We start from the raw sequence: 57,671 nt of genomic DNA, 5'->3' as shown, positions 1-57,671 counted from the left end.
CGGGAACCTCGCGATCGGGAAAGATGTAGTAAAAATCCTGGTACTCCAGATCACCGCTCTGCGCCCGCTGGGCCCAACGGTGATCTTCCGAGGTGTGGTTGAAGACGAAGTCCAGCACCAACAGGATCCCCTCGCTGCGGAGACGATCGGCAAGCTCCTTGAGGTCTTCGATCGTGCCCAGCCGGGGATCGACGCTGCGATAATCGCTGATCGCGTAGCCGCCGTCGTTGTCACCCGGCCGCACCGCGAACAACGGCATCAGGTGCAGGTAAGTCAGCCCCAGTTCTTTGAAGTAGTCGATCGACTCGGTCAGCTTGTTCAGGTTTTCGCTGAACAGGTCGACGTACAGTGCCCCGCCGACGATCTCCTGCGAATGAAACCAATCGGGGTCATGGATCCGCCGCCGGTCGGACTGGCGCAGCACCTCCGGACGGTCAGCCCAACCCTTGGCCGCGGTGAGCAGGATCTGTTCCAGGTGGTAGAAGAAGTCGAACCGGTCCCCGTACAACCCGCGCAGCAAGCCGAACAGATCGGTCCAGTACTCATCGAGGCGCTTGCGAAAATCGCTCCGCAACTCTTCTCCGATGCCTTCCGAGTCCCAGAATGCTTCCAACCGGGGCGAGAGACGTTTCAGAGAGAGCTCGGCTTCGTAGCGCAGCCGGCTGGTGCGAGTGCGATCGCGGGATACTCCGTTGTTACTCGATCGAATCATTCGGGATGCGGATATTGTTCAGGAAGCTGTAGTATTCGATGCCTTCCAAAATGCCACGCGCGTGTGGTGTTTTGGCGAAATACACCCGTGGTTTTCGCTTCAGGCGATTGAGTTCTTTGCCATGGTTGGCGACGACGACTCCGAGCGTCCTGCCGGTCAGCATCCCAGCATCATTTCCCGAATCCCCCGCGACCAGCACTTTCTCTGGCGAAAAGCCCCATTTCCACAGCAAGTGCCGCATGGACAGGTCGCTGCCGCCGCGAACCGGCAAGATGTCCACGTAGGCGCCGAGCGACAAAATTACCTTAGCTCGCACTCCCGCTTCGCGCAGTTTCTTTTTGACCTCGCTGATCGAGGGCGCGATCTGGCGGGCGATCAGGTAGCTGACCTTGTAGCTGCTTTGGTGGTCTTCCCCCTGCAGCTCGTAGCCCGGAAGCGCGTCGCAAACCTCACGAATCTTGGCGGGATTCCACGCAAATCCGATCTGTTTGCGCCAACTGGAATCCGGCGTCAGCGATTCCCCGTAGTGGAGCTGAGTCCCCGAATCGGTATCCAACACGTCCGGCTGCGGCAAGCCCAATTTCTCGATCATGGCCATGGCCGAGTCGAGACGCCGGCCGGTGGCGATCCCAAAGCCGATGTGCGTGTTTTCCTTGAGCAGCTGGATGAATTCCTGGAGCGCTTCGTCGTCGCCCGTCAGTGTGTTGTCCAGGTCCGTCAAAATCAATCGGTCAAACTCGGGCAATCGTCGTGGCCGACTCTTCCGTGACAAAGCGGGCGGCGGCGATCGACGCAGGATCTCGTCCAGATCTCGCAGATACCGCCTGGCATGATTCTTCCACGAATAATGGGTGCGGGTTCCCTCGATTCCGTTCTTGGACCACTCGTCCCAGTTTTCCGGCTCGGTCAGCATCCGCAGCAGAGCGTTTTCGATCTCGGACCCATCCAGGGGGTCCACCAGCAGACCGTTGTTGCAATTCGCGATGATGTCGCGGGGCCCACCGTCGTTGGTCGCAACGATAGGCAACCCCGTTGCACCGGCCTCCAGCAGCGTCAATCCGAACGGCTCGGTCAACGCCGCGTTGACGAACACGCCCCGGTTTTTGGCCGCCAAGCGGTACAGGTCGGGCACGTCGCTGGGTCGGTGGGACTTCGGATACGCCACCTTGCCGTACAGGTCATACCGGTCGACCCGCTTGAGCACGTCGGTGATCACCATCGCCTGACCCTTGGGCAACTCGTCGATGTCGTCCCGGGTCCCCATGACCAACACCAGGTTGGCCAGCTTTTGCAGCTCGTCGCTCGCACCGTAGACGTCGACCAACTTGCCCAGATTCTTGCGTTCATCTGGCCGAGCCATCGCCAGAATCATCGGCTTGTCGGGTTCGGTCAGGAACGGTTTCAAGGCGTCGCCGATCGGCGGCGGCTGCCAGCCGTCGCTCACCGGGGAGAATTCCGTCAGGTCCACTCCGGGCGGAATCACTTCCATCCGCGCCGGGACGTAGTGGTCGTACAACGCGTACTGCTGTTCGACTTCCTGGTTGGTGCTGGTGACCACCATCGACGCGGTTTCCAAGGCGACTTCCTCCGCCTCGGTCCGAGTCTGAAAGCGATAGCGTTTGTCCAACGTTTGCGTCTTCGTTTGCCCCTGGTCGGCGATCAGACGCTGGCGTTTGACGCGGCCGAGTGAGTGGCCGGTAAAGATGAAAGGAACGTGCAGCAGCCTCGCGAGCTCCGCGCCGGCTTTCCCGGCGTCGGCATAGTGCCCGTGAATCAGATCCGGGATCCCGCTGCGTCGGAAATGCACCAGCGCCTGATCGACAAACAACTCCAGGTAAGGCCACAGAGCTTCTTTGCGCAAATAACGCTTCGGGCCGAACGGGATCCGGACGATCTTGACGTTCTCCGCCAGCGATTCCTCCAGCCGCGCGTAGTCATCACTGACTTTCGGATCGATGATCTGCCGCGTCAGCAGTTCGACCTCCTGGACCTCCGGTTGCCGGCCCAATTCGCGAGCCAGATCCAAGGCGTACTTGATCTGTCCTCCCGTGTCGGCGTCGCGTCCTAATTCCGGTTCGTTGCCACGGATCAATCCGTGCAGAGAAATCAGCGTGATTTTTAGCGCATTGTGGTGGTCAAGAAGTCCCATGGACGCGTCGTTTTCCTCGGCCTTCGCCGGTGGGGTGGTACTCGGATCTTCCGGCGACGTCACATCGGCCGGTGGATCGTCCGGAGGAGCCTCCTCCGTGCTGGTCGGTTTCATCATCTCTTCAATTTGGCGAGGGATGTTCGTTGAATGACCATTCTGGCCCCCTATCGTACAGCACGGTCACCCACGCGACCGAAGGACGCGTGCTGATGGATTGGCAGCGGATGGTCGTGCGCTTAGCTAGCAGATCGTGTACCACCTGCCGGGTTGGTTCCGGGTGATTCCGAATCGGGGGCAGCGGCGGCCGCATTTCCGCGCACGTCCAGGAAATGGGTCAGCCCTTGCAACACGCCAGCGGTGGCGTCTTCAGTCGCTTTAAACAGGGTATTGCGGTCGCCATGATGCTGTTGTGCGGCTTGGATCAGCGAATCGGCGGCATTGCCAACGATGATCGCGTTGGCCCCTCCATTGATCGCCGCGGTGTCATTGCCGGAATCCCCCGCGAACACCACATCGTTGTCCGGGATTCCCCGCGATCGGCACCACCAGCTAAGTCCAAACGCCTTGTCGGCCCCGGCTGGCAGAAGATCCAGCAAGCCACCGCCCGTGAACGGATCGACGCTGATCGTCATCTTCAGCGGAAGCTGTTCGTCGGAGATCCAATCGTGCACCAGCGACTGAACACGAGCGAAATGCTTCACGTCGAAGTCGAAGCTGCATTTCACCTCGGTCTGATTGGCTTCCACCTGCGGCGTGATCGGGAAACCGCGCCGCGTCACTTCGTCGCGGATCCGCTGATTCCCCCAGGGCCCCCGAAGTTCCACCATCTCCTGGCGGAACGCTTCATTCTGTCGAAACTGCTCACCGCCATCGCGACACATCAACCGGGTTCCAACATCGCACAGGATCGCATTGGGCGTGGGAAGTCGATAGGTTTCCATGGCTTGACGCGTCAAATCGAACGAACGTCCGGTCACGAACAACATCTGCAGCCGATGCGACGCGACGATGGCTTGGATCTTTTCCAACGCATCGAAATGGGCCGGGTTGTTGTCCAGAGGGATCAGAGTTCCGTCCAGATCGGTCGCGAACGCTTGGATCAATTGCATGATTCCTTGGGGGATGCGGGAGCAAATCGTGGTTGTGGCGCGATCGTTGCGACCGCTTCGATGTCGCCGCGGCGGGCCAACCGACGTGGATGCACGGCGTCACCGACAGTATGGCGGAACCTGGCATGGCGAACACGCCTTCGCGTCCAGTCGTGGCGTCCGGGCGAGCGGCGGACCGGCGACCTGTGTGATAAATTAAGCTTTTGATTCAGCACCGCAACAACATGACATCGATGCCAAACGAGAACGAATCGCACGCAAACGACGCCCGCCCGATCATCATCATCGGGGAATCCCTGGCCGATGAATTCGACGACGGCAGCCAAGTCGTCGGCGGGGCGCCGATGAATGTGGCCTGGAATTTGACCGGTCTGGGCCTGGCCCCGCTGTTTCTGACCGCGGTCGGAAAGGATGCCTTGGGCGAACAGATCACCGACGGAGCGCGGAACTGGGGCATGCGAATGGAGGGCTTTCAACACATCGACGACAAGCCGACGGGGCGGGTCAAGGTGACGATGGACGACAACGAGCCTTCCTACGAAATCCTGGCAGATCAGGCCTACGATCATTTGAGCGTCGACCGGTTGCCTGAGTTGCCTTCGGCGAAACCGATCCTTTACCACGGCAGCCTTTGCTTCCGATCCGCGACGACGCGGAACACGATCGAATCGGTCCGCCGGCGTGTCAAGGATTGGCAGGGAACCATTTTTCTGGACATCAACCTTCGCAAGAAACAGTTCAAGGAAGAATGGTTGCCCAGCCTGCTGGGCGGATTGGACGTGCTGAAATGCAACGTGAATGAATTGGAGGAACTGTCGCCTTCGGGCACCATCGAACGCAATCGCGAAAGCATCACGGCGGCGGCCAAGGAGTTTTTGCAACGCTGGTCGATCGGAGAGTGTTGGCTGACCGACGGGGCGAACGGAGCACATTGGGTTTCCGCCAAGGGTGACACCGAATTCGTCTCCACACCCAGTATCCGCCAAGAGGATTTCGAGGACACGGTGGGTGCCGGAGACGCTTTCGCGTCGATCGTGCTGCGCGGATTGGCAACCGGTCAGACCGCGGTCCAGACGCTGGAAACGGCGGTGGAGTTTGCCGCCCGGATCTGCCAAATGCGTGGAGCCACGTCCGAAGATCGCCACGTTTACGATCTTTCCAACACCTGATTTAGAACGGATGCCAAAGGTGTTCACGGTGTCGGCGCGGGTGATTCCGCCAACGTCTGGTCGACCACATGTCGGACCACCTCGGACAAGTTGCCGTTGAAGACGTTCCGTTGACGATCGGCTCCCGTTCCCTGTCGAAGACAACGATCAAAGAACGCTTCGACGACGGCTTCATCGCCGGCCAATTGCAGGGCCGGGCGGAGTCGATCAAGTAGCGCTCGGCAACAAGCCTCGGCTGGCAATTGCTCGTTGGAAACCGGGTCGACCAATGTTTCGGCCAGCCCGTACCGCGCCGCGTGCCAGATGGCATACGAGAGCACCGTCGATTGCACCGGTTCCGCGGCGGCTTCCCGCCGGATGTCCTCCAGCGCCGTCATCACGATCGCCCGCACCAGCCCCACGTAGGCCACCGCATCCTCGGCGGACGTCATCACATCCGCACCGCGAAATTCGATCGTCGGAACCTTGGTTGGAAGTCGGATGTCCCAGTAGATATGGCTCTCATCGGCAATCGCGCCGCTGGAAACCAGGGCCGCGACGCATTGCCGATAGTCGTCGATGTCCTTGAACTCGGGCGGCGCGCCGGCCATCGGCCACTGCGTCCACAATTCATGTCGGTAACTCGCGTAGCCCGTGTCCTCGCCGTCCCAATACGGTGAGTTCGCCGTCATCGCCTGAAGCAGCGGCAGCCAACGCCGAGAACGATTCATGACCTGCAGGCCCAGGCCTCGATCGGGCATCGAGACATGGACGTGACAGCCGAAGATCAACAGGTCGCGGGCGATCAACTGGTACCGCTCGGTCATGTGGCGATACCGTTGCTTGGGCGTGATGTTGGGGTCCTCTGGAACCGGCAACGGGTTGGTGCCCGCCGCTGCCAGTGCGTCACCGGAGTCGGCGGCGGCCTGCGCCAACACCGACCGTGTTTGCCGCAATTGCTCGCGTACGTCGTCAAGCGTCTGGCAGACCGGCGAGGCCATCTCGATTTGGTTCAGATGAAGCTCGTGCTGGATCTCGGCGCCGCAATCGCGACGCACGTTCCGCATGACGTCTTTGCAGTTGGCCCGCAGCTCACCGGTCGACGGATCGACGAGTTGGTACTCTTCTTCAATACCGACCGGTAACGGGTCGCTTATACGCTGCATGTTTGGTTCCGAGGCTCGGTGGAAAGGGATTCGGCAATTTCGATGACCGAAAGTGCCAGGACGGCTGATCCGATCGCCAAGGCGGCTTCGTCGATATCGAATTTGGGAGTGTGCAGCATTTCATGTCCAACGCGTGATCCCTTGATCCCCAATCGGATCATGGCCGCGGGTACTTGCTGCGCGAAGAACGCAAAGTCCTCCGCCCCCATGCTCGGTTCGGAAATCGGGTGCACGTTGGATTCGCCGAGCAGCTCGCCCGCCGCGACACGCATGCGCTCGCTCAGCCACTTGTCGTTGTGCATCGGCGGAGTGTGTTGTTCGTATTTCGTTTCGATCTGGCAACCATGAACGACGCGTAGCGACTGGTTGATTTTCGCAATCGTTTCCATCGCCGCCTGACGCCCCTGCAGGGACGTCGCGCGGACCGTCCCGGCAATGTCGACCGAATTGGGGATCACGTTCGGTGCCGAACCTCCGTGAATCGCCCCCACGTTCACCACGACCGGATCCAAGGCGTCATGGCTCCGCGGGACGCGGGTGTAAACTTGATTGATCCACGCCGCGGCCGCCGCGACCACGTCATCGGTCAGGTGCGGCCGCGCACCGTGTCCGGCGCGACCAGAAAACGTGATGTGGAACGCGTCGCATCCGGCCGTGAAGACGCCTGACCGCACCCCCACCGTCCCCAGGGGACGTGTGGGATCAACGTGCAACGCCATGGCCGATGCCACTCCGTCCAGAACGCCGCTGTGAATCATGTGCGGAGCCCCGTTGCTGGTTTCTTCCGCCGGCTGAAAGACGGCCCGAACACTGATCGATTGCGGCAACTTGCCGAATTGCTCCAGACGATGCAGGATCGCCGCGGCGCCAAACGTCATCGCCGCGTGAGCGTCGTGACCGCACGCGTGCATCACGCCAGCCACCTGACTCCGGTATTCCGCCTGGACCTCCGTCGCGATGGGCAACGCATCAATGTCGCCTCGCAACACGACCCGGTAAGAACCCTCACCCAGATCCGCCCAGACGCCGCGATGGTCCTGCGCCGGCCGGGGTGTTAACCCGATCCCGGCCAATTCCTCACTCAAATACTTGGTCGTCTCAAATTCCTGGTCGGATAATTCAGGATGACGGTGCAGGTGTCGGCGTATCCGAATCAGGTCATTGCTCAACCCACGGGCAAGATCCCGCACGGTTTTCAGAACGCTAAACGAAGTGCTCTTCACTTTCGACATGGCGTGGTTGCTATTGCGTCTTCTTGAGGTTTGCCGAAACGTGCTTCTCCAGCAACTGAACGTTTCGGATGTTGGCTTTCCAGTAAATGTCAAACAGGTCTCCAAGCAACGGGACGGATCCGCCGATGAAATCGATCAGCAGGTTTCCCGACATCCGCGCCAGCATGACCTTGGGTGCGCCGGCCGAGTGAGCCTCGCGCAGGATGTAAACGCCGATCAATGTACCGACCAGATCGCCGACGCCGGGAACCAGACCGATCAGGCTGTCGACGCCAAAGCGAATCGGCACCCCGGGCAATTGATATTTTGCATCCATCCATTTGGCGAAACGTGCCAGACGACGCATTTGGGCCACGTCGTACTGGCGCCTGGCCAGTCGCGTGGAAAGCTCCCCGTGGCGAGACTGCCGCACGCGATCCGGAATGTTGGACGAGGAAAGGCTCATGACGACAACTCGCGGATCACGAAAAACACCCTCGATCCGTGAGCAGATCCCATGCCGCGAGAAGGCTGCCCTCCCTACCGCGACTAGGTTTGCCATAAAGACCGCTTTAAGGGACGCCACGCGGCTTGCGTCTGACTTGCCAGATTCCTGCACCTTCCCAGAGACCACGATGCGCCGCCAACCACCGCCGCATCCGGGAGGGATGGCACCCCCTCGCTGAACGACGGCACCGTCCGGCGAATCGCCTCATGCGGTTTCAGGGTCCGCCTCGCGGCTGGCAGGTTCCGCCGCCAAAGCGTCAGCAATCCGCGGGTCCTTGAAGGTTAGCGTTCGATAGGGGAACGGGATTTCAATGCCGGCCTGATCCAGCGCGCGCTTGATGGCCGCCACCACCTCGTCTCGGCTGCGGCGGATGTCGACCGGCTTGGCGCCCGTCCACCAGGCCACCTCGAAATTGATACTGGAACTGGCAAACTCTTGCGCGAACACCTCGACGGTTCGCTTCCCGACCACATGGTCGCACGACTGCACCGCCTCCAGAATCACCGCCCGCGACTGATCGACGTCTTCGCCGTAAGCAACCCCGCAAATGATGCGGACCCTTCGCTGCGGTTGATTGGTCAACACGTCGACATCGTTCTTAAACAAGTTCGCATTGGGGACGACGGTCAGCTCGCCATCAAGCCGCCGGATCATGGTGTTCCGCACCGTGATCTCCTCCACGCGACCGGTGATCTCCCCGGCGGTGATGAAATCGCCACGGTCAAACGGGTAACGCCACAGGATCAAGATGCCGGCAAAGAAGTTCTCAAAGATGTCCTTGAAGGCAAAGCCGATCGCGACCGAGCCAAGTCCCAGGACCGTCAATGCCTTGGATGGCGTCATGCCAGGAAAGATCACGACCGTGGCGATCAACAACCCGGCGACCCAGATTGCGATCGACAGCAATTGATGACACAAATCTTTCAATCCCACGCGAATCTTGCGACGGTCAAGCAAGCGGACGACCATCCACCCAACCGCTTTCGAGAACAGCGCGGTGGCGACAATCACCACCAGACCTGCCACCAACAACGGCAATCGAACCAGGAAGTCACGCCACAGTCGATCCAGGCTGGTGCGTACCACGTCGGCGCTGCTGGAGAAGTCAACGGTCGTGTCGACCTGCAAACGATTCACGACCGCAACGACGTCTTGGGTTTTGCGGGCGACATTCCCCGCCCATTCGCGGTGCTCCTCGGTATCCGCCAAACCGCTCAGCGTGACAATGCCGCTGTCGGATTTCACTTCAAGCTGCTTGAACCAATTTGCCGAGGCAAAGATGTCCGACAATCGCCGCGAGATCTTCTGGTCGTCGGCCACGTTATCGACGGCGACGGGATTTGACGGCGAGTTCGCCTGCTCGGCTTCCTCGGCAGCTGCCTGCGCTGATTCCGCCGCCTGCTCAACGGGTGGCTGCGCCCGGACCGACCCGACATCGGCGATGACCAGGGTCAGCAGGAATGTCAGAACCCCGCCGAAACGGAGTGGGAAGAACGTGACGAATCTGGCGGAGGGCTCGACGGGGGGTGCGATCATGTCGCTCTCGTGAAGCACGTCGCATGCCGACGGAGACGGCGTGGACGGGCACCGTACGGTTCAGCAATGCCTCCGGCGTCCAACGCTTCTCATCCGGCGGAGGTGCATCGGAGCCGACACGCCTTTGCGCCCCCGCCCTGCCCATGCCATCGATAATTCAGCCAGCGGCCGCTGGACGGCGAACGTCCGCACTGGACGGCGAGCGATCACCCAGGGCATTTTGACAAAGCGTCACGATGTCGACGATGCGGGGCCGATCCGGATTGGCCAACACGGACAAATCGATTCCCGAAGAAACCAGGACGGCCGCCTGAGTGTCGACGGCGTGCAGCGAACCGTGGCTGCCTCCGGCATGGGTGTGAACCCCCTGAATCCCGAATTCGCTGTCGGTCCGGGCGGTGATCCAGATCGGACGCGCACCGGGATGAAAGCCCCCGCGAAGACGTTCCAACGGGTTCGGATACTCCTGGTCGACCAGCTCGCCGGATTCGTTCAGGCTGCATCCGACCGTCTCCAATTCTCCTTGAAACCACCAGCGGTTGCCGAACGCATCCACGCCGCACACGTCATCGTCCGCTGTGGCCGGGCGGAACGCCAATCGGCCGCGGTCGGACGTTTCAATTTGAAGCGTTCCGTCGTCGTCCTGATGGATCACCTGGTCGACTTCATCCAAGGAGACAAGCGTCTGGACGATGCGTTGCCGCAACGACGCATCGTCGACATCGCGTGGATAAATCGCCGCAGCACGCATGTTCGGACAGATAAAAATCTGGTCATCGTCTTGCCAGCCCTTGCCGACCGTCGCCTGCTGGAACGCTTCCAATGCTTCGTCCACCTGCAAGACGCGAGGGCCGTTGTCGCCAAACTCGACTTGGCTGTGATCACCCACGATCACCAGATCCAGAGTCTTGCCGAGCGTTTCCCAGCCGCCCAGGATCTCGATGAATTCCCCCAGAAACGCGTCAAACCGTGTCAGCGCGGTGTCAGCCGCATCGACCAATCCTTCCACATGGCCCAGGTCATCGTTCTCGGGAAAATAACCAACGGTCATCTCCGGTAGCGCATCGGCGCGGGCCAGATCCAACAGACAATCGGCGGTGACCTGATCGCTGAATCCGTATCGATTCAAGATGCTCGGATCCGCCTGCTTGGGGACCCCTTCCGGAAGCGATTCGACAAACGACCCGAGCTTCAAGTACTTGGGTCCTTGGACGGTTTCCGGCAGCGTCCCCACACCCAACCGAAGTGCCAGCGGCGTCACGCGCTGGTGCTGATGAGGTCCGGCAAACCACATGTAATTGACGCACGCCGCGTCGATCCCCTGGTCGTCCAGCAAACGGAACAACGTGGGCGCCGCAAGCCGGTCAAAGTTCAGACGATCGCCGAAGTCGACCAGGTAGTCATACAGGCCCTGCTCGCGGGCCACGCTCAAATCGTCACCGAAATACGCAATGTCCTGGTTGGAGCGGTCGAACCAAAAAGCTCCCTCAATCCCGTGTTCAGCCGGGTAGGCCCCGGTGATGATCGAACACGTGGCCGCGGGGGTGATCGAAGGAAAAATCGAGTGGCAGCCCCTCAAGGCCCCGCCCTCAGCGACCAATCGGGCCAGGTTGGGCAGACGCTGCATGTCGATGAACGACTTCACGATCTCCACCGAGAGCGCATCGACAACCAATAAGACACATCGCTTGGAGTGGCCGGACATGCAATCCGTTCCTCTAGGGTTCGCCGGAAAGGGTTGAAGCTGTGCGTGTCAGCGGGGGAGCAAATCCGGGGCCAGAATACGGGATGGCAAAAGTCGTGGGAGAACCGCCTGTGCTTCCCGGTTCTGTGTTTCCCGAGGCCGTGCTTCCCGAAGCCATGTTTTCCGGAGCTACCGACCGGACGGGCGGGTCCCGTGGACGCTCCGGCGGTAAAAACGCCACCTGAAGGTTCGCCGCCGCGCTGATCGGACGCCACGCCGCCCAAACAAGCGTGCAACGCCAATCTCTCGGCCCCTACCAGTTAAACTGAATGCTCCCCATTGCCGCCCAATCTCCGGCGGCGGACCTCCCCAACGATTGACCGATGGCCGCACGCAGTCTCCAAACCGAACTGAAGAAGAAACATGGATTTGACTCGATTGAGCAGGAAGCAATGCTGAGCATCCTGCGGACCAGCGACCTGCTCGAAAACCGACTCGCACGTCTGCTCCGCCAGTACGACCTGACGCCATCCCAGTACAACGCGATGCGAATCCTGCGGGGCGAGGGCCAGCCGATGCCCTGTCTGGAGATCGCCGAACGGATGATCCAGGTGGCGCCGGCCATCACCCGCGTGGTCGACCAGTTGGTCGAACGGGAATGGATCGCCAAGGACCAGTCCGAAGAGGACCGCCGCGTTTACCTGGTCCGCCTGACCGCCCGCGGCAAGGCGTTGTTGCGACGCCTGGATCGCCCGATCCTGCAACTGCACGATTCGCTGCTCGGTCATTTCCGGCGCGGTGACCTGCAAAAACTGATCTCGATCCTGCAATCCGCACGCGACCACGTGGCCGAAGAGGCGGCGGGCCGGTGATTGGCCAAGTCGCCGACGCTCCGCAAAACCCCCACGAAACCATGTTCGCCTCCGCGGAGCGAACGCCGACGACAGGAATCAACCCGCTGCCAGAGGCATTTGGCCCGCCATTTAGTTTACATGTAAGGTTTATGGGCGGCCCGGGTATTCCTGGTGGAGACAGACCAATCCATGCTTTCCCGCTCGACGGAGGATAAAATGAACACGTCACGCCGAAAGAGGCTCTCGCTTACCGACGACGGACTGATTCACGTGGCCGACAACGCGTCCGCGGAACGATCGGAGACGCAGGAACCTGCGCCGAACGCGGAACCTTCTCCGGACCGTGGGCCTGCGTCGGATCCCGGCCTGCTCGTTCGCCAGGCTGCCCAGCGGGGACACACCGACTTGGGCTGGTTGAAGAGTTTTCACTCGTTCTCGTTCGGCGGCTACTACGACCAACAGCACATGGGCTTCCGGTCGTTGCGGGTCATCAATGACGATCGGATCGCCGCCGGACGCGGTTTTCCAACCCATCCGCACCACGACATGGAAATCATCTCGTATGTCCTGGACGGTTCTCTGCAGCACCGCGACAGCACCGGTCACGGATCGGTGATCACGCCGGACGACATCCAGATGATGTCCGCCGGCACGGGGATCACGCACAGCGAGTACAACCCGTCCTCGACCGACGGCAACCACTTTCTGCAGATCTGGATCCAGCCGTCGCTCCGCGGCGTGCGGCCACGCTACAGTGAGAACAAGGTCACCGCGGATCAAAAGCGGGGACATTGGTTCCGGATCGCCGGGCCCGATCGGGACACTGCGGCCGTGTCCATTCATCAAGATGCCAACATTTTCGCGACCAAGCTGGCGGCCGGTGAAACGACCGACTACGTCGTCCAGCCGGGACGCCACGCATGGTTGCAAGTGGCTCGGGGTGAATTGACCGTCAACGGGACTCGGTTGACTGCCGGAGACGCCGTTGCCACCAGTCGGCCCACCGCCCTGCATGTCCAGGCGACGCAACCGACCGACGCCTTGCTGTTCGATCTGGCCTGAGAGGGACATCGTCGCCGCGGTCACCAGACGGCGGAAACCTCGCTTTGGTGCAGCCACGGGGCATCAGACAAAGCGGGGTTTCCACGCTCTGGCGAGCGTGGCTACACGGCTCGGATTTACTCCAGGCTTCTCGCTCTGGCGAGCGTGGCTACACGGTTGGGAGATACGCCAGCGCTGGCGAGCGTGGCTGCACGTCTTCGAATCGACGCCGGATTTCAAACGGACTTGTCCGTAGCCAAAACCAACGGCTCGACAATTCGGATCACCTCATCCAGCGACATCACCCGCGCGTACCGATCGCGAAGGGTCGCCAGCGAAGCTTCATGAAGCTCGGGGGTCACGGTGGCGCAACAGTCTTCCACGACAGTCACCAGATAACCCAAATCGCAAGCGTCACGGACGGTCGTCTCCACGCACTCGTTGGTGTACACCCCGACAACGAACAGGGATTCGATCCCCATGTTGTTCAACACGTAGTGCAGGTTGGTCGAAGAGAACACGCCGCTGGCCGTTTTGTTGATCACGATCTCGTCACGCTGTTCATCCGGTGCGACGATTTCCAAAAACTCCGCTTCGCGTGATCCCGGCGCCGCCAACAAGCCCAACCTGCGGTGCCCCTTGCTGCGATCCCGCCCGTCGCGGGTCAGGGACTGGATTCGCGTGTGAATGACTTCCAAGTCGTGCGTGCGGAAAGCGTTTTGCAATCGACGCACGTTGGGCAACACCGTCGCACTGAGTCGATCGAAATAGTACTCCTGCGCTTCGCGGGGCACCCCGCTCTTTTCGGCATCGCGAAACACGCCGTGCCCGGGAGCCGCATCGAGGTACTGCAAATCGATGCACAACAGCGCCGTGTGGCGCTGGACCAGAAACTCTCCGTGTGCCGGGTTGTCCACGAACGACTCGTGGTACACCTCTCTCAACGGATCGACGTGTTCTTGTGCATTCATTCACCGGGCCTCGGAAATACGGAATGGAGGAATGAGGATTGGAACCGGCCACCGTCACCGAACGCATCGGAGACGCATGCGCCGACAAGCCGATCGAACTGTCACGGCAGCATCCTTGCGGTCAGCTGGATGACATTTCGACCACCGTCTGCAGCATCAGATTGGCCCCGGCTTCGATATCGGACCAGGCGGTCCATTCAGCCGGCGAGTGGCTTTGGCCGTTCTTGCTGGGAACGAAAATCATACCAACCGGAACCAAGTTGCCCATAATCTGGGCATCATGGGCGGCTCCACTTGGCATCCGCTCGTACTCCAGCCCCAGCTGTTGGGCCTGACGCAACAGCAGCTCGACGATTTCGTCCTTGCAAGCGACGGGCCGAAGGTAGCTCTTTTGCTGGAATTCGAACATCAAATTGCGGTGGCGTGCGATCGCCGAGAGTGCCTTGCGAAAAGCCGCACTCAACTCGTCCAGGATCGTCTCACTGGTGTCGCGGACATCCAACGAAAAGTCGACGTGGCCCGGCACCGTGTTGGCCGCCCCGGGCAGGATCTGGGCTTTGCCGATCGTCGCGCGACTGCGATCGCTGCCGTTTTCGGCCAGAATCCGGGGAACTTCGTGGGCAAAGTCGGCCAACCCCATGAAGGCATCGTTTCGCATCTCCATCGGAGTCGTGCCGGCATGGTTCGCTTCGCCGCGCAGCGTGACCGACCAGGTGAAGAGGCCGGTGATCTCGTCCACGATGCCCACCGTCTTGTGCGTGCGGTCCAACACCGGCCCTTGTTCAATGTGCAATTCCAAGTAGCCGGCAATTGATTCCGGATCGCGAGCCGCATCCAATGCCGCCATCGGATCGTAGCCGTGCCGCTGCAGTTCATCCCGCAGCAGGATGCCGTTCAAGTCGGTCATGGTTGCCAGGGACTTGGGGTTGATCTGTCCGCACACGGCCTGCGAGCCGAACATTCCCCCGAACCGCCCCTCTTCATCGCTGAACGCGATTAGTTCCAACGTCCGCTCGGGCTGGACCCCCTGTTCGCGCAAGGTGCGCAGACACTCCAGAGCAACGACCACGCCAAGGGTTCCGTCCAGGGCACCGGCGCAAGGAACCGTGTCGATGTGCGATCCGATCAACACGCGGGGCGCGTCGGACTTGCCCGCCAGAATCCCCGAGACATTGACGGCTCCATCGGTTTTAGCCTCCAGACCGGCCGTTTCGATTCGATCGAGCAGCCAGCGTTTGCCTTCGATGTCGGCGTCGGTGAACGCCATCCGGTAAATGCCTCGATCGGACTCCTGACGACCGATCTCCGCCAGCGTCAGAATGTCCTTCTTGATCCGCTCCAAATTGACTTTACGTTCCATTCTCTCACCTTTCGTGTGACATCGTTCTGGTCCCCACGGACCCGACGCGTCGATCGACGCCTTTGACTGGCTGCGTCAATCGACGACCGGCAGCGGCAGACCCTCGACGTACTGTCCGTGCAGCATGTGCAGCTGCAGAGCATGGTTCATCACGATGTCGTTGCGCCGCGCGACGGTGCCATCGGTTTCTTGCCAGGCCTGATCGATGAATCCACGCAATCGCGACGCATCCAGAATGTCGACGGATTTGACGCGGTCGTCGGTCAGCCAATGATCGATCATTTCCTGAATCGCATTCCGTTTGACCGGGTCGGTGTGCGCCGGTGGGGCCATGAAGGCGAACTTCTCGCGTTCATAAAGTTCACGCGGCAAGACCTGGACCATCGCTTCGCGCAAGACCCACTTTTCGATTCCGTCGCGGATCCGCACCTCGGGCGGAATGGTCACGGCGTATTCGGCGACATGGTGATCCAGGAATGCCGGCCGTGCCTCCATGCTGTTGGCCATGTCCATCCGATCGCCGCCCCACGTCAGGATCTGGCCTTCGAGCTGTGTTTTTGCCCAGGTGTACTGGGAGATGTCCAGGCGGTGACGCTGGCGAACCTGATCCGGATCGATCGCGGCGGCGACTTCGGCAACCGGGTCGTATTCCTGCAACAGGTCTTGGATATCGGAGGACAGCAGTGGCTTGACGCGCTCCAACGTCATCATCCAGGGTTGGATCCAGGACGGCGTGAAGCCGCACAGATCCTGCCACGCCGGGTGCTGCAAGTCTTCCTCGGCCAAAATCGCTCCGGCAAAGATGCCACCTTCGCCCTCACGTCCCAGCCAATCGCGTTTGAAGAACGGGTAGCCGCCGAACAACTCGTCGGACCCCTCGCCGGTGACAACCGCCTTGTAGTTGCAGGCCCGCACCCGCCGGCTCATGTGCCACTTGGCGACCGCCAGCGTGTTGTAAAACGTTCGCTCGGCGTGCCACGTCGCCCGCTCGAACGCGGGACCGTAAAGTTCCTTCTCGGTCAGCAGCAGCAACTCCTGCTCGGCGCCGGTTCGCTCCGCCATCAATTTGGCAATATTCGATTCGTCATATTCGTCGCTGTCAAAAGCGATCGTGAATGCTTTGACGGGAGATTGCTGCAGCGTGGTGGCCAAGCCCAGAATCGAACAACTGTCGATTCCGCCGGAAAGATAGCAACCCACCGGAACGTCAGCTTCCAGTCGAGTGGCGACGGCGTCGATCAGCCGCTCCTTCACGCCTTGGACATATTCATCGGGATCGGGGTTGGGATCGTGCGAGGTCGGAAACTCCAAATCCCACCACCGCGTCATGTTGGTTTCCAGGCGGCCGTCGCGCATCTGGACCACCAGCATGTGCCCCGGCTTGAGGGCTTGCACGCCTTCGAACGCGGTCGACCCCGGGACCATCACCTGCATCATTTGATGCACCGCGGCCTTGGGGCACAGCTTCGGTTGGATGTCGGGATGCTTGAGGATCGATTTGACCTCCGATCCCCAAACGATGCCCGAATCGTTGACCGCGAAATACAGCGGTTTGATTCCGAAGCGGTCGCGAATCAGCACCAGGCGCTGCTCGCGATGGTCGTACAACACGATCGCGAATTCGCCTCGCAGTTTGTCGACGAAGCTCAGCCCGTGTTTGCGATACAACGGCAAGGTAATCGCGCTGTCGCTCTTTCCGTCGCAGGCAAGGGATTCGCAGGCCAGCTTGGTCCGCACGCGTTTGTACCCGTACAGTTCGCCGTTGACGGTGACGGCATAGTCGCCCTGCCCGGCTTCAATCGGCTGGTGCCCGTGGTCGAGCCCGATGATCGACAACCGGGTGTGTCCCAGGGCCAGTCCCTGGTCCACGTACAGCCGGCTTCCGCGTTCGTCCGGTCCGCGGTGGTCCAGCACATCCAGCATCTGGTCCAGGGCGAAGCGAAGCTCGCGTTCATTAGTCCGTGAAGGGTTCCAGAATCCAGTGATTCCGCACATGTTGAAGTATGGGGTAAGAGATAGATGGATGGTGTGGAAAGTGGTTCGAATCGGCGGGGCGCGATTTCGATCGGCACACTTCCGACGGGCCCGGGATCTGCCGAGCCGTCCCGGCGACCGAAATTGACCGACGTCCGAAAACGCCCGCCCAGACATCATCGAGACATCGCGATGACGGCACCCCAGAGCGACGTCCACGAGCACCGCGTGCGCCCCGCCGGGGCCCTCTGGCGACGCGTCCCGACGGTCTCAGGGCGTCATGAACGTTCCGCTACAAATCGCTGATCCGGTCCAGCCGCTGCAGGACGGCGACCAGGATGGCTTGCCGGACAAAGACCGCACCGGCCGCCTGGGCGAAATACAGGTTGTGATCTGTTTCGTCCAAATCTTCCGACAGCTCGTTGTTTCTGGCCAACGGGTGCATGATCACCGCCCCCGGCTTGAGCTTGCTGGAACGATCCAGTTTGTAGCGGTTGTCCAGGTTCCGATAGCTGTCGCCCAGGAACGCGATCGAGTTGACGTATACCACATCCAGGTCGTCAAGCACTTCGCGAACGTCGTTGGTGATTTCGATCGGGATCGGCGATTCTTCGATCGGTTCGGTCAGATCCAAACCGACCGGATCGGCCATTTCGGACACCAGCGTGATTCGGTCGACCGCCTTGGGAAACATCAGTGAGAGACGCAAGAAGCTCTTCACGGCCCGCATCGAACCGGGCGTCCCGATGATTCCCAAGTGGATCCGTCTCTCGGGCGGACAATCTTCGGTGCACAACTCCGGTCGCCACTTCAACAGTGCGTACCAGTCGATCAATGCCTGAGACGGGTGATGACCGCTGCCGTTGCCCGCATTGATCAGCGGACGCTGAAGATTCTTGCGAATCTCGTCCATGCTGTTCGTTTCCGGATGACGCATGATCACGACATCGCCGTAGGTGTTGAACATCTCGCCGATATCGGCCAGTGATTCCCCTTTGGCAATCCCGGTGACCTGCCCATCGGGCACCGACAACACTTTGCCGTCCAGTCGCAAGATCGCGCTTTCGAACGACAACCGCGTGCGAGTGCTGGCTTCGAAGAACGCGGTGATGGCGATCTTCCCGTCCAAGGGCTTTTCCATTTCAACGTTGCGCGCTTCCAGGAGCGCCGCAAGCTGTGAAATCGCCACGACCGTCCGTCGATCGAATTGTCGCGGATTCAGAATTGACTGGCCGCCCAACGCCTCCAGCGCTTCGCGATCAATTCGTCCGTCGGTCGCGGCGAGCAACTCGGCCGGCGGCAGACTCTGCCCTTTCGAATTCGTCGCGCGATCGATCAGAGGCACGGCCACATTTTTGTTTCTATTCATCGGACCAGATTTACCAGATCCTTTTTTGTCGAGAGTCAGCGATCAAGAACAAGATCAGCGCCGCCGCACCCGCACCACATAGCACGAGACCACCAATCACCAATGTCTTCAGAAGCCACAGAGGAAAAATTACCATCAGTCGATCTCTCCTGATTGTACGGTCCCACTCTGGTCCGCCCCGGGCGTTTCTTTCCCAGCCGTTTCCGCACTCGCCGTTCCGGCTGAGGCGAACTGCGGGTCCGCGCCGCGTGGCCGCTTCGGTCCCGCCAGGGTAGCAAAGTCAAATTGGTCTGGATGAAGGAACATCAACACCCCAAATGTGATCCCGCTGACGGCCGCCCCCACCAAAGCACCGACAAAGGGAAAAATCAGCTCATAAGCGATCAGCCCGGCCACGCTGCCCAGCACCATCGCGGCGCAAGCCGCCACCGGACTCGCACGGCGAAAGTACAACCCGCCAACGATCGGCCAGATGCAACTTCCCACCATCGGACCGGCAAAGAACAACACCGTCGCCAGCGTCGAATTGTTGCCCCACGCCACCGCCCAGGACAGCACGCCCAGGGCCACGATGCTGAACATCGACAACTTGCGTTTCGCCGCATCGCTCAACTCCTTTTTCGCGTAAGGCTCGATCATGTCGTTGACCATCAAGTCCGAGGTGGCCGCCAACAGGCTATCGATGCTCGAAGCCAACGAGCAGAAAACCACCACGAACACCAGCAGCGCTCCGCCGGTGCCAAGCAACGTTGCCGCCACGAGCGGCCCGGCCGTGTCCGGTTGGCTGATCCCGATTCCCAGGGCCGGTGCGGCCAGACCCAGGAACCCCGCGACCACCGGAACCGGCAGCCACAACAGTCCACCCAACGCGTATGCCTTCGGGCCGACGCCGTCACGCATCGCGAACGCGCGGCTCCACCAAACGTTGCTGTGAAAGATCTCCCCGAACCCGAAGAGCATGTTGTTGAATAACGCCATCAATGCCGCGGGGAAGAGAACCGACAACAGCATCGGCCGCTCGGTGCGCAGCGTTTCATGAACGTCCGCCATATCGACGTGCATCAAGACCGCCACCGCGACCACCACCAATCCGATCAGGATGATGATGCTTTGGATAAAGTCGGTGCCGATGACGGCATACATGCCGCCGAACAACGTGTACAGAACGCAAACACCGACCACCACGGTCATGCCCACTTCATAGGGAATCCCCGAAAGTACATTGAGCAACTTGCCACCGGCCATCGCCATCGAGATCAGCCACGTCAGCGCGTAGAACAGCGAGATGATCAGGAAGGGGATCGATCCGAGTCGGCCATACCGACGGCGCACGAACTCCACCGCGGTGTAACCTTGCGGCATCAGTGTTCGAATCCGGCCGCTCATCGGAGCGAACGCGAACAACCCGAAGCTGGCGGTGGAGTAAGCGACCGATCCCCAGACGCCCAGTTGCAGCGCAAATTGGGGCGCCAGCATTGTGGTGTTGGAGGTGATCCAGGTTGCCACAGCGGTCGCCGTGCCCAACGCCAAACCCACGTTTCGTCCCGCAACGGCAAACCCGTCGTAGGACTGCGCGCGTCGCCCCCACCACTTCCCCAACGCGACCCAAGCAATGCCAAAGATCGCCAACAGGATGTAGCCGGAACTGGGACGGAGGATCGTTTCCGGGGTTGCCGCTAACGGGAACGTCACGTCGTCGTCTCCGGTTGCGTGGTGGAGGGTTCAGCCGCTGCTTCCTCCGGCTGACCGAGGGCGCCGCGGATGATCACGGCGATCAACAACAGAAAAATGACCAAGCCGCCAAAGAACAGGGCCAAGGCCATTCGCAGCGGCCAGTGAACGACCTCCACGACCGCCGGCTGGGCGCTGCGGGCGATGACTTGCCCCTGAGTGTCCAACGCGTCAACGGTGAATTGATACGTCCCGTCGGGCAATCCTGAAACGAACGCCTCCGGCAACGGGCCGCGATAGACTTCCAAACCCGAATCCTGTCGCACGCTGTACTCGGCGGCAGAGTTCAATTCGTTCCAGGTCAGCGTCAGGTAGCCTTCCGCCGCTTCAAAACGGGTTTGATCAAATTGCAGCGACTGAGATGACTCGGCGGCCGGATCGGCCGAGGAACTGATCGGCGCGGAATCCTGGGAATCCTGCGGCAGGGGGCTGGTTTCTTGTGCGAAGAGAGAGAGCTGCGCGATCGAGATTTTTTGCGCAGCGGACGAGAACGCCAGACCACCGAAGGCCTGGGCCGTCATGACGATGAAAGTGACAGCAATCAATCGCAAGCGACCGCTCCTGTTCGGGGTCCGACGTGTCCTGATGCCGCGTCAGGCGATGATCCCGGTGGATCAACACCCCGCGGCCGAACCTGCCCGAGATCTCACCCGGGCACGATCCGCTTAACGACGACGCATCCGTTTGATCCAGTAGTCGACGCCCATTTCATTCATGACGTCGTCGCCCAGACAAACCTTGATGTTCTGCGTTCCGTCAGCCACTTCTTCCAATTGCTTGGCGGCCGCTTCGCCGCTATCGGCTTCCACGTCGACCGATGCCAGCAGTTCACCTTGGTCGTCAATCTGCTTGATTTCATACGTCTTCAGTCCGGCAGTTCCGGGATCTGTCCATTCCATCATGGATCTCCTAATGCTTGAGGTTCAGGATTCGTTATGACGTGCTCCTGGGCCAACGCACGCACCAGCGCGTAGCAGGCCAACAGCAGCACCACGGTTAGCGGCAGAGCCGCTGCGATCGATGCGGCTTGCAGCGCCTGCAAGCCGCCAGCGATCAGTAACGCCGCCGCGACGATGCCTTCGGTCAATGCCCAAAACAATCGCGTGCCGACCGGCGGGTTCGGATTGCCACCCGAGGCGATAATGTCGATCACCATGGATGCCGAATCCGACGACGTGACGAAAAATAGAACGATGCAAAGCGTTGCAATGCCGGCACCGGTTTTGACCAGAAAAGGAGACGAAAACATCCCCTCCAGCAAAACAAACAACACCGTCGGCAAGGTGTCGATTTTGGTGGTGCCATCGTCCGTCACGATGGGTGCGTCCAAATATTCCACCGCGGTCAAGGGAAGCTGCTGGCGACGAAACGTTCCGTCTTCCAGCCGCTCCAGATCGCCCTGAGTGTCCTCGGTTGCGACCCAGTACCGCGGCAATGTGTCATCAATGGCTGCAAGTTTCGCGCCGTTTTCCACTTTTTCCAAGTGGCGGGTGTGCTGGCGCAAGGTGGTGGTTCCGAAAGCGGTCAACCACAGGATCCCCACACAGGTCGGCACGAGCAGCACGCCGGTGATGTACTCGCGAATCGTCCGGCCGCGGGAAACCCGCGCGATGAACATGCCCACGAACGGCGACCAACTGATCCACCAAGCCCAATAGAACACGGTCCAGCTGGTCAGCCACTGACGACTTTCGGCGTTGAAGGCTCCCGTGCGGAAAGAGTTGAACGGCAACACCTGCAGGTAAGCGCCCGCGTTCTCGACCGACGCGCCGAGAAACGATATCAGTCCGCCACCGAAGATCACCAACACCATCAACGCGCCGGCCAACACGATGTTCAACTCGCTCAGCCGTCGGATCCCCGCGTCCAAACCTTTCACGACCGAAGCCGTGGCCACAGCGGTGATCGTCGCGATCAACCCGACCTGAATGTTGACACCGTTGGGAACGCCGAACAGAAACGTCAGCCCCGCATTGACCTGCTTGGCTCCGATCCCCAACGAGGTCGCCACACCGGTCAGCGTGGCGATGATGGCCAACGTGTCGATCACATCCCCGGTCCGGCCCCACACCCGATCGCCAAGCAGCGGATGCAGCAGAGAACGAAAACTGAGTGGCATCCCGTGACGGAAGCCGAAGTAGGCCAGCGACAGCCCGACGACGGCGTAAAGTGCCCAGGGGTGAAAGCCCCAGTGAAAGATCGTCACCGCCATCGACAGCCGCGACGCCTCCAGCCCGTCTGCAAATCCCGGCGGAGTCTCCTGATAATGGTAAATCGGCTCGGCCACGCTGAAGAACAGCAGCCCGATCCCCATCCCCGCGCTGAACAACATGGCGAACCAAGAACCCCGCCCAAACTCGGGCAGTTCATCATCGGCCCCTAGCCGAACATTTCCGTATCGGCCCAGCGCCAACCAGATGGCGAACACCAGAAAGCCGGACATCGACGCGACGTACAACCAGCCAAAGCGGTTGCCGATCCAATCGCGGATGCCAATGAAGTTTTCCCGCAAGAGGTCACTGGGAAACCAGAAACAGACCAGAACCAAGGTCAGAACCAGCAAGGCGCCGGCGGGGAAAACCACCGGATGCATCTCGAAATGCTTTCCCATGCTGAAGCGAGGCAATTCCGTGGTGATATCGCTTTCTGACAAAGATTCTCTCTTCTACGGTCCGATCCTTCCCAAAATCGAACCCCGGTCGTTTCGTGACAAGCTCGGCAGGAAAAACCGAGCGTTTGCTACCCTCCAAGGCCCCGGACGGGCCGCCTTTCCAGACTCCGCTGGAAAAGCATTCCCCCCGGCGTGCTGGAACACTCGTGTTGAAACACGCGTGCTGGAACACTAGGCAGGTTTCTCGAACTGGAACACGCCCCAGGCTAGGTGCCCTCGCGTGCCGCCGTCAATCCAATGTTTCAGCCCGGCCTTCATCCGCTCCAAATAATCGGCGGAGATTTTGCCGGTCAGATCCGCCGAGCGCTGTTCGGTGGTTTCCAGAACGCGGCGGTAGTGATTGGCAAGCTGACCGGTATGGTCCTCAAATCCCAAGTCGCGCCAACCCAGTTCACCGCCAAGCTTCTGGTAAAAACCGGGGGATCCAAGATCCGACAGGTGAATCCGAGCCAGAATCGGATCCAGCACACCCGCCGGACAGTCATCGCTCTGCATCGGATCGGTAAACACGAACCGACCCCCGGGCTTCAGCACCCGGTCGACCTCGCGAAACACGCGGGAGCGATCGCCCGAATGCAAGATCGCATCCTGGGACCAGACGAAATCGACGGACTCGTCCTCCAGAGACAGTTGCTCGAAACTTCCATCGATCACCTCGATCCGGTCATCGATTCCGGCCGCCGCGTTCAATTCGCGATTGCGTTGATTCTCGGCTTCGGACAGATTCACACAGATCACGCGGCAACCAAATCGCTGCACCAGGCGGCGGGCTGCCCCACCGTAGCCGGCACCGATATCCAAAACGACGGACTCTGAATCGATCCCCTCCAGCTGATCCGCCAGATGGTCAACGGTGCGACGACTGGCATCCTTGATCGGCTCGTCATCGGAGCGATACAAGCCGACGTGGATATCCTCCCCGCCCCAGACCTCAGAGTAAAACCGGTCGGCATCATCGCTGTTGTAATAATCGCGGGCGGTTTGAGTCGCCTGGTCAGTGGTGGATGTCACTGCTGGGCCTCCTTCGGCAGTTCGGCGGACGGCTCTTCGACGATCTCGGCCTCGTCGTACTGCTTGGACGCCACGTGCACAAAGAAGTCGGGATCTTCTTCGTGATACGTCTCCAGAAAGTCACCGTACGTATCGATCGACTGGAACCCAACCTCGTGCATCAGATTCCGCGTGTACCGTTTGCGAAGCGGGAACATGTTCAGGTGATACACCGATCCGTCGGCAAACGAGTACTGGAATCGGGCCAGCCCCTCATCGACGTGCTCCGGCTCTGCCGAAACCTTCTCGCCACAGTAATAATACTTATGCTTTGAACTGAAACCATGATCCAGGATCGCGTCATAGTTGCGCTGATCCAGAATCAACACGCCGTCGTGAACCAACGCGGCGTAAAACTCCGCCAACGCCTTTCGCCGATCTCGCTCGCTGAACAGGTGGGTGAACGAGTTGCCCAGACAAATCACGGCATCGAAGCGACCGTAAACGTCGCGATTGAGCCATCGCCAATCGGCCTGGACGGTTCGCAGCACGTGCCCGCGTCGACGAGCATTCTCGAAGGCCTTGGAAAGCATGTAGGGACTTCCGTCGGCACTGACCACGTCGAACCCGGCTTCGATCAATCGCACCGAGTGAAACCCGGTCCCGGTGGCCACGTCCAACACCCGTCGGACTCCGCGCGATTGCAGTTGCTCAATGAAAAAATCGCCTTCGGCCGCCCACCGCTGATCCCAGTCGATCAACTCATCCCACTTTTCCACAAAGCCCCGGACGTACTCATCGGTGTATGTATCGGTGTGCCTCACCTCCGTGGGGTCGTGACCGTAGTCTTGGGTCTTGTAGTCAAGGAGCGATTCGTTCTGCGGATTCATAGACAACTACTTGCGGTCGGAGCGGGGAGAACCCGTGACGGCATCCCCCTGTCGGGGTGCCCGCATTCGGGACGAGCTCAAAGAATACCAAAATTTGCTTTGAACCGAAAGCATTATCGGCGTGAGGGTTGTCTGAATTTAACGTGAGTGCGGTGAGCAAATCGATGCCGTCGGCGGGTCCTGACACAGCCAGACCGTTGACCAAACCGCCGCGGCCGGCCTACGACGATGCCGGCCTCAAATTCTCAGGAATCCTCACAACTTGTTACCTTGAACCGGCACGCCCCCCTCCCGGCCGGAGGGCCTCGCACCTTGCTAAAGGTCGCGTCCGAGATCTCGTGGCGAAGACCTCCGTCTCGTGGCGAAGCCCCCCGCAGCGTGGTTTTCCGACATCGGCTGACGGCAGCTACTAGGCGAGAAGAGACTAGAATTTGGCTTTCGCGAGCGGATCTGAAGGCGGCAAGATTGCGAGACCGCGGAGGCGGTTGGCGTCACTTTGCGGTAGCAATGCTCACCGCGGCGTGGAAAACTGGAGCCATTGCGCGGCGGCCAAGGGGCGACTTTCGCGATGGAAGTGACTTCACCGCCATTGTCCGATGACGGAGGCAATCCTGGCCGCGGTCGTCAGCCGCCGACCATCGAAGCCGCCGACCATCGAAGCCGCCGACCATCGAAGCCGTCGATCTGCCGAAGCCGTCGATCTGCGAGATCGCCTGTAATGCTTTCCCACGAAGACCAAATCGTTGCCGCCATTCGACAAATCATTCGCGCGATCGACTTGCATTCGCGCCGGCTGGTCAACGGGCATGGCATGACCGGGCCTCAGTTGGCCGTCCTGCAGGAAGTCTTGCGGATCGGCCCCACGCCGCCCTCCACGCTGGCACGAGCCGTCCATTTGAGCCAAGCCACGGTCACCGGCATCCTGCAACGGTTGGAACGACGGGAATTGATCATCCGCCAGCCCAGCCCCGACGACGGCCGCAGCGTGTTGATCAGCATCTCACCCGCCGGCCGGGCGATGCTCGAGTGCTCTCCCTCCCTGCTGCAAGACCGCTTCCGCGACAACCTGTCCGGGCTCGCGGATTGGGAGCGTCTGCAAATCCTGGCCACGCTGCAGCGCGTCGCCCATCTGATGGAAGCCGAACATCTGGACGCTTCACCCCACCTGACGTCCGGTGAGATCTCGCAGCAAGCGGATTCGAACCGGGCCGCGGCAGACCCAGCATCCGCTGATTCGCCGCGGCAGTCCCACGACGATCGCGCCGAGTGACAGCAGTCGGCCAAGGCGGGAGCGCCGAAGGTTTTGCCGTTTCGCGATCACGGCGGAAAGCCACGCTCTGGCGAGCGTAGCTACTCGTCTGCAGACAGAGCCTGATGTGATTCGGCCGACGGCAGGGGCTGTCGTCGCGATCACGGCTGGGGATCAGCCAGCCGTTTCGGCCGCGTGCTGGTACAGGTGCACGTCTTGCTGTGGGAACGGGATCGAAATTCCGGCCTGATCAAACCGCTGCTTGACGCGTCGCGTGACCTCCGTCTTGACCGTCCACCAATCGCTGGTCTTGGCCCAAGGGCGGCACACGATCTTGACGCAGGAATCCCCCAGCTCGTGCATCACGACCATCGGCTCGGGATCTTCCAAGACCAATTCGTGCTGCGTGACGACCTCGCGAATGATTCGCTCGGCTTCTTCGAAGTCGTCTTCGTATCCGATCCCAAACTCCATGTCGACGCGACGATTGTCGTTCGCGGTGATGTTGGTAATCACGCTGCCCCAGATCTCGTTGTTGGGGACATGAATGGTCTGGTTGTCGAAGGTTCGAAAGGTCGTGGAAACCAGGTTCATCTGGTTGACCGTTCCCGTGACGCCGCCGGCGTTCACCACATCGCCTTCATCAAACGGCCGATTGATCAGAATCATCAAACCGCTGGCAAAGTTGCTGAGGGTCCCCTGCAAGGCAAACCCGATGATAAAACCGGCGGCTCCGATCGCGGCCAGGATCGGCGTGATGTCGATTTCCAAGGCGGTCAACGCGATCGCAAAACCGATCAGCATGATCACATCCTTGATCGTCCTGGAGATCAGTTTTTCGGCAAGCGTCGAAAGCTTGACTTTGCGTTCGAGCAACCAGTTGACGACCGCCGCGATGACGCGTGCGGCGATCCACGTGATCAGCAGGATCAAGAGGAACAGTGCGATGTTCCACAGCCAGCGTTGGCCGCCTTCCTTGGATGCCAACCATCCGGTAATCGCCGCCCACGTGGCGCTGGCATCGGTGGCATCCAGGTCGATTCCCGAAACCGCCACCGCATAGTTGCGGTACTCCTCCACGTCGCCGCCCTTGAGTTCCAATGAGTACAACACGACCTCCAAACGATCGGCGATCGCCGTGCGTTGGTCCTGCAGCTCGCTGACGTCCGCGAGCAATTGTTCCTTCTTCGCCGAGGCGGCGGCACCCATGCCTCCCTGTGCGTCGCCTTCGGTGTCTCCGGCCGCCTCTCCAGTCGTCTCGCCGGCGGCATCTTCGTCTCCCGAGGCATCTTCCTGGTCGGCCGAATCATCGCCGGGGGTCGGTGGCGCTTCATCCAACCCCAGTTGCTTCTGAGCCTTTTCGGACATCTCCTTTTCCGTCGCCTCGGCTTCGGCTTCGGCTTTCTTTTGAACCGCGTCGGCGGCTTTCATCGCTGCTTCGGCGGCCCGGCCATCTCCGGCATCCATCGCCTCATTGGTTTTCTTCACGGCCAGCTGCGCCGCGGCAATCTGCTTGGCCTTCTTCCGCAACAACTCCAACCAGGCATCCGCCTCGCCCTGCAATTCGGACTTGGTCAGCGGCTTGACCAGGATTTCCAATTGATCCGGAGGGATCTGCGGATTGACCGTGGTGATCGGCTCGTAGGGCGGATCCTTCGCGTCCTGGTCAGCCGCACCCGCCGCGGATGCCTCCTCCCCGCCTTCATCGGATGCCTCCGCCGCTTCGCCCGAATCGGCCTCCTGCGCGAAGGTCGTGCCAGCCCACGGAGTCCCCAAAAGCAACGCGAACGCCAGGGACAACTTCAGCAACGACTCGATCATGAGCCAGTCTCCTCAAGCAAGAATTTCGAACGGATCGCGAGGTCAAGCTGGTACCACCGTAGCGAAATCGGCTTCCTTGCAAACCCGTCGGCATCGGTTTGGCTACCTGCACCCTGGCCGATTTCCATGCGGCCAGGTGACCGCCAGATCGTCAACGCACAAAATCGCCCCGCTTCGAACGAAGGTCCGGCTCCGAACTTTCCCCTAGCAGCGTGTTGACTCTCGATCGTCGTCTTTCAATCCGCGAACGTTGCGTTGATTCCCGCGGTTTTGGGGAGCGGAATCCGACATTGCGAACCGCACCCCTCCTCAATCAACCGACTGCCAACCGCCGATGAGAGATCGACTTGGCTGCGCGCCGCACGATTCGTCCTTCTGTCACGACACGCTGCATCGACAGGCGAGGACGCTAACTGGCCCTCGCCCGTTGGTAAAAAAAGTGATTGACGCGGTCGACTTCAGGGCGCCTCTTCGGCGTCCGCGGATTCCGCTTCGGGGTTTTCCAAACGGACCAGCAGCCAGTTCTCGACGCGGCTGTCGCCGAAGTGAACCAGGATCGGAGCTTCGTCTTGCGTCAAGTTGTACAAGCCGCTTTCGACCACCACCTCCTCGCTCTCACCGATCCGAAAGGCGACGCGCTGCGTTTCCTTGTCGACGCGACCCTGGACCGTGTCGGCCTGATCCGTTTGGGTGTTGTACAGCGTGCCGCTGATGATGCCTTCCTTGTTGACGGCCAGTTGGAGGATTCGATTGGGATCGACATCTTTCTCTCCCGAGCTGACCGCAAACGTGCCCAGGGGCATCCAATCGATCTCTTCGGCGGTTTGTTCATCCTCCGGAGGATCAACGGTCGCCAGTGCCGCGGCGCTTTGCGCGAACTCGTCCGCGGTCGCTACCTGCTGGCCATCGATGTACACCGAATTGTCTTGGTAGACGACGTTTCCGCCCTGGCCGTAGTCGTAGTACACCGGTTGCGTCCAAACCGCACTGGGCGCCGACCAGCTGAACCAATTGGTGAACGTGGCAAACGTCGGCACGGTCCACCAATAACTCCACGGATAGCGGTTGAAGGCGTAGCCGTAGTGCCAGCCTCCGCAGGCGTGATAGTGGCGGTTCCACCAGGAAGGCCCGAACCAATCACCGTGATGGTGATAGTGGTCCCAGTGGTTGCGGACCCCGTTGCCCCAATTGTTCCAGTACCGGCCCCGGTCGGGATAGCGTCCCCGCCAATTCTGGATGCCGCCGATCTGATTCTGCCAACGATTGTTGATGTTGTTGATGCGATCGTTGTCGATGTTCACCCAACCGGGACGATTGCTGATGACGGTGTTGTTGCCGATGTTGATGTCGCCGATGTCGATTCCGCCGCCCGGGCGGCCGGGCCTCCCGGGGCGGTTGCCATCGCCGATTCCTGGTCGACCGGGACGATTGCCGTCGCCGATGCCGGGCCTTCCGGGGCGGTTCCCATCACCGATGCCCGGTCTTCCCGGACGGTTCCCGTCGCCGATTCCCGGTCGGTCGCCGCCAGGCCCCGGCCGATTCCCGCCGGGTCGAACCAACCCGGGCAAAGTCTCAGGCCGCAGGGGTCGGTCCATGCCCAGAAAATCTCCCAGGTCTCCCGGCCGGGGTCGAGCACCGCCGCTGCCTCCGGGACGGGTGAATCCGGGGCGATCCAACCCCGGGCGCCCGCCACTGCCGCCGGGGCGTCCCGGACGTCCAGCCCCGGGACGGTCTTTCCCGCCGGCCAAATTCGGCAAGCTCGGTCGTGTCGAGGGCCGCGTCGAGGGTCGTGTCGTGGGTCGTGTCGAGGGTCGTGTCGAGGGTCGTGTCAGATCGCCTGGCCTTGGACTCGGTCGCGTACTGGGTCGCGTCAAACCGCCCGGCAAGGTCGTGGGCCGGCCGCCGGGCGAGGTGCTCGGACGGTTGATCGAGGGACGACTGATCGACGGACGCGTGGACGGTTTCATCCCGCCACTGGGTCGACTTGGGCTGGGTCGAGTCGGACTGGGCCGGCTTGGACTGGGCCGGCTTGGACTGGGGCGATTGAAACTCGGTTTGGAGCTGGGCCGGCTGACACTGGGCCGGCTCACGCTGGGACGGCTCACGCTGGGACGGCTGGCCGTCGGCCGGCTGATCGACGGCCGAGACGGACTGGGACGACTCATGCTGGGACGCGGGCTCGGGCGGCTCAAGTTGTGCGTGCTCGGGCGGGCACGTCCGGCCGACATCGACCTGCCTCCGCCGCGGCTGCCTCCACCGCCTTTGAATCCTCCGCGGGCAAGCACTTCGGAGTCGGGCAGGCCGACGATCATCACGCCGGCCAGCAACAGGGTGGTTAGTTTTCTCATCGGATCACGCCTCCCGATTCGATCGCTGATCCTGGGGTCGTGTCGGTGTCCGACGCGTCGGCGTCTGCCGAGCCGTCGTCCGCGGGCGGCGTTTGTCGCACCACGGTCACCACTTCCGTACTGGGCTGCGGTTCGCCTTCGATTTCATGGCCGATCAACTGCAGCTGGATCGTTTCGTCGTCCGGTCGTGAAAGCACGTAGGTGCCCGAAGCCGCCAAGCCTTCGGCTGTCGTTTGACTGGACTTGATCAACCAGTCTTCACCGCTCTGGGACCACACTCCGTCGCCGAATGATCCGTCCGAATTGAACGTCCACGACCGAATCTCCTGACTTCGTGGATCCCACCCGATCACCTGGGTCCCCTGCTGGCTGACGCCCTGATCATCGGAAGCGACGAACGACCGAATCAGAAAGGCTTGGTTGGGCGACCAACGCACCGTCGTGTCGACGCGTGTCTGATCGGAATCGTCGACCCACTGGCCGACCAGCCAATCAAGTTGTTTCAAGGCGTCGTAGGAGGTGGGAGGTTGCGGCAGTGGCATTTCCTCAATCGAATCGATCATCCATTTCCCGTCCTGCTTGACGGCGATCGCCGAGAAACTGCTTTCCACCGGAGCCTCGCCGGGAACTCCGACGATCGTCCGTCCCTCGACCTTGGCGACCTCGGGCGTGATCATTCGGACGGAGTCGACTTGTCCTGAAAGCCGCGTTTCCGGTCGCTCTTCGAACACCGCCGCGAGATCTGATCGGATGGCGTCTCGACCTTCGGTCCGGTCGCCGGTCTCACGGTCGATGTGCGTCGCATCTTCGGTCCACATCGCGGCAACCGAGTCCAAATCTTGATCGTTGAACGCTTTGACGTAGCCGCCGATCGCGGCATTCAATTCCTGCTCGTCGGCGACTGCGCGACCGCACGGCAGGCCGGCCACCAGCACCGACAGGGAAAGGGCAAGCAGGGCACGCATGGAAACAACTCCCGAAGCTAGATGTAGTAAGACGCGATTCGTTGAATCCTTCTCCGCACAACCGGCCACTCGCCGGTGGCGAGTCCTCCCCGGGGTCTCGCGCAATTGGATGCCGCCCCGAAATTGCCTCGCCGTGAACCCCGAATTGTAAGGCAACCGGCAACACGCCGCGCTCCTTTACCCCGAAAACAACGTCGGCTGGAAAGGGTTTGATCGGCCAACGCCTGCCACGAGCCGCAAATCGTTGATCAGGGCGTGAGCACCACGTACACCGCCGAGAGTGGAAAAGTCACACTTCCCTGCTCGATCGCGATCGTTTCGACCGGATAGCCGTTGATGTCCAAGACGATCGCCCGCTGCAACTTCTCGTTGTGAACTCGCAATGAAACTTCGGTGTTGGCGATGCGAAACGGCGGTTCACCGAGCCGCACGATTTCTTCGCCGGCAACCGCAGTTGCCGCATCGCCTTGTCCGACGGTGATCGTGGCCGGCTTGGTGCGATACCCCGTCAGTCGATTGACGGTCACGACCTGGGCCAACACTTTCTCCGAGACGGCGAGGGGGCGATCATCCAAACTGACCACGTTGACCGTCGCGTATTCATTTTGGCTGTCGATTGTGACGTCGGACAATTCGAAGTGCCCGCCGTTGTCCCGGAGAAACCCGGTGACCCCCTGGGCGCGAGGCGCGTCCATGGTGCAGATCTGTCGCCGGTAGTCCCAAAGTAGTTCTCCCGTTGCCGAGCGGATCGTGCCGGCCTCGGGATCGAACCACTGCTGCAGGTCGGCAACGCTGGAATCCTCGGACTGTTCGACATGTGCCGTTGTCACCGGGCCGATCAGGAATGCGGCCCGATTGATTTCTCCCTCGCGACCAGACCAGGCCGGTCGCAAATCCGCCAAGTTCCTTTGATCGCCACGCGCTTCGTCATCGGCGATCCGAGGCGGCTGCAATTGCCAGATCTCCGTCAGCGATCGCACCTCTCGGACGACCGCGTCGGACTGCTTCAAATCCCCGCGCCGATACAGCAGTGCGTTGGCGGGAAACCCCGCCATCATCGCCGGGTAACAATGATTCCACTTGTGCATGGCGAACTGATCGTCGACTTTCCAAAACGGCTTCAACGGATCGGTTTCGTAGCGCGGCGTCTGGCAGGAAAACCAGGCCACACCGTCAATCCCGGTCAGACTCTGGTAAGCGGCCGCCAGGAAAGGCCCCTCGCTCTGGTACCGGTTGGGATTCTTCCAAGCGGTTTCGGTGACGATGAAAGGGTGCCCTTCGGCCTGGCGAAAATTGGTGCACATCTCAAACGGTTTGGACAACACCGATTCATTGACCAACCGGTGCCCGGGGTCGATCCGGTAGTTGTCGTTGGGACCCTGGTGTTGGTAATCCGAACCGACGTATTCGTTTTCCGCGTCGATGTCCAACGCGTGATAAGAATATCGCTCCAGTGCTTTCAGCTTGGGATCGTCCGCCGTCCGCCAGTTGGTCGCGTTGAGTAGCTGCTGGCAACCAAGGTCGTACCGCAAGTACCTTCCCATCCTGGCGTAGAAGTCCCGTTGAAACTCCGCCAGGAATCGGGCCGTGTCCTGCTGGCGTCTGGCGAACGCCCCGTCCCCCTCGGTCGTCAAGTCGTAGATCCGCAGACAACCGATTCTGCCTTGCTGAGGATTGTCCAGCGGATCTTCCCCTTTGAATCCGTCTCCCCACGCCGCCCAGGCTTTCTGCACCGACCCGTATTGGGAACTCAACCACTTGCTGAATTCCTCCGAAAGCGTTTCGCGGTATGGTTCGGGAAGCCGTTGCATGGTCCAGAACAACAGCGAATCTTCGTTGTGAATCTGCAGGATGGCAACGGTCGGATCGTCTCGGATCGGCAGTCCCGTGTGAGGATTGACCCGCGTGTAGAGCTCGCGCGTCCAGTGACGGTACGCCCGCTGCAACTTCGGATCGATGAATAACAGCCCCTCCATGTCCACCTTGCCGCCGCGCAATTCCCAGCTTTGGGGTGCATCAAAATGGGCGTAGAACGGAGAAATCAAAACGTACAGACCGTTGTCCTTGGCCGCTTTGATGAATCGATGGACTCCCTCGATTAGTTTGTCATCCACATCGGTGATCCTTGCCCCTTCCCGATGATCGCAGACCGTCACGTGCAGCCGCACCATGTTGACGCCTAACTTGGCGAGCCACCTGGCATGCAGGTCCATCTGCTCGGGTTCAAAGCGATGGCCGTCCGTTCCCACGATCCAAAATCGGATCGGCTGGCCGTCACCCCGGAGGAATCCGTTGCCGTCTTTGCTCACGCGAATGAATCCGCTCTGACCCGAACGGGCTTCGTTCAAGCCACGCAGATCCAACAACGCGTCATCACGAAAACCATCTTCGGGCTGTCCAAACGCCCATGAATTGCCTTCGTCCAGCGGCGTTTCGACGGCCGGCGCTTCGACCGTCAATCGCTGCCGGTCACCTGACGACGCCGTTGCATTGTCTTCTGACGGCACGCTGGGAACCCCGGTGTACGGGTGACCGGCGACGACATCCCAGACCGTTTGCTGAAGCACTCGGATCAGCGTTGCGTCGACCTGCGGATCAAACATCTCGTAGGGTTCCGCGGACAATCCGACCGGACTGCTGCCGGTCAAGGTGGCGTACACCGTGAGTGCCGCGCAATACGAACCGATGGTCCCGGAATCCTTGCCGTTGTGCGGCTGATCGTTCAAGTGGATTCCGTCGGCGTAAAAGTTCAACACGCCGGCATCGGCTTGAAACGTCTTGGGATTGAACGGCGCCGACTCTCCGCGGGCCTTGAGGAAATAGGGCTGATGACGCTGGTAAAAAGCTTCGATCCCCGGAAGCTCCCCGCCGCGAATCTTTCGGTCCAGTTCCGCCAGCACTTCGCCGGCGGGGATCATCCGCACCGGTATCGGCAGATCGGAAAAACGCTCGTTGAGCCGTTCAACAAGTTTCGCATAGTAATCGCGACAGGGTTGAACGCCGCCGCGATACGGGGTTGCCCAGTAGTTCGAGAAGTTCTTGTTCGGTCCCCTTTGATGGAGCACCGCTTCGGCTTTTGGCCACGTCGCATAAATGTAGAACCGCCGGGTTGCCACGTGATCGGTATTGGCGTGCTGTTGATCGTAGCGATCACCGCCGGGTGTCGTTTGTCCCAACGCGTACTCGATGAACGCCGCGGCAGACTGCACCGCGCCACCCTTGAAGAAGGGCCATTTCTGGAACGACTCGAATTCATCGTCCAGCGGCTCCTGATAGGGCTGCAGGATCAATGCATCAAACTCCGACTGCTTCAACGCCTGGTCGTACGCGCCGTAGCGTTTGACCAGGTTGTATTTGCCGCTGCCGGGCGGACCGCCGTGGCTGCGTTTGACCAGATGCTGGGAGAGCCGCATCCCGCCACCCAGCTGCATGCCGTAGTCGTATTTTCCACCGACCGATTCAAACAATTTATGCAATCGGCCCAGGGGAAGGTTGCGGGTCAAACTGTTGCCGATGTGGTACACGCGGATCGAATTGCCGGGCGGCCCGGTGGCTTGTTCGGCTTCGGCCAGACCGGGAATCGCACACCACGCCACCAACCAGACGCTCAAACGCTGGAAAAGTCTCATTCGATACAACCCGAGAGAAGAGGAGTCGATCTCGCCGCAGAATGCCCACGGAGCGCGAATCGGAACGGGCTGGGGAAAAGCGGAGGAGCAGTCGGGCCGATTCGCTGAGCCTCATTTTTGCACACTGCCCGGCCGGTTTCCAACGCGTCCCCCCACAATTGGTCCCGGATCACCGGGACTCTGTCGCCACCGCTCGGGCTCATCGAGTCGCCACCGCAGCCTCCACAGCTCGGGCCCGCCCTCAGAATCGCGATGGGTTAAACTCAGCCGCAATGATTCGCCCGCCGCGCGCTTCCGCCAGCGTTCACTCCGCCATCCCCGGCAGGCGTCGATGGCCATCCGGCGGGCTTCGATGGCCATCCCCCGCCCGGCGACCGCGTGTCTTCCGATCCCTCCTCCGACCGTTCCCAACCTGTCCAAGCCGATGCCCACACGTCGTGACCACCTGCCCGGAAACCTTGCCCACCCGTCCTCCATTTTCCGCCGCATCCTGGCGCACGTCTGCATCGGTTTGAGACACTTTGCCTTCGCGTTCGCCTGCGTGTTCTGCACCGCAAGCTTCCCCGTGGCCATTGCCGGTCCGCAGGACGAGGGTAGCGCGAAGCCGGCCGAGGCCAAACGCGGTCGAAAGCCGGCCAAGCAGGTGGATGCTCGCAACACGTCCACGGGAAAGCCGGACCCGCCGCGTGATCCCGAATTGGAAAAGTTTGGGATCTATCAAAAAACCGCCCCGCGCGCCGAAGCGGCCCCGCCGGTTGCCACGACGCTGCCGATGCAGCTGCAGCAAGGTGACCGAATCGCATTGATCGGAAATAGTTTGCTGGAACGATCGCAACAGTTCGGACACTTGGAAGCGATGATCCAGCAAGCCCACCCGGACCTCCAACTGTCGGTGCGGCACCTGGCATGGTCCGGCGACGAAGTCGATCTGCAACCGCGCCCGGACAATTTTGCCGACACGTTCCAGCACCTGACGCATGAGCGTGCTGATGTGATCTTCGCCGCCTTCGGCTTGAACGAATCCTTTGCAGGCGAAACGGGATTGGACTCCTTCCGGGATTCGCTGACGAATTTTTTGCAACAATTGAAATCCAAAGCCTTCAATGGCCAATCCGCTGCCCGGATCGTGCTGGTTTCTCCTGTCGCCAATGAGAACTTGCCAGATGTCCGCGCGGCCGATCGTAACAATCAGTCGCTGGCCCGGTACGTCGAAGTGATGTCCGAGGTCGCCGCCGAACAGCAGGTCGGATTTGCTGACGTGTTCCAGCCAACGCGAAGCACGTTGGCCAGCATGGGGTCCGATTACACGATCAACGGCGTGCATCTCAACGAAGCTGGCGATCATTTGTTTTCGTCCCTGTTGTTCCAAAACACCTTCGGTCATGATCCGCCCCCGGTGAAACCGGCACTCCGAGCCGTCATCGCCGACAAGAACCGCCAATTCTTTCGACGCTTTCGCCCGCTAAACACCTTCTATTACACCGGCGGCCGCAATCAAACGTACGGCTACCTGGACTTCCTGCCGGCGATGCGAAACTTCGACCAAATGGTCGCCAACCGTGACCAACGCATTTGGGAGATCGCATCCGGCCAGTCGGATTCCACCGAAATCGATGACGGCAACCTGGCCCCGATGCCGGAAACGAAACAGAGTCGCGGCGCGAACCAGTGGCTGACGGCGGAAGACGAACGGCGGGCGTTTCAAGTTGACCCGCGGTTTGAGGTCAACTTGTTTGCCGGAGAAGAGCAGTTCCCAGAGATCGCAAACCCCATCCAGATGCGTTGGGATTCTCGCGGTCGCTTGTGGGTCAGTTGTTCGACAACGTACCCCCACGTGTACCCCGGCAAAGAGCCCAACGACAAACTGGTCATCCTGGAAGACACCGACGGGGACGGACGCGCCGACCGATCGAAAGTCTTCGCCGACGACCTGCATGTGCCGCTTTCCTTTGCTTTCGGCGACGGCGGCGTGTATGTCTCCGAACAACCCAACCTGAGTTTCCTGAAAGACACGGACGGAGACGATGTGGCGGATGTCCACCGCGTGGTGCTCAGCGGATTCGGGACTGAGGATTCGCACCACTCCCTGCACGACTTCAGTTGGACTCCCGACGGAGACTTGATTTTCAGGGAATCGATCTTTCACCACTCCCAGGTGGAGACCCCCTACGGACCGGTCCGCCAGCAAAACAGCGGCTGGTTCCGATTCGAACCGCGCACCGGGCGATTGGTCAGTTTCGGGACCTACCACAGCACCAACCCTTGGGGAGTCACCTTCGACGACTGGGGTCAACACTTGGCCAGTCACCCCGTGTATGCCGAAGCGTTCCATTCGCTGGACCCGCCCTATCCGGTGCAGCACCCGCGTCCCACCGGCCTGCAAGCGTATTCAGGAGTGTGCGGGCACCAGATGGTCGACTTCTCTACCTTCCCCGAAGAAACCCAGGGCGGATTCATCAAAGTCCGCTACAAGCCCACCAACCGCGTCGAAATCCATCGCTGGATCGAAGGCGACTACGGCTACTCCGAGGAATATGTCGGCGACCTGCTGTTCAGCACCAACTTGAGCTTCATCCCGGTCGATTTGCAGTGGGGGCCCCGCGGGGCGTTGTACGTTTGCGATTGGTACAACCCCATCAAGGGCCATGCACAGTACTCGTTGCGTGACCCACGACGAGACCGAGATAGCGGACGGATCTGGCGAATCACTGCCAAAGGCCAGCCTTTGCTCGACCCGCCATCGATCGCCGATGCCTCCATCGATGACCTGCTTTCGTTGCTGAAACGGCGCGAAACGCAAATCCGTCAGTGGGCCAAACGGGAACTTCGCCAGCGCGACCCCGCTGACGTCCTTCCGCGGCTGGACCAGTGGGTGCAAGCATTGAACGCGGACGACGCGCGATTCCGCCATCACCAAATGGAAGCGGTCTGGACCTATCGCTGGATCGGTCTGGTCGGATTGCCCTCCAGTGTGGATCCGTCTTCCGATCCGCGTCCGGATCGCGCGATCGGCGGCGACCTGGCGACCGACTCGGATGAAAGCCTGCGCATCGCCACGTCGACGCTTCAAGACCTGCTGGGTTGCGACGAGGCCCACGCCCGCGCCGCGGCGACCCAACAACTTCGCTATTGGCACCCGTACCTCCCGCAGGCGATCCGGCTGTTGAACCAGTCGGCCCGAGATCCCAACGGGATCGTTCGGATGCAGGCGGTCATCGCGGCGACCTACATCGGAACCCGCGAAGCGTTGGAGGCGATTCTGGATGTGTTTCAATACCCACGCGATGGCCATCTGCAGTATGCCATCAGCTGTGCCCTGGGCAGCCGAACGTTGCGGCCGTTCTGGGAATCAGAGGATCGCTATGGTATCGCGACGCTGCTGCAGCAGGCCGCGAAGGATCGAACAATCAAGGAACCGACACCGTCGGCGAGCGAAGCCCAGTTCGACTCCCAGCAGGATTTGAATGTCATCAAAATCTCCTGCATTCCTGAGAAGATGTTGTTCTCGGTTGATCGCATCGATGCGCGTCCGGGACAAAGCGTGAAGATCGTGTTCACGAATCCGGATGCCACCGACCACAACCTGGTGTTGCTCCGCCCGGGAGCACTGGCCGAAGTCGGGATGGCCGCAAATGAGATGGCCAAGGATCCGCGCAACGCCAAATCGGATTTCATCCCGCGCGAAAAGAGCAACTTGATCCTGCACGCCTCACCGATGATCGGGCCGACCCGATCGTCCCTGATACACGTGCTGCGATTCAAAGCGCCGACTGAACCCGGAGTCTATCCCTACGTTTGCACCTTCCCGGGACACTGGGTCGTGATGAACGGAGTGATGGTGGTTGCCAAGAATGCGGACACCGCCGATCGGATGCTGGCCGATCATCAGCCAACAGTCGTGCGTGAATGGACCATGAAGGACTTTGCGGACTTCAACGCCGACCATCCGGCCACCGATGAAGACTCGCTCATGCAGGGTGCCATGGCGTTCGTCAAAGCCCGCTGCAACCAGTGCCACGTCGTCGGCGGCCACGGCGTCAATTTGGGTCCCGATCTGGTCGCATCCGTGAAACAACTGCGTGGCACCGAACTGCTGCGACAGATGCTGGAACCTTCGTCCAAGATCCACCCCGACCATCAAAGCTACCGTTTCCTGTTGGTGGACGGACGCGTCGTGACGGGCGTGATCGTGGAAGAATCCAACAAGGCCTATCGCGTGGCGACCAATCTGTTGACGCCCAATTCGTTGACAAACATCCGCAAACGCGATGTGGACGTCAAAATCAAATCCGATGTGTCGCCCATGCCGACCGGATTGTTGAACGTCCTGACCCGCGACGAAATCGAGAACTTGCACGCCTTTCTCCAGGCCGGAGGCGAGATCCCGGGACACTCACATCACCATGAAGCGGCAGGCGGCGACTGAACGGACGCGCCACACGGAAAGGACGGGCCGCTCGGAAAGGACGTGCTATCCTATCGCAAACGATTCTTCCCTGAGTGCTGCCCCATGTCGTCCGTCCCGTTGCCTTCGCTGTCCACGTTCAGATTCTTGTTCGCCCTGGCTGTTGGCATGCAGGTTGTCGGCATACCGGTTGTCGGCATACCGGTTGTCGGCATACCGGTTGTCGGCATGCCAGCGAACGATGCGATCACCGCGATGGCGGGGCCGCCCAGCCCGCAGCCCAGCCCGCAACCCAGCCCGCAGTCGAGCCCACAATCGAACCCACAGCCCAGCCCGCCGCCCCGGACGCCGGTGGACGTGGCTCGGGGCGACGCCGGGATGGTGGTGACCGCCACGCCGCTGGCTTCCGCGATTGGGCGCGACGTGCTAAACGACGGTGGCAACGCGGTGGACGCAGCCGTGGCCGTGGGATTTGCCCTGGCCGTTACCTGGCCGGAAGCGGGAAATCTCGGTGGAGGCGGATTCATGCTGGTCTCGCCTTCGCCGCACACGAACGGGCAGGCAAGCTCGGAACAGGCGTCCGGCGACGATGTGGTCTGCATCGACTACCGCGAAACCGCACCCGCTGCCGCCGACGAACGCAGCTTTGTGGACTGGACCAATCGCCGGCATGCCCGGATGGCTGGAACGCCCGGGACCGTCCGCGGGTTCGGTGTCGCGCACGAACGGTTCGGAAAGCTGGACTGGAAACGTCTGGTGCAACCGTCGGCCGACCTGGCTCGGGAAGGCTTTTTGGTCGACCGCCATCTTGCCTATTCGCTGAACGCCACGCTGTCCGACGAAGCTTTGAAGCAGGATCCGCGGTACGCGGAGTTCCGACGCGTTTACGGCCATGCCGATGGCCGACCATGGATCCCCGGCGATCGATTGCGACAGCCGGACCTCGCGGCGACGTTGCAAACGATCGCCGATCAGGGACCCGACGCTTTTTATCGTGGTCCGATTGCCAACGCCGTGGTTGCGGAAATGCGCCGGGGCGATGGGCTGATCACCGAGCAAGACTTGGAACGGTACCAGGCTCCAATCCGACCGGCGGTCAGGTGTTCCTTTCAAGGTTGTCAGGTGTACGGCGCCCCGCCGCCCAGCTCGGGCGGTCTGACGGTCGGATTGGAATTGCAAATGATCCAGTCGTTGGGTCTGCCCCCTTCGGTTGAACCCTGGTCACCGATGCAGATCCATCTGGTCAGCGAGGTCATGCGGCGGGCATTTCGTGAACGTGCGGCGTGGTTGGGCGATCAAGATTTTGTCCCCATTCCCGCTGAGCGGTTTGGCCCCAGCGCGGCGCAGCAACTGACGGCCACGATCGACCGCGACGCGGCGACCGACAGCCTGCAGATTGCCGGCCCCATCAAGATCTCCGACGCTCCCTACGAGAGTGAACAGACGACGCATTATTCGATCATCGATTCCTCGGGAATGGCCGTCAGCAACACCTACACGTTGGAGCGAAGCTTTGGCAGCTGGATCGTCGTCCGTGGCGCCGGATTCTTGCTCAACAATGAAATGGGAGACTTCAACTGGTACCCCGGGTACTCCAACCGCGAGGGCGCGATCGGAACCACGCCCAACCGGATCGCCCCCCGCAAGCGAATGCTCAGTTCCATGTCGCCCACCATCGTTCGCCGAAACGGACGGGTGCTGCTGGTCGTCGGCAGCCCCGGCGGCCGCACCATCATCAACACGGTCACGGAAGTCCTGGTGCAGACACTGATGATGGAACGTTCCCTTGAAGAAGCGGTCGACGCGCCGCGTTTCCACCACCAATGGTTTCCCGACCAGATTCTGCTGGAAGGTTACGACGACAAGGTTTTCCAAGACGCCCTCGCGCCGTTGCGAGCGATGGGACACACGGTGGAACAACCGCCCGGATACCGCCAGGGCGCCGTCAACGCGATCGTGATCGATCCTGAATCAGGTCAAGCAACCGGAGTGGCTGATTGGCGGCGCGGCGGTGCCGCCCGCGCCAGTCGTGTCCCGGCGGCCGCCGCCAACTGAACCGCGCCGCTCCCTGGGGCAATCTTCCCGCCCGTCGATCCACCGTGCTAACGTGGCACGTCCGGAACGTCTCGCACCAATCGGAACCCGGCATAGCAAAGTCCGTCGCCGGCCTCGGCAAAGCCGCGCATCGCCGAACGGCAACTGATGGGCCCGACATACCAACTGCCCCCGCGGAGCACCCGCCAATCACCGTGCTGTTGCTGCTCGGTCGTCGGTGGACCGGCGGGGTCTTCGATCCGCACCGTTTCGGCTTCTTGCCGCGAGTAGGGCTTCAGCAATTTGGCGTAGTGGTCTTCCTGAAAGATATCCTGGCACCACTCCCAAACGTTCCCGTGCATGTCATGCAAGCCCCAGGGATTGGGGCGGAAACTGGCAACGGGCGCCGTCATCGGATGGCCGTCGTCGCACGCCGGCGAGTCCAGCCCCAGGCTCCGCTGATACATCGTCGTCTGAGGATGCAGTCGCTCCAGCGACGCGTCGGCAACGTTGGCGAATTCGTACGCGTCGTCGGGAGAATTCCCCCAGGAATACCAACTGTCGGTGCCCGCCCGGGCCGCGTATTCCCACTCCGCTTCCGTCGGTAAGCGGTATCGACGCCCTTCCCGTTTGCTGCGCCAACGGCAGTAGGCGTTGGCGTCGTTCCAGCTAACGCACACGACCGGATGATCCGGTCCCTGCGTGAATCCGGGACTGCGCCAAGTGTACTTGGGATCGATTTGAATCCAGCCCGGTGGCCGTTCTGCTTGGGAATCAAACCCGGCGGCATTGCCATGTTGCTCCGCATCGGTCTCGTAGCCGGTCTCGCGGACAAACTCCGCGAACTGTTCAACGGTGACTTCCCGATCCGCGATTTCAAAACCGCTGGTTAGCTTGACCCAGTGCTTGGGACGCTCGCTCCACGTCGCATTCCCCTTCAGTTTGACACTGTAGGGATGATCGTGATTGATCGCGTTCATGTCGCTTTCCCCGCGGCGGTACTCGCCAGCGGGAACAGGAACAAATACCGCCTCCTGGGCGGAAGATCTCCTGGCGAACGCGGTCAGAAACATCAGAAGGCAGACGACACGCGCCGCCCACACAAAGCGTCGGCGACTGCGGTGCGGCGCCCCGTCAGACCAAATCATCGATCACCCCCGGGCTGTCCTGAAACGCGTCACCGGTGGGGACCCCACAACAGTGAACCATCGTTTGCCACAGCGAGGACAAGGGCGTTGGCGTTGACAGTCGCACGTGCCCGCGGTGACGGACGCCCAATCTTTCCCCGCCGGAAAGAACCGTCGGGAGTCGGTTCTTGCTGTGTCCGATGCCCATCCCACTGCTGAACCCCAGGACCGTGTGATCCAACAACGTGCCGTCACCCTCCCGGATGCTGCGCAGGCGGTCCAGGAAATACGCCCAGTGCTTCATGTAGATGGTGTCCACCTTCGCCAACTCTTCCAGGTTGCGGGGGTCGTTGCCGTGGTGCGAAAGCGAATGGTAGCCTTTTGAAACTCCAAACTCCGGATACACCCCGCCGGATAACTCGCGACGCACCACGTACGAAACGACGCGGGAAGAATCGGTCTGAAAGGCTAACGCGATCAGGTCGTACATCAACTTGGCGTAGGTGTCGTAGCGAAAGTCGGGTTGCTTGTCGGTGATGCTCTTTTCGAAACGCTTGGGATCTTTCAAGTCCGGATCGGGCTTGGGGCGGTCCGACCAGGCCACGTCTCGGTCAAGCTGTCGTTCCATTTCGCGAACGCTGTTGAAATACTGGTCCAACTGTTGACGGTCGACCTGGCTCATCCGCTTTTGCATTCCGCCGGCTTGTTCCATGACCAGATCCAGCACGCTTCCGCGCTGGCGAAACTCGTGAGCCCGGTTGACCTTTTGTTGCTCGCTGTCGGGACGAAACAGTCGGTCGAACAATACCTTGGGGTCATTCTCGGCGGCCAACGGAATCCCCTGCTCGTTCCAGGAAGTGGTCGCCAATGCTTGACTGCCGAAAGCAGTCCCGCGTTCGACGGACAATTGCAGGGATGGATAACGTGTCGCTTTTCCGTGTTGTTGCGCAACGATCTGGTCGGGGGAAATCTGTTGTTTCTCACCGCGCGCGATCGACGTGGCGAACGGGTACGCACCGTCGTGGCCGCCGCCATGATTCAGGAACACGTTCGAAAGCACCGTGAACTGCCCGCGGTGCCGTTCCAGCGGTTGCAGGATCCGCGACAGTTTGAAATCGGGCCCCTCATCTTCGGGCTCGAACTGACGCATGTTCATTCCGGTCCCGAAGTAAAACATCCCGAACCGCGAGGGCGGGGTTTCAGCGGCTTGATCGTCCGCCATGCATTCCAACATTGGAAGTCCCATCGCAACGCCCGCGCCGCGAAGAATGGTTCGTCGGGAAAGTTTCAGGGGTCGGCTCATGGGACAACTCTGGAAACATGGCAAAGTGACGGCGGAACACGATCGGACGTTGGCCTCGTGGCCTCGGCGGCGTGGATCCGCGGTCGTTGTTTACTTTGTCAAGAACTGGGGGCTGGAAACTATCTGTTTGATCATCGTGCGCAGCGTTGCGGAATCGTCATCCAAAGCGTCGCTGATCGCGTCGACTCGAATGCGGTCACCAGGCTCCAACGGGCGACCGAGCGCATAGACCATCATTTTTTCGGTCAGTCCACGATGAAACCGCTGCTGCTGTGCAAGCAAACGCTCGCGGAATTGTTCAAAGCCGTCAAAAGTGCTGCCGTCGGGCAACTTCCCCGACGCATCAATCGGCGGCGCCTTCCTCGCCCGGAAACCCTCGCCGGTCTGCTGCTCGCGCCAGGCCCCAATCACGTCAAAGTTCTCCAACGCCAATCCATAGGGATCGAGCGTGCGGTGACAGGCGGCGCAGCTTTCAATTTCCTGATGCTGAATCAATCGTTCACGAACGGTCAGATTCTTTCCTTTGATGTTCGGTTCAATTTCGCCCACGTTCGGCGGCGGAGGATCGGGCGGATCGTTGAATAAAACCTCGCGAACATAAACGGCTCGCGAGACGGGTTTGGTGCGATTGCCGTCGCTGCCAGCCATCAAGACGCCCGCGTGCGCCAACAGACCGCCCCGATGTGAATCGTCCGGCAAGGGCACCCGGCGAAACTGATCGCCCTGCACCCCTTCGATTCCGTAATGCTTCGCGAGCCGTTCGTTTAGCATGGCAAAACCGGAGTCAATAAAATTCGACAGTGCCAAGTCGTGCTTTAGAACTTCGCGGAAAAACTCCAACGACTCGGACACCATCGCCTCGCCAAGCTTGTCGTCGTAATCCGGGTACTGTCGGTCGTCCGGCTGAAAATTCCGGAACGTTTCGGTCCGCAACCACTGCGCAGCAAATCCGTTGACGAAACCTTCGATCTTCGGATCGGCAATCATCCGGTCGACCTGCTGCAGCCGTACCTGCGGGTCTTGCAGCTTGCCGGCCGCGGCGAGTTCGAACAACTGCTCGTCGGGCATGCTACTCCACAGCAGATACGAAAGCCGGCTGGCAATCTCCCAATCGTCCAAGGACCGCGGCTGGACGCCGTCGGACGGTTCGGCCAGGTACAGGAATCGGGGCGAAGTGAGCACGGCGGTCAGCCCCGCCCTGACCGCATTTTCCAAGGCGATGCCGTGGTCCAACTCTTGTCGCACCAAATTGACGATCGGCTTCACATCGTCGTCGGCGACCGGACGACGGTAGGCACGATTCATCAGAGCCGTGAAGATCTCGGTCAGCTGGCCGTTGGTCAAAGATGTCGGTGTTGTCTCGCCCAACAACAGTTGATGGCTCTTTGGCGGCCATTGTTCGTACAGCGGACCTTCGATTTCAATCCAATCCAGCCACAGCATTGGCAGCTTTTCCGTGTCGATGCGGTCTGGACGAATGATCGTTTGCTCGTGCCCCCCCTCCAACTGCATCCGACCGCGGTACCGGATCGCATTGGTGAAGTCACCTTCGTTCCCGTAATCTCGAATCTTGCGATTGGCATACACCTGGTAGGTCGGATTTCCGTTGGTCATCGCGATTTCGTCGACGGGCTGCAAGTTCCATTCTTTGCCCAGTCCGTCGCGGGGGACGATCACCGTGTACACCTCCGGTTGCTGCGGCGAAGCATCGACCTGGACGTCCATCACCAGTTGACGGCTTGCCTGCGGGTGTTGCTGGCGGACGGACATTCGCACCGGCTTGCCATCCGGACCGGGGCGTGCGGCGGCTCGCACGGACACCCGGTACTTGCCAAGTGTCGGCGTCGCGGTGCGATGGTCCCCATAGTGCAAACGTCCAAATGAACGCGTTTGACCGTCGATGATCTCGATGTGGTCTTCTTTGCATTCAAAACCGGGCTTGTCGCACAAGTAGTCGATCGCCCGGTTCGTTTGAATCTCCTCAAATTCCATCCGCAAGGTCTTGGTGGGGAATTCGGGCGGGCCGTCGACGATGGCCTTTTCGGCCACCAGCCGCGCCACCTCGTAATAGGTTTGCATCAGCGAAGGATCGATCATCAGCCCGACGCTGACGGTGCGAAAGCCTTCCACGGTCCCGTCGGGCGGAAGCATGTCCCGCGGGCTTTCGCCGGGCAGGAACTCCATCTTCAACAGATCGCGAATGGTGTTGGTGTATTCCTGACGATTCAACCGCCGCAGAACCGCTCGCCCACCACGACTGAGCCCCGCTTGTTCGGCTTGACGCAGACGATCAGTAATCCATCCGCTGAGCATTCGAATCTGATCCGCCGTCGGCTGCGGTTTGTCGTCCGGCGGCATTTCTCCCCGGTTCACCCGGTCGCGAATTTCGATCCAAGCCGCCGCCGCACGGCGGTCCGCAAAATCGTCGTTCAAATGATCGATCCGGAAGTCGCTTTCCGCTTCTTCTCCGCGGTGACATTCCAAACAGTGTGTCGTCAAAAACTCCGCCACCGGCCTTTCGGCAACTGGCGCGGTGGCGGGAGGTTCGTCGGCCTGCGTGCCAACCGCCCAGACCAACGCGACGATCCCGACGGCCCACCCGACGGCGCACGTCATGACACGGCACAGCAATGGCTGGGGAAGGCGGGCAGCCGAATGAGATTTCAGGAACACGGGGACACCGCGGGCGACTGGATTTGGACCTGTCATCATTTCACCTTCGCCAAAAGCCGCCGCCGAATCAAGACATTCCTGTCGGCGGCAGGAACCGGCAACGCAGGAACGCGTCGCCGGATCGCGTTGAACCCACCCAACTTCAGCCGACAAAAGCGGTGCCAAAGAACGCGGTGCCGACGACGTCAGCTGGTCACCGCCGGCCCCGCTACGCCAGTTTTGCTCCATCGGCGACGGCCTGATCGGGGACCGCCAACACCACCGCCCCGTCGGGTCGGTAAAAGCCGGTGATCAGACACTCCGACATCATCGGCCCGATCTGTTTGGGGGGAAAGTTGACGACGCCAACCACCTGACGCCCCACCAGATCCGTTTTGTTGTAAAGCGAAGTGATTTGGGCGCTGGTTCGCTTCAAACCGATCTCGTCACCAAAGTTCACGGTCAGGATGTATGCCGGCTTTCTCGCCTGTGGAAATTCATCCACCGCGACGATGGTGCCGGCACGCAATTCAACGCGTTGGAAATCGTCCCAACCGATGGTCTGCATCATCAATCCCGAGAAGTTTTCACGGCTTCACTGCGAACCGTACCTGAAGGTCCCTCGGATCTCACTCGCTGCGCCGCGTTCACTGCGTCGCCGACGAATCAAAAAAGGGATGCTCCGGATCTCCGCCACTGAGCACGTATGCCACCAGGTCCAGGATCTCTTCCCGTTTCATCCGCGAAAGCAGGCCGGCCGGCATCGGAGAGGTCTTGGAAGGTTCGAACACTTCCACCTCTTTCCGATCGATGGCGACGCGTTTGTTCGGATCGCTCAGGTCGGTATTCAACGTGACGGTGTCGCCGTTCAGGTTCACCACGACACCGGTGTAGGCCCGGCCCTCGGACGTCAGCACCATCACCGACGAAAACTGTTCGTTGATGACTTTGCTGGGGTGGATGATCTGGTCCAAAAAGTCATGGGGCGAGTAACGGCGTCCCGACGAAGTCAGGTCGGGACCCGTCATGCCGCCCTCGTTGCCGAACCGGTGACAGGCGAAACATCCTGCGGCAGCAAACATTTTTCGGCCTTGAGTGAAATCTCTCGCCTGAAGACTAGTGCGTGCCGCGTCGGAAAGTTCTTCCAATTTCCACTCGGTCGATTCCCGCCCTTCGAACACCGATGCCAGATTCTCCAACACCGATTTTCGTTCCGGCTTGCGCTCCAGCAGCTCAGCCAACTGCGTTTTTTCTTCTTCGGTCAACGTCGCCAGTGCGTCGTTGCGGATGAATTCCAGGAACTTTTCAAAACTGGCACCGCCGCTGTAATTGGCCGCCTTGAGCATCCACTCGAAGTAAGCGGTCCGCAGCGGAATCGTCCATCCGGCCTTCAACATCCGCAGCGAGCGGGCGTACTGAATCTGCTCTTCTTGGGTGGGCGCCTGAGCGATCAACTCCAACGCCTTGGCCGCGGTATTCGGAGCCTGCAAGTACACCAGGGTCTCGCACAACAGCCAATTCAAATCCTGGGTGGATGCCGGGAACAGCGGGTCAAGCTTGGCAATGCACTGGTCAATTCGCTCCTGGTCCGGACGCCCGAATCGCGACAGCGTGATTTGCAGCGTCCGCAAGAGCGTCAACTGCTCGGAATGATCCAACGACTTCCACTGGATCGCCAACAGGGCATCCAGAATCCGATCCCGCATGGCGGTGTCGACCGGTGCGGAATCGTCGCGGTGGAGCGGGCAGACACCTGTCACCCGCGCGAGCCCCAGCAACGCCTCAACTTGCCGCCCAGGATCCTGTTCCCCGAGCGCCTTGTCGGCCCACTGTTCGACCGGCTGGTGCTCAACCGCCGTGCGTGCGGCCCAGCGAATGAAGCGATCGTCATTGTCCAGGTACGGCCATGCGGTCGGGATCGCTTGAGGATCCTGGTGGCCGTGAAAAGCCTCCAACCGGTGCCGGGTCTGGAACGCCTGTTCGTCGCGAACGTCCCCGGGGGCATCGGCTTCCGTCACGGGCTCCGTCGATTCGTCACCCACGTAGGTCACGCGATACAGACCCGACTGGACGCGTCGTCCGCCGATCGTGAAGTACATTGCGCCGTCGGCCGGATTGATGATCGCATCGGTGATCGGCAGCGGCGCCCCCGTCAAGAACTCTTCCTTGGTCGCCGTGTAGGTCGAACCGCTCGGTGTCAGATGCACCGCGTAAAGCTTGCCCCAACTCCAGTCCAACGCGTACAGGGCTCGTTGGTACTTGGTCGGAAACTTGGCCCCGTAACCGAAGGTGACGCCGGTGGGCGACCCGGGTCCAATGTTCAGCGTGGCCGGCAGGTTGTCCTCGTAAAACTCAGGCCGCTTACCGGCGCCGTTGCGCCATCCAAACTCGGCACCACTGACGACGTGGTTGATCCGGGCGGGCCGATACCAGGACGTGTTGAAATCGTATTCCATGTCGGCGTCATACGTGAACAACTCGCCGTCCAAATTGACGGCGGCGTCAAACACGTTTCGAAACCCGGATGCCACCGCTTCGAATTTTTTCCCGTCCGGTGAGACGCGGTAGATGATGCCTCCCGGGGCCAGCACGCCTCGGTTGTGACCACGGCCGTCGGGCATGCTGGGCAGCAAGTGGTCTTCGCCCCAAACTTGTCGCACCGGCGAGGTGTCTTCGATTTCCGGCGGCAAGGTGTTGTTCCCGGTCACCAGGTAGAGTGCTTCGCCGTCGGGCGTCGGAACCACGGCGTGCACTCCGTGATCGCTTTTGGATTGCACTTCGTGCAGCAGTTCCACCTGATCAAGCTGGTCATCGCCGTTGCTGTCGGTGATCCGGTACAGGCCACTGGGGATCTTTTGTTCGTAGTCATTCACACCGACGTACAACGCGTCGAATGCCCAGACCATCCCGTTGACGCCCCGGATGTCGGCGGGCACCGGTTGAACGTCTTCCGGATCCAGCGTTTCACCCGGTCCCGGCGGCGTGATGCGATACAGTCCCCCAAATTGATCGCTGACGATCAGACGGTTTTTGTCATCCACGCAAAGGTTGACCCATGACCCCTGTTCCCGACCGGGCACGGAGTACAACAGTTCGACCTGAAAATCCTTCAGCGTGGTGATGCGATCAACCGGAGTCGCTTTGTTCTCTCCAATGCTGGGCCCGACCTCGGCAGAGCGTCTGCGTTTGGGGCGATTCGGCTTCTGGGCCAGCGTGTCGGAAACGAACCAGGCGATGGCGGCTGAGGAAACCAGCAAACAAATGGCGAGTGTTCGGAGTCGTATCATCAGTCGATTCTGATCCTGGTGATCAAGATGGGGGGTGGGGGGGGAAGGGAGTGCGATCGGCACGATCTCGACCCGTGCCGCTGCCAAGCCCACGGGAAAACCCGGGTATTGGAAACCGGCACACGGGCAGTCGGGATAACCGTCGCACAGAATCGCAGCAGCAAATTGTATCAGGGCTGCGTCGCGGCGGAGCCCGGATCGGCCGCCGGTAGGGTCGAATTGGACGTTTCGTTGTCGTCCAGCCGGCTCAATTGTCGCTGCAGGAACTCGGTCGCACGCCCGGTGACCTTGGAATCGTCCGCCGCGCCAAACCGCACGTTGATCTCGCCGTGAGACCGGTCACTGGCGTCCATCACCTGGACCGGAACATCGGCCGCTGACAATGCGTCGGCGAACGATCGGGCGAAATGTGCGCGGCGGGGATCCGGACACGGTCCAATCCCTCGCGAATAGCAGACCAGGAACGGCGGGATTCCTTTGCCTGCCGCGACGTGAAACGCTGGCGACGCATCACGCTGACCTGCCGAGTCATCCCCGAAAACCTGGTGATACAACCCGCCGACGGCAGCCACCTTCGTCACATCGTAGGCGTTGGTGTCCAACGCGATGACGCCCTGAAGCATCGCCAAAGATTTTCCCGCGGCCCGCAGATGCCGCTCATCGGTCGCGACCAGCGATGCCAGGTGCGCCCCCGCCGAGTGCCCCATCAAGAAAACTCGATCGGGATCGCCTCCCAACCGTTCCGCATGGTCATGGACCCACGCCAAGGCTCGTGCCACGTCTTGCACATTCGTCGGGTGAGCACCTTCGGGAATCAGCCGATAGTTGATGCTGACGAAAATCCAATCCTGGTCGAGAAAGTAACTTGGCTTGCGACCGACAGCCGCCTTGTCGCCTCGCCGCCAGCCGCCGCCGTGGACGTACACCATCACCGGTCGTCGTGCCGCAGACGGTTCCGCCGATGAGCCCGGGCCGTACACATCCAGTTGCTGCAGCCGGTGCTCTCCGTAGGAATACGACTGCGGCCTGGCCGCCGAGGTGGGCACGCCCCGCTGGTCGGCCCGCTGGTCGGCCCGCTCCACCACTCCCGCCACTTCTTCAATCGTGATCACGCCATCATCATTCCGGTCCAACCGAGAAAAGACGGCCGCTCGCGGAACTTCCTGGCGGGTCAACTTGCCATCGGAGTCACGATCGAATCGCTCGAAACGCTTTCGCGTTTCCGCATCGGCTTGTTGAGCCGGCGCCGGGGCGGTCTCGAAAGTCAGCAGGCTAGCGATCGCGAGCAGGAAAACGGCAGCGGTCGGTTGCCGTTGACCCTGACAACGATCGAAACGGGGGCTGTGGCTGGCAACAGATTGGTTCATGATGAGACCGTTTGCGGAACAGAGGGGCCGTCATCAGCTTACTCCGTCTGGCCGCCGACGGCCCGCCACGCTCGCCCCTTTTCCGACGACCTGCACCTTGCCCCGACTTGACGACCGACTGAAAGCCGTTGCCCGCCAGATCCGTTGCGGAACCCATGCCGACATCGGTTCCGATCACGGACACTTGCTGGTCGCCCTGCTCAAATCCGGCCGCATCCGGCGTGGCATCGCCATCGAGAACAAGCCCCAGCCGCTGGAAAACTCGTCGCGCTCCTTGCGTGGGCTGAACGCCGAGGTGCGTTTCGCCGACGGCTTCGCGGGACTGTCGGTCGGTGAAGTCGACAGCGCCAGTCTGTGCGGATTGGGAGGCGAAACGATCGTCCGCATCCTGGACGCATTTCCCGATCGCGTTCCTGACCGAGTGGTGCTGCAACCGAATCGGCGTCCTGAATGGGTGCGGCGCTGGGCCATCCGCTCCGGCTTTCACCTGATGGACGAACAGATCGCTCGGGGACACTGGGACTATCCCGTCTTGAGCTTCCAACGGCTCGGATCGATCACCGATCCGGCCTACGGTGGCTTGGACCACGAGGCCGCCCTGCTGTTCGGTCCGCTGCTCATGAAGCGGATGCCCCGATTGGTTCACGATCGCCTGGCCGAGGAGCGATTGTACCTGCGAAAGTTACAACGTTTGGGACCGGAGAGCGCGGCCCGGCTGAGGGTGATCGAACGTGTCCTGTCGGCGGCACCCGCCGCCGAGAGATCATGACCTCTCAGAAACGGGACGTCCTGGGTGCCGCGGAAACTCGGCAACCGGGCGACGTTTCATTGTTCGGCCAACGTTGCATTGTGCGGTCGAAACTTATGGTGCGGCCGAAGCGGCACGACCACGGATGGCGGTGAACTTTTTGACCTGCTCGGTCAGAGCGATTTCGGTCGGCAACCGCTCCATCGAACTGGCACCATAGAACCCATCGATCGACTCCACCTGAGAGAGCATGTACTGGGCATCGTCGGGCATTGCGATCGGCCCACCGTGACACAGTACCATCACGTCATCGCGAACCTTTCGCGCGGCTTCGGCGATCGCCGCGACGCGGGGAACACAGTCTTCCAGCGTTGACGCGGTCTTGGCACCGATGGTACCGCTGGTCGTCAAACCCATGTGAGCAACGATCACGTCGGCCCCGGCCGCCGTCAATTCCGTCGCTTGGTCGGGTTCAAACGCGTAGGGGGTCGTCAACAGGTCCAACGCGTGCGCCGCGGCGATGCATTCGACCTCAAGGCCAAATCCCATCCCCGTCTCTTCAAGATTCGCCCGAAAGGTGCCGTCGATCAATCCGACGGTGGGAAAATTCTGGATGCCGGCGAAACCGAGATCCTTCAGCTCACGCAAAAAGGGGTCGCGGAGCATGAAAGGGTCGGTCGCGCACACACCGGCCAACACCGGCGTGTGCTCAACCGCCGTGATCACCTCGCGTGCCATCTCCTTGACGATCTCGTTTGCGTTGCCGTAAGGCATCAGCCCCGCCAAGGAACCGCGACCCGCCATGCGAAAGCGGCCGGAGTTGTAGATCACGATCAGGTCGATGCCGCCCGCCTCCTCGCACTTGGCGCTGATTCCCGTCCCCGCTCCGCCACCGATGATCGGTTTGCCGTCGGCAATCTTCCTCCGGAACCGGCTGAGTATTTCACTTCGCTGTTCTGCCATGAGCTTTCAAATGAAGGGGAATCCTGGAAGGGAACGTCGCGTGTCTGTCAGCTGGAATGCAAACGCAGGAACTCGTCAGCCAACGCGGTTGCAAACGCCGGGTCATTGATGTGCTGCGGTAACCGCACAAGCCTTCTGTCGTCGCCGGACACCAGGCAAGATTCCAGTTCGTCGAACAATGCCCGATCGGCTTGGGGATCATAGAACGGTTCGCCCGGAGCATCCAGCGTTGAAACGCCTCCCTCGGGGACCAGCACCGTCACCGGTGCCGTCGAGCGATTCAGCTTGCCGGCGATCCAGCGAGCGATTTGTCGATTCTCATCAGCCGTCGTGCGCATCAACGTGACTTGGGCATTGTGAACGTGCAAGGTTCGGTCTCTGAACTGGGAAGGCACGGTGTCGCGGGAGCCGAAATTGACCATGTCGACCGCGCCCAAACTGACCACCAGCGGGATCTGACGCTCGATCAAGCGGTCAAAGCGATCCGGCCCCGCGGGAAACACGCCGCCAACAACCTGGTCAGCGACCTCGGTGGTCGTGATGTCCAACACGCCGCCGATCAGCCCACTCTCGACCAACTTCTCCATGGCCCGGCCGCCGGTGCCGGTGGCGTGAAAGACCAGGCAGTCAAATCCCTCGGCGTCTAACTGACGCCGCACCTCGGTGACGCAGGGGGTCGTGACGCCAAACATCGTCATCCCCAACGCCGGCCGACTGCGCCGTCGGGCAGTCGAATGCGTCACCATCCCGGCCAGCGCGTGAGCGGCGTTGGACAACACACGTTCGGAAACGGTGTTGATGCCGGCGACGTCCACCACCGAAAACATCATCGTCAGATCGGTGCAGTCGACGTAGGGTGCCGTGTTGCCGCTGGCGACCGTGGAGACCATCAGCTTTGGCAACCCGATCGGCAGGGCTCGCATCGCCTGGGTGATCAACGCGGTCCCGCCGCTGCCGCCAATCCCCAGCACCCCCGAGACACGTTCGGCGGAGAACTCTCGGGACAGGAAACGGGCCAATGCTTCCGCCATCGCGGAGATGGCTTGGCCGCGATCCGACCCGCCCACCGGCGCCGGTCGATCGCCCGGTTGGTCGTCGGACGGACTCTGGCGTCCGGGGACCAAGTTCCCGTCCACCGCAAGGACCTGCTCGCGGGGAACATCCGGAACGGTCGACGGCGGTTGCAGCGTGCCGACATCGACTGTCACCACGTCGACGCCGGCCGACCGCAAGCAGTCCGCCACGAAGTCAATCTCCTCGCCCTTGGTATCCATCGTGGCGATGGCGTAAACGCGACCTTGGCTCAACAGATTGCCTCGTAATGGAAAAGCGGACGGGATGATGATGCGGGGGCCACACCGGCCGGCCAGTGCCCTGAAGGATTGCTCCTCAATCGCGGGTGGCCCCCTCAGTCGCGAATGGCTCCGAACGGACTCGGCCACACTCTCGGCCAATTTAGCAAGCGCCCATTCAGCAAGCCACTTGCAGGACATCCAAACGCCAGCGCGACGCTGCAATCCGCGACCTCCGAAGCCCGTCTGCCAGAACAGCAACGGGCCCCGAACATCACCTTGGCACAGGACTTCAATTGGCACAGTGGTTGCTTTTAGAGACCAACGCAATTTCAGACTGCCAAGCAGTCACCCAAAAACCACTTTTTCTACCTTTCGTGACTCCAACCGTTGTGAGAGGAGGGACCATTGATGTTAGCCACTCGTTGGGAACCGTTCGCCGAAATGAACCGACTGAGCCGTGAGATGGACCGTCTATTCGGACGCCGCGGCGGAGGTCCCGGACGCCAAGTCGCCGGGAGCCAATTCCCGGCCTTGAATGTCTGGGAAGATGAGGACCATTTGTACGCCGAGGCCGAGCTGCCCGGATTTGACGAAGAATCCTTGGAGATCTACGTCGTCGGTAATCAGCTGACGCTGAAAGGAAGCCGTCGGCCGCCCGAACATCAGGGCGGCACCTGGCACCGCCAAGAACGCGGCTACGGAAAGTTCGGTCGCTCGATTGAACTTCCCGGAGACGTCGACAGCGACAAGGTCTCGGCGGAATACAAGAACGGCATCCTGACCGTCACGCTGCCCAAGAGCGAAGCGGTCAAACCAAAACGGATTCAGGTGAAATCCGCCTGACCGTGACTTCGCATCCGGCTTCCCGCCAGTGACATGCGAGCCGCGACCTCAGCCTCGCCAAACTGTCGGGAAGATGCCGGGTGTGATCTTTCATCCCAATCACCTTCAAGACATGAGATCACCCGTTGAAACACCGGAGGTCCATGATGAGTACGACCATGACAACGAACCAAGACGTAGAAGCCCGCAACGGAGAGCACCAGGTAAGCGATCCGAAGGTGGGCAGCGAACAGACTTTTGAAGCAACCTTCGCGCCCCGATTTGACATCTGGGAAGGTGACGACGAACTGGTCCTGTACGGTGACCTGCCCGGCGTCGATCCGGATAGCCTGGACATTGAGTTTGAAAACCGCCAACTGACGATCCACGGAAAGACCTGTCGCAAACGAGCGTCGGTCAACCACCTGTATTCAGAATACGAGGTCGGCGACTTTCACCGCACGTTCACCATCGGTGAGGCGATCGACTCCGCAAAGATTTCGGCAGAACTGCATCAAGGCGTCTTAGCACTCCACCTTCCCAAAGCCGCCGAAGCACGGCCGCGGAGAATCCAAGTCAAAACCGCCTAGGCTCGTTCAGCCGGACGGTACCATCTGCAAAGCCTTTGGCGGTCGCAATCGCCAAAGGCTTTCTTTGTTAGCGAGAATCTCGGGACGCTATCAGTCGACCGATTGCACAAACTGACAGAACCGATACTTCCAAACGGGGCCCTCTTGGACCAGATCGTAAAGGGCCACGCGCGACGCCTGCCCAAACGCGTTTGAACCGAGGCGTCCATCCAGCCAGCGAGTCTGCGCACCGGCGTGGCAAACGAGTGGAATCTCGAGAGCTGGCGGCAGATGGTAAAGCTTCGCCGCATCGACCAGCTCGCGGTGACCGTCCAGCGGACCGCCAAAGAATTCAACGATCTCTCGATCGGCGGCAAACGCAGATTCAGTCTCCGAGAATGACGGCAGCCATCGTTCGATCCAACGACCTGCCTGGGAGAAAACGATTGGGACTCGGTGCATGGTACGACCCACCGAATTGGCGAGAACGGGACGACCCTCAACTCTGTTGACAATAGCACGCCGCATCAACGCCCGCAAAGAAATTGCCGGGGCGAACTCGTCGAATCGTCGCTGTGGCGGCCGGCCGGAACGATTTCACGGCGGGCGCCGGAGTCGCCTGCAAAGGACCGCCGGCGGCGTGAAACTCCTTGCGCAAGTCTCCTCTCGCCGGCCGCCGACTTTTCGGCGGAATCTGGCGTCTCCGGACAGACTGCCAAACTGTCAAAATGACTCTCCCGCGGCGTTGGTCGCTGAAAGGTCAGCCACCGATTTCCACGAACGATGGGACGCCAATCGGAAGCCGAGCAGGGTGACGGGAAGGTCCCCGGAAAAGGAATCTCGCTGCCAACGGGTGTCGATCGGATTTTCGTCGTCGACGCCTGCAATGACGGAATTCGTCGCGCCCCAGCCCCATTTGCCGGTCACCCTTGCCGGTCCGGCTGCCGTGGCGGCGACCGCCCCAGCCTGATAGGCGGCGTCGACGGTGGGTTTTGGCACACCACTTGCTTCGGCCAGGAGAGCGATAAAACCCGCGTGCGTCCAGGTGTTGCTCCGAGTGCTGACCCGGTCGCCCCGCTACCTCCCGTCCATGGGGACCACTTGATGTTGGTACTTTCCAGAAAGCGTGAACAGCGCATCAAGATCGGCGATGACATTGAGATTGTGATCACATCGATCAAGGGCAATCGAGTTGGTGTCGGCATCGAAGCCCCCGCGGAAGTTTCGATCCGGCGCGAAGAGCTCAGTAGCGATTCGGTACCGCGGGCTGAAATGATTGTGGAGCCCCACGCGGTGGCCGTCGGCTAATCTTTGCCGCCTGCGGTGTGCCCTCGACTCGAAACCACTTTTACCTCCCGGACGACCAACCGGAGGGGCAGGAGCGATTGATGCCTAAGCGACGAAACTTGACGATCCTCGCATGCGGCCTTGTGGTGCTGTCGGGTGTGTTGGTCGGAACGCGGCCCGCAACCGCACAAGGCGTGGTGGTCTATAGTCCGCCTGTTTACAGTCCCCCGGTCTACAACGCACCCGTTTACGGCTCACCGGCGTACGGCAGGACGGCACTTCCCTTGGCTTCCCCGGTGACCGTTGCCCGTCCGGCCTATCCTGCGGCGGTTCCAACAACCGCACCGGTCGTTGTCGGTCGACCTGCCTATTATCCGTCCGCACCGGTCACGGTGATGCGGCCGACGGTCACTTCCGCCCCCGTCGCGGCGCCCGTCTATCCGGCCGTCCCGGCTCAACCAGTCATCGTCAGCCCCAAGGTCTACGTCCCCGGCGAACCGGTCCGCAACTTCTTCCGCGCAATCACGCCCTAATTGGATCAACTGCCCGGCGTTGATACCAAGTCAACATCCGACTCGGTGTTGGGCGTTCACTGGTTTACCATCCCGCGAGGAGGTCGTGCAGCTTTCCGAGCCGGTAAGAGACGTGCTATTCTGAAATTCACCCTCCCTTCGGGAGGGTCAAAGGCGAGGCACGAGCCTTTGGGGAGGGTGTCTTCAAGAATCC

Annotated in this window: 43 protein-coding genes (1 of these 43 running past the window's edge); 11 read left to right on the top strand and 32 right to left on the bottom strand. The window is 60.9% G+C overall.

From position 1 onward, the window contains the following. The 3 genes from FYK55_RS25505 to FYK55_RS25495 all read right to left on the bottom strand — a co-directional run. Nucleotides 1-712, bottom strand: the beginning of a protein-coding gene (locus tag FYK55_RS25505) for an alpha-amylase family glycosyl hydrolase (RefSeq protein WP_150079462.1). 1,301 nt of this gene lie to the left of the window's left edge; 712 of the gene's 2,013 nt are visible here — the first part of the coding sequence; it begins with the start codon at nt 710-712; its stop codon lies beyond the left edge, outside the window. Beyond that, a complete protein-coding gene (locus FYK55_RS25500) occupies nt 696-2,978 on the bottom strand; it encodes an HAD-IIB family hydrolase (RefSeq protein ID WP_235908975.1) in 2,283 nt (760 codons plus the stop codon). Before FYK55_RS25500 ends, FYK55_RS25505 begins: the two co-directional genes overlap by 17 nt. 119 nt (nt 2,979-3,097) lie before the next feature. Next, nucleotides 3,098-3,970, bottom strand: coding sequence for an HAD-IIB family hydrolase (locus FYK55_RS25495; RefSeq protein WP_150079461.1), 873 nt, complete (start codon nt 3,968-3,970; stop codon nt 3,098-3,100). A 233-nt stretch (nt 3,971-4,203) separates the two neighbouring features. On the opposite strand from FYK55_RS25495, the gene FYK55_RS25490 reads away from it, so the two are divergent. Continuing rightward, nucleotides 4,204-5,139, top strand: a complete 936-nt coding sequence (locus tag FYK55_RS25490) for a PfkB family carbohydrate kinase (protein ID WP_161604746.1) — start codon at nt 4,204-4,206, stop codon at nt 5,137-5,139. A 23-nt stretch (nt 5,140-5,162) separates the two neighbouring features. On the opposite strand, the gene FYK55_RS25485 is transcribed toward FYK55_RS25490, so the two are convergent. From FYK55_RS25485 to FYK55_RS25465, 5 genes are all read right to left on the bottom strand, one after another. Then, complete coding sequence (locus FYK55_RS25485) at nt 5,163-6,275, bottom strand: carboxylate-amine ligase (protein ID WP_150079477.1); 1,113 nt, start codon at nt 6,273-6,275, stop codon at nt 5,163-5,165. Continuing rightward, nucleotides 6,272-7,516 (bottom strand): amidohydrolase, encoded by a 1,245-nt coding sequence (locus tag FYK55_RS25480; RefSeq protein ID WP_150079459.1) that lies wholly within the window; start codon nt 7,514-7,516, stop codon nt 6,272-6,274. Before FYK55_RS25480 ends, FYK55_RS25485 begins: the two co-directional genes overlap by 4 nt. A gap of 10 nt (nt 7,517-7,526) precedes the next feature. Further along, a complete protein-coding gene (locus tag FYK55_RS25475) occupies nt 7,527-7,961 on the bottom strand; it encodes a DUF4112 domain-containing protein (protein WP_201743807.1) in 435 nt (144 codons plus the stop codon). Nucleotides 7,962-8,207: 246 nt separating this feature from the next. Then, a complete protein-coding gene (locus FYK55_RS25470; protein ID WP_150079458.1) occupies nt 8,208-9,539 on the bottom strand; it encodes a mechanosensitive ion channel family protein in 1,332 nt (443 codons plus the stop codon). Between the two features lie 157 nt (nt 9,540-9,696). Continuing rightward, nucleotides 9,697-11,244 (bottom strand): alkaline phosphatase family protein, encoded by a 1,548-nt coding sequence (locus FYK55_RS25465; protein WP_150079457.1) that lies wholly within the window; start codon nt 11,242-11,244, stop codon nt 9,697-9,699. A 362-nt stretch (nt 11,245-11,606) separates the two neighbouring features. On the opposite strand from FYK55_RS25465, the gene FYK55_RS25460 reads away from it, so the two are divergent. Together FYK55_RS25460 and FYK55_RS25455 are read left to right on the top strand one after the other, a co-directional pair. Then, entirely contained in the window at nt 11,607-12,095 is a 489-nt protein-coding gene (locus tag FYK55_RS25460) for a MarR family winged helix-turn-helix transcriptional regulator (protein ID WP_150079456.1), read from the top strand. Between the two features lie 198 nt (nt 12,096-12,293). Then, nucleotides 12,294-13,139: a pirin family protein gene (locus tag FYK55_RS25455; protein WP_150079455.1), complete on the top strand. Its 846-nt coding sequence runs from the start codon at nt 12,294-12,296 to the stop codon at nt 13,137-13,139. Nucleotides 13,140-13,354: 215 nt separating this feature from the next. On the opposite strand, the gene FYK55_RS25450 is transcribed toward FYK55_RS25455, so the two are convergent. From FYK55_RS25450 to FYK55_RS25405, 10 genes are all read right to left on the bottom strand, one after another. After that, nucleotides 13,355-14,089: a cysteine hydrolase family protein gene (locus FYK55_RS25450; RefSeq protein WP_150079454.1), complete on the bottom strand. Its 735-nt coding sequence runs from the start codon at nt 14,087-14,089 to the stop codon at nt 13,355-13,357. Nucleotides 14,090-14,210: 121 nt separating this feature from the next. Beyond that, the gene (locus FYK55_RS25445) at nt 14,211-15,449 is read right to left on the bottom strand and encodes a Zn-dependent hydrolase (RefSeq protein ID WP_150079453.1); all 1,239 of its coding nucleotides are present in this window, start codon (nt 15,447-15,449) and stop codon (nt 14,211-14,213) included. 75 nt (nt 15,450-15,524) lie between these two features. Continuing rightward, nucleotides 15,525-17,444 (bottom strand): asparagine synthase (glutamine-hydrolyzing), encoded by a 1,920-nt coding sequence (asnB, locus tag FYK55_RS25440; RefSeq protein ID WP_150079452.1) that lies wholly within the window; start codon nt 17,442-17,444, stop codon nt 15,525-15,527. 271 nt (nt 17,445-17,715) lie between these two features. Beyond that, nucleotides 17,716-18,792, bottom strand: coding sequence for an aspartate/ornithine carbamoyltransferase family protein (locus FYK55_RS25435; RefSeq protein ID WP_150079451.1), 1,077 nt, complete (start codon nt 18,790-18,792; stop codon nt 17,716-17,718). Nucleotides 18,793-18,927: 135 nt separating this feature from the next. Beyond that, nucleotides 18,928-20,484, bottom strand: a complete 1,557-nt coding sequence (locus FYK55_RS25430; protein WP_150079450.1) for a sodium:solute symporter family protein — start codon at nt 20,482-20,484, stop codon at nt 18,928-18,930. Then, the gene (locus tag FYK55_RS25425) at nt 20,481-21,074 is read right to left on the bottom strand and encodes a hypothetical protein (RefSeq protein ID WP_150079449.1); all 594 of its coding nucleotides are present in this window, start codon (nt 21,072-21,074) and stop codon (nt 20,481-20,483) included. Before FYK55_RS25425 ends, FYK55_RS25430 begins: the two co-directional genes overlap by 4 nt. A 114-nt stretch (nt 21,075-21,188) precedes the next feature. After that, nucleotides 21,189-21,425, bottom strand: a complete 237-nt coding sequence (locus FYK55_RS25420; RefSeq protein ID WP_161604745.1) for a hypothetical protein — start codon at nt 21,423-21,425, stop codon at nt 21,189-21,191. Beyond that, complete coding sequence (locus FYK55_RS25415; RefSeq protein WP_150079447.1) at nt 21,422-23,176, bottom strand: BCCT family transporter; 1,755 nt, start codon at nt 23,174-23,176, stop codon at nt 21,422-21,424. The genes FYK55_RS25420 and FYK55_RS25415 overlap by 4 nt, the downstream gene beginning before the upstream one ends. A 189-nt stretch (nt 23,177-23,365) precedes the next feature. Continuing rightward, nucleotides 23,366-24,205, bottom strand: coding sequence for an SAM-dependent methyltransferase (locus FYK55_RS25410; protein ID WP_150079446.1), 840 nt, complete (start codon nt 24,203-24,205; stop codon nt 23,366-23,368). Next, on the bottom strand, nt 24,202-25,074 hold the full coding sequence (locus FYK55_RS25405; protein WP_150079445.1) for a glycine/sarcosine N-methyltransferase: 873 nt from the start codon (nt 25,072-25,074) through the stop codon (nt 24,202-24,204). The genes FYK55_RS25410 and FYK55_RS25405 overlap by 4 nt, the downstream gene beginning before the upstream one ends. A 718-nt stretch (nt 25,075-25,792) precedes the next feature. Between FYK55_RS25405 and FYK55_RS25400 the strand changes: the two genes are divergently transcribed. Next, nucleotides 25,793-26,344 carry a MarR family winged helix-turn-helix transcriptional regulator gene (locus FYK55_RS25400; protein ID WP_150079444.1) on the top strand — a complete coding sequence of 184 codons (552 nt, stop codon included), beginning with the start codon at nt 25,793-25,795 and terminating at the stop codon, nt 26,342-26,344. A gap of 153 nt (nt 26,345-26,497) precedes the next feature. Here the strand turns inward: FYK55_RS25400 and FYK55_RS25395 are convergent, their stop codons facing one another. The 4 genes from FYK55_RS25395 to FYK55_RS25380 form a co-directional block, all read right to left on the bottom strand. Next, entirely contained in the window at nt 26,498-28,144 is a 1,647-nt protein-coding gene (locus tag FYK55_RS25395) for a mechanosensitive ion channel family protein (RefSeq protein WP_150079443.1), read from the bottom strand. 458 nt (nt 28,145-28,602) lie between these two features. Continuing rightward, nucleotides 28,603-29,739, bottom strand: a complete 1,137-nt coding sequence (locus tag FYK55_RS25390; RefSeq protein WP_150079442.1) for a hypothetical protein — start codon at nt 29,737-29,739, stop codon at nt 28,603-28,605. A 749-nt stretch (nt 29,740-30,488) separates the two neighbouring features. After that, nucleotides 30,489-31,457 carry an SgcJ/EcaC family oxidoreductase gene (locus FYK55_RS25385; RefSeq protein WP_150079441.1) on the bottom strand — a complete coding sequence of 323 codons (969 nt, stop codon included), beginning with the start codon at nt 31,455-31,457 and terminating at the stop codon, nt 30,489-30,491. 248 nt (nt 31,458-31,705) lie between these two features. Then, complete coding sequence (locus tag FYK55_RS25380) at nt 31,706-35,086, bottom strand: beta-galactosidase (protein ID WP_150079440.1); 3,381 nt, start codon at nt 35,084-35,086, stop codon at nt 31,706-31,708. Nucleotides 35,087-35,438: 352 nt separating this feature from the next. Here FYK55_RS25380 and FYK55_RS25375 point away from each other — a divergent pair, with 352 nt between their 5' ends. Continuing rightward, the gene (locus tag FYK55_RS25375; protein WP_161604744.1) at nt 35,439-39,512 is read left to right on the top strand and encodes a PVC-type heme-binding CxxCH protein; all 4,074 of its coding nucleotides are present in this window, start codon (nt 35,439-35,441) and stop codon (nt 39,510-39,512) included. Between the two features lie 207 nt (nt 39,513-39,719). Continuing rightward, nucleotides 39,720-41,546 (top strand): gamma-glutamyltransferase, encoded by a 1,827-nt coding sequence (ggt, locus tag FYK55_RS25370; RefSeq protein ID WP_161604743.1) that lies wholly within the window; start codon nt 39,720-39,722, stop codon nt 41,544-41,546. 47 nt (nt 41,547-41,593) lie between these two features. Here ggt and FYK55_RS25365 read toward each other — a convergent pair whose 3' ends face one another. From FYK55_RS25365 to FYK55_RS25340, 6 genes are all read right to left on the bottom strand, one after another. Then, complete coding sequence (locus FYK55_RS25365; protein ID WP_150079437.1) at nt 41,594-42,673, bottom strand: formylglycine-generating enzyme family protein; 1,080 nt, start codon at nt 42,671-42,673, stop codon at nt 41,594-41,596. After that, a complete protein-coding gene (locus FYK55_RS25360; protein ID WP_150079436.1) occupies nt 42,660-43,955 on the bottom strand; it encodes a DUF1552 domain-containing protein in 1,296 nt (431 codons plus the stop codon). The genes FYK55_RS25365 and FYK55_RS25360 overlap by 14 nt, the downstream gene beginning before the upstream one ends. 90 nt (nt 43,956-44,045) lie before the next feature. Beyond that, nucleotides 44,046-46,667 carry a DUF1592 domain-containing protein gene (locus tag FYK55_RS25355; protein WP_161604742.1) on the bottom strand — a complete coding sequence of 874 codons (2,622 nt, stop codon included), beginning with the start codon at nt 46,665-46,667 and terminating at the stop codon, nt 44,046-44,048. A 169-nt stretch (nt 46,668-46,836) separates the two neighbouring features. After that, a complete protein-coding gene (locus tag FYK55_RS25350; protein WP_235908974.1) occupies nt 46,837-47,178 on the bottom strand; it encodes a tRNA-binding protein in 342 nt (113 codons plus the stop codon). A gap of 76 nt (nt 47,179-47,254) precedes the next feature. After that, nucleotides 47,255-49,894, bottom strand: coding sequence for a c-type cytochrome (locus tag FYK55_RS25345; RefSeq protein ID WP_150079434.1), 2,640 nt, complete (start codon nt 49,892-49,894; stop codon nt 47,255-47,257). Between the two features lie 170 nt (nt 49,895-50,064). Next, nucleotides 50,065-51,261, bottom strand: coding sequence for a carboxylesterase family protein (locus tag FYK55_RS25340; protein WP_150079433.1), 1,197 nt, complete (start codon nt 51,259-51,261; stop codon nt 50,065-50,067). Between the two features lie 97 nt (nt 51,262-51,358). On the opposite strand from FYK55_RS25340, the gene FYK55_RS25335 reads away from it, so the two are divergent. Beyond that, nucleotides 51,359-52,030 carry a tRNA (adenine(22)-N(1))-methyltransferase gene (locus FYK55_RS25335; RefSeq protein ID WP_150079432.1) on the top strand — a complete coding sequence of 224 codons (672 nt, stop codon included), beginning with the start codon at nt 51,359-51,361 and terminating at the stop codon, nt 52,028-52,030. Nucleotides 52,031-52,123: 93 nt separating this feature from the next. On the opposite strand, the gene FYK55_RS25330 is transcribed toward FYK55_RS25335, so the two are convergent. Then, nucleotides 52,124-52,972 (bottom strand): phosphoenolpyruvate hydrolase family protein, encoded by an 849-nt coding sequence (locus tag FYK55_RS25330; protein WP_150079431.1) that lies wholly within the window; start codon nt 52,970-52,972, stop codon nt 52,124-52,126. Nucleotides 52,973-53,019: 47 nt separating this feature from the next. Next, nucleotides 53,020-54,279, bottom strand: a complete 1,260-nt coding sequence (locus FYK55_RS25325) for a Tm-1-like ATP-binding domain-containing protein (protein ID WP_235908973.1) — start codon at nt 54,277-54,279, stop codon at nt 53,020-53,022. A 396-nt stretch (nt 54,280-54,675) separates the two neighbouring features. Here FYK55_RS25325 and FYK55_RS25320 point away from each other — a divergent pair, with 396 nt between their 5' ends. Together FYK55_RS25320 and FYK55_RS25315 are read left to right on the top strand one after the other, a co-directional pair. Next, entirely contained in the window at nt 54,676-55,110 is a 435-nt protein-coding gene (locus FYK55_RS25320; protein ID WP_150079430.1) for an Hsp20/alpha crystallin family protein, read from the top strand. A 158-nt stretch (nt 55,111-55,268) separates the two neighbouring features. Continuing rightward, nucleotides 55,269-55,679, top strand: a complete 411-nt coding sequence (locus tag FYK55_RS25315; protein WP_235908972.1) for an Hsp20/alpha crystallin family protein — start codon at nt 55,269-55,271, stop codon at nt 55,677-55,679. 90 nt (nt 55,680-55,769) lie between these two features. Here the strand turns inward: FYK55_RS25315 and FYK55_RS25310 are convergent, their stop codons facing one another. After that, nucleotides 55,770-56,120, bottom strand: coding sequence for a hypothetical protein (locus tag FYK55_RS25310; protein ID WP_150079428.1), 351 nt, complete (start codon nt 56,118-56,120; stop codon nt 55,770-55,772). Nucleotides 56,121-56,381: 261 nt separating this feature from the next. Beyond that, the gene (locus tag FYK55_RS25305; RefSeq protein ID WP_150079427.1) at nt 56,382-56,657 is read right to left on the bottom strand and encodes a hypothetical protein; all 276 of its coding nucleotides are present in this window, start codon (nt 56,655-56,657) and stop codon (nt 56,382-56,384) included. 105 nt (nt 56,658-56,762) lie between these two features. Between FYK55_RS25305 and FYK55_RS25300 the strand changes: the two genes are divergently transcribed. Further along, on the top strand, nt 56,763-56,966 hold the full coding sequence (locus tag FYK55_RS25300) for a carbon storage regulator (RefSeq protein ID WP_150079426.1): 204 nt from the start codon (nt 56,763-56,765) through the stop codon (nt 56,964-56,966). Nucleotides 56,967-57,046: 80 nt separating this feature from the next. Further along, nucleotides 57,047-57,478: a hypothetical protein gene (locus FYK55_RS25295; RefSeq protein WP_150079425.1), complete on the top strand. Its 432-nt coding sequence runs from the start codon at nt 57,047-57,049 to the stop codon at nt 57,476-57,478. Nucleotides 57,479-57,671: the final 193 nt, after the last annotated feature.

Source organism: Roseiconus nitratireducens (assembly GCF_008629675.1).
Lineage (GTDB): Bacteria > Planctomycetota > Planctomycetia > Pirellulales > Pirellulaceae > Stieleria > Stieleria nitratireducens.
Note: the sequence above shows the minus strand (reverse complement) of the source record. Positions and strands in the feature narration are given on the sequence as shown.

Excerpts from the sequence above, each read along its gene's own strand:
- FYK55_RS25500 (WP_235908975.1), bottom strand. The coding sequence starts at position 2,978 with ATGATGAAACCGACCAGCACGGAGGAGGCTCCTCCGGACGATCCACCG.
- FYK55_RS25495 (WP_150079461.1), bottom strand. The coding sequence starts at position 3,970 with ATGCAATTGATCCAAGCGTTCGCGACCGATCTGGACGGAACTCTGATC.
- FYK55_RS25490 (WP_161604746.1), top strand. The coding sequence starts at position 4,204 with ATGCCAAACGAGAACGAATCGCACGCAAACGACGCCCGCCCGATCATC.
- FYK55_RS25480 (WP_150079459.1), bottom strand. The coding sequence starts at position 7,516 with ATGTCGAAAGTGAAGAGCACTTCGTTTAGCGTTCTGAAAACCGTGCGG.
- FYK55_RS25475 (WP_201743807.1), bottom strand. The coding sequence starts at position 7,961 with ATGAGCCTTTCCTCGTCCAACATTCCGGATCGCGTGCGGCAGTCTCGC.
- FYK55_RS25470 (WP_150079458.1), bottom strand. The coding sequence starts at position 9,539 with ATGATCGCACCCCCCGTCGAGCCCTCCGCCAGATTCGTCACGTTCTTC.
- FYK55_RS25465 (WP_150079457.1), bottom strand. The coding sequence starts at position 11,244 with ATGTCCGGCCACTCCAAGCGATGTGTCTTATTGGTTGTCGATGCGCTC.
- FYK55_RS25460 (WP_150079456.1), top strand. The coding sequence starts at position 11,607 with ATGGCCGCACGCAGTCTCCAAACCGAACTGAAGAAGAAACATGGATTT.
- FYK55_RS25455 (WP_150079455.1), top strand. The coding sequence starts at position 12,294 with ATGAACACGTCACGCCGAAAGAGGCTCTCGCTTACCGACGACGGACTG.
- FYK55_RS25450 (WP_150079454.1), bottom strand. The coding sequence starts at position 14,089 with ATGAATGCACAAGAACACGTCGATCCGTTGAGAGAGGTGTACCACGAG.
- FYK55_RS25445 (WP_150079453.1), bottom strand. The coding sequence starts at position 15,449 with ATGGAACGTAAAGTCAATTTGGAGCGGATCAAGAAGGACATTCTGACG.
- asnB (WP_150079452.1), bottom strand. The coding sequence starts at position 17,444 with ATGTGCGGAATCACTGGATTCTGGAACCCTTCACGGACTAATGAACGC.
- FYK55_RS25435 (WP_150079451.1), bottom strand. The coding sequence starts at position 18,792 with ATGAATAGAAACAAAAATGTGGCCGTGCCTCTGATCGATCGCGCGACG.
- FYK55_RS25420 (WP_161604745.1), bottom strand. The coding sequence starts at position 21,425 with ATGATGGAATGGACAGATCCCGGAACTGCCGGACTGAAGACGTATGAA.
- FYK55_RS25405 (WP_150079445.1), bottom strand. The coding sequence starts at position 25,074 with ATGAATCCGCAGAACGAATCGCTCCTTGACTACAAGACCCAAGACTAC.
- FYK55_RS25400 (WP_150079444.1), top strand. The coding sequence starts at position 25,793 with ATGCTTTCCCACGAAGACCAAATCGTTGCCGCCATTCGACAAATCATT.
- FYK55_RS25395 (WP_150079443.1), bottom strand. The coding sequence starts at position 28,144 with ATGATCGAGTCGTTGCTGAAGTTGTCCCTGGCGTTCGCGTTGCTTTTG.
- FYK55_RS25390 (WP_150079442.1), bottom strand. The coding sequence starts at position 29,739 with ATGGACCGACCCCTGCGGCCTGAGACTTTGCCCGGGTTGGTTCGACCC.
- FYK55_RS25385 (WP_150079441.1), bottom strand. The coding sequence starts at position 31,457 with ATGCGTGCCCTGCTTGCCCTTTCCCTGTCGGTGCTGGTGGCCGGCCTG.
- FYK55_RS25380 (WP_150079440.1), bottom strand. The coding sequence starts at position 35,086 with ATGAGACTTTTCCAGCGTTTGAGCGTCTGGTTGGTGGCGTGGTGTGCG.
- FYK55_RS25375 (WP_161604744.1), top strand. The coding sequence starts at position 35,439 with ATGGCCATCCCCCGCCCGGCGACCGCGTGTCTTCCGATCCCTCCTCCG.
- ggt (WP_161604743.1), top strand. The coding sequence starts at position 39,720 with ATGCCAGCGAACGATGCGATCACCGCGATGGCGGGGCCGCCCAGCCCG.
- FYK55_RS25365 (WP_150079437.1), bottom strand. The coding sequence starts at position 42,673 with ATGATTTGGTCTGACGGGGCGCCGCACCGCAGTCGCCGACGCTTTGTG.
- FYK55_RS25360 (WP_150079436.1), bottom strand. The coding sequence starts at position 43,955 with ATGAGCCGACCCCTGAAACTTTCCCGACGAACCATTCTTCGCGGCGCG.
- FYK55_RS25355 (WP_161604742.1), bottom strand. The coding sequence starts at position 46,667 with ATGATGACAGGTCCAAATCCAGTCGCCCGCGGTGTCCCCGTGTTCCTG.
- FYK55_RS25350 (WP_235908974.1), bottom strand. The coding sequence starts at position 47,178 with ATGATGCAGACCATCGGTTGGGACGATTTCCAACGCGTTGAATTGCGT.
- FYK55_RS25345 (WP_150079434.1), bottom strand. The coding sequence starts at position 49,894 with ATGATACGACTCCGAACACTCGCCATTTGTTTGCTGGTTTCCTCAGCC.
- FYK55_RS25340 (WP_150079433.1), bottom strand. The coding sequence starts at position 51,261 with ATGAACCAATCTGTTGCCAGCCACAGCCCCCGTTTCGATCGTTGTCAG.
- FYK55_RS25330 (WP_150079431.1), bottom strand. The coding sequence starts at position 52,972 with ATGGCAGAACAGCGAAGTGAAATACTCAGCCGGTTCCGGAGGAAGATT.
- FYK55_RS25320 (WP_150079430.1), top strand. The coding sequence starts at position 54,676 with ATGTTAGCCACTCGTTGGGAACCGTTCGCCGAAATGAACCGACTGAGC.
- FYK55_RS25315 (WP_235908972.1), top strand. The coding sequence starts at position 55,269 with ATGACAACGAACCAAGACGTAGAAGCCCGCAACGGAGAGCACCAGGTA.
- FYK55_RS25310 (WP_150079428.1), bottom strand. The coding sequence starts at position 56,120 with ATGCACCGAGTCCCAATCGTTTTCTCCCAGGCAGGTCGTTGGATCGAA.
- FYK55_RS25300 (WP_150079426.1), top strand. The coding sequence starts at position 56,763 with ATGTTGGTACTTTCCAGAAAGCGTGAACAGCGCATCAAGATCGGCGAT.
- FYK55_RS25295 (WP_150079425.1), top strand. The coding sequence starts at position 57,047 with ATGCCTAAGCGACGAAACTTGACGATCCTCGCATGCGGCCTTGTGGTG.